The organism is Streptomyces sp. NPDC031479, from assembly GCF_055581065.1.
The window spans coordinates 115343-168376 of the sequence record NZ_JBVIKC010000019.1; the positions used below are offsets into that span (position 1 = coordinate 115343).

Sequence of the window (53034 nt, forward strand, 5' to 3'; positions counted from 1 at the left end):
CCCGATCAGCGTGCTCACCGGCGAGTCCGACCCGCGCGTCAGCGTCCCCGAGGCGGCGGAGTGGCGGGAGCTGACCGGCGGCGCGTTCGGCCTGCGCACCTTCCCCGGCGGGCACTTCTACCTCACCCCGCAGCAGGCCGGCGTGACCCGGGCGGTCATCGAGGACCTCGCGGCCTTCACCTCGGTGCCCGCGGGGCGCTGAACCCCGCGCGCCGAACCCCGCGCGCCGGCGGCCGCCGCCGCGGCCACTGCCGTACCGAACGAGCGAACGAACGAACGAACCGAGACGGGTGTCCCCATGCAGACCAAGGTGCAGTTCAGCGCGGCGACGAGAAACCTCCTCGTCGCCCTCTACTCCCGGGCCCATGACGCCAAGTCGGGACGCCCGATCCTCAACGACCGCCTCGCGGTCCGGGCGGTCGAGTCCATCGAGGACTACGACGAGCTGAAGGTCCAGCTCAAGATGCGCGACGACGACGCGATCTCCCTCGCCATCCGCGGCAAGGAGGTGGACCGCTGGGTGCAGGACTTCCTCATCCGCAACCCGCGCTCCGTCGTCCTCCACCTCGGCGCCGGCCTCGACGGCCGCGTCTTCCGCATCGAGCCCTCCGACGACGTCGAGTGGTACGACCTGGACCTGCCGGAGATCGCGCAGATCTACCGCGACCTGTTCCCGGAGCGCGACCACCACCACGTCATCGGCGCCTCGGCCCTCGACCCCGACTGGCTGGACTCGATCCCCTCCGACCGCCCGGTGCTCGTCGTCGCCGAGGGCGTCCTCGTGTACTTCACCGAGGACCAGGTCCGTGACCTCATCACCCGGATCGTCGGCCGCTTCCCCAAGGGCGAGCTGCTGTTCGACGCCTACACCCCGTTCTCGGTGAAGGCGATGAACAAGCACTGGACGGTCAAGGCGACCGGTCAGCGCTTCATCTGGGGCCTGGAGGACCCGAAGACGCTGGAGCAGTGGGACCCGCGGATCGAGCACAAGCTGGAGTGGACCTTCACCGACTCCCCGTACGTGTCGCACATGCCGTGGACCTCCCGGATCATGTGCAAGATCATGAACGCGATCCCGGTGCTGCGGAAGTACAACCGCGTGATGCGCTACACCTTCTGACGGTCCGTGGGGCGCGCCCGGCACCGGCCGGCCGCGCCCCGCGGCGTCGCCCCGGCACACGGAAGGGGCCCGGGAGCCGACCGGCTCCCGGGCCCCTTCCGCGCACCCGCTCACAGCTCCGGGGCGATCACCGTTCCGGTCGCCACCTCGGTGAGCCGGATGGCCTCCACCGGGCAGTTCAGGGCCGCGTCCAGCAGCCCCGCGTCGGCGTCCGCGGTCCCGCACAGGGCCTCGGCGCGGCCCTCCACCAGCCGGAAGTACGCCGGCGCCGCGTGCACGCACATGCCCGTGCCCGTACACGCCGCCCGGTCCACGCTGATCTGCCAGCGCGTCTTCTCCAGGGTCTCGGTCGTCATGCTCGTCCTCTCCTGTCCTCGTCGTTACAGCGGTGCCGTCACCGGGTGCGCCGTCACCAGCGGACCGGCAGTTCCAGGGGCCCGCGCACCAGCAGGCTGGCCCGCCAGGCGATGGCGTCGTCCTCGATCCCCAGCTCCAGGGTGGGGAAGCGGTCCACCAGGGCCTTGACGGCCACCCCGAGCTCCATGCGCGCCAGCTGGGCCCCCACGCAGAAGTGGACCCCGTGCCCGAAGCCCATGTGGTGGTTGTCCTCACGGGTCAGGTCGAGCCGCTCCGGGTCGGCGAAGGCCGTCGCGTCGTGGTTGGCCGAGTGGATGTGGACGTACACGGCCTCGCCCTCGGCGATCGTGGTGCCGCCGATCTCCAGCTCCTCCGTGGCGATCATCGCCGCGTGGTGGCCGGTGCCGAGCGGGATGTAGCGCATCAGCTCGTCCACGGCCCGCGGCAGCAGCTCGGGCCGCTCGCGCAGCAGCGCCAGCTGGGCCGGGTGGCGCAGCAGCGTGTACACGAAGTTGGTGATCTGGTTGGCGGTGGTCTCGTGGCCGCCGGCCAGCAGCACCACCGTCAGCGAGACCAGCTCCTGCTCGGTGAGCCGGTCGCCCTCGTCCCGGGCCTGGATCAGGGCGCTGAGCATGTCGTCCGAGGGACTGGTCCGGCGACGCGCGATCAGGTCCATGATGTAGAAGCACAACTCGTGGACGCGCGAGGTGAATTCGGCGTGCGGCAGGGTGTCGCCCTGCATCAGCGCGTCCGCGCCGCGCCGGAACACCTCCCGGTCCTCGTACGGGACGCCCAGCAGCTCGCAGATGACCCGGGTCGGCAGCGGCCACGAGTAGTGCGCCACCAGGTCGGCGGGGGACCCCTGGGACGCGAGGTTTCCGGCCAGTTCCGCGGCGATCTCCTCGACGCGCGGACGCAGTTGCTCGACGCGCCGCTTGGTGAACGCCTTGGTCAGCAGGCGGCGCAGGCGCGAGTGGTCCGGCGGGTCCATGTACATGATGCCCTCGGGGCCCACGAGCATCTTCTGGCGGCGCGGTACGTCCTTGTTCACCACGGCCGCGCGGCTCAGTCTCTGGTCCGCGAGGGCGGCCCGGACGTCCTCGTACCTGGTCACGAGCCAGGCGTCGCCGCCGTAGGGAAGGGTGATGCGGCTGACCGGTTCCTCCCGGCGGAGGTCGGCGAGGACCGGCTCGATGTCGAGGCCGCGGATGGGGGTGAAGGGGAAATTCCGCAGCGCGGTGATCATCCGGGGGTCGATGGTGACGGTAGACATGACGCTCCCTCATCTTTTCCGTGTGCCCTGCAACGGTCCGGATTGGCGAGGGGTGGGTCAACCCCTACCCGACACCCGTACGCACCCCTGAATCCGGTCACGGGCACGCCCTCACATTGCTCCGGAAAGCCGATCGGCGGAATGCTGATCCGGGCCGCAACCTGGCCGCGGTGCCGTCGTCTTCGGGAGTCGCACGGACGACGACTCCGATGAACACGACATCGTGAAAGGTGGTGTGCGGTGGCACCGAGCGAGAACGCGATCGCCGCAACAGGACTGATCAAGAACTTCGGGAAGTTCCGGGCACTCGACGGACTCGACCTGACCGTACGCACGGGCGAGGTGCACGGCTTCCTCGGCCCCAACGGGGCCGGCAAGTCCACCACCATCCGGGCCCTGCTGGGCCTGCTCAGGCTGGACGGCGGACAGGCCTCCCTGCTCGGCAAGGACCCCTGGGCCGACGCGGTGGACATCCACCGCCGGCTCGCCTACGTCCCCGGCGACGTGAGCCTGTGGCGCAACCTCTCCGGCGGCGAGGCCATCGACACCCTCGGCGCCCTGCGCGGAGGCATCGACCAGGACCGCCGGAATGAGCTGGTCGAACGCTTCCAGCTCGACCCGACCAAGAAGTGCCGCACCTACTCCAAGGGCAACCGGCAGAAGGTCGCCCTCGTGGCCGCCTTCGCCTCCGACGCCGAACTCCTCATCCTCGACGAGCCCACCAGCGGCCTCGACCCGCTGATGGAGGCCGTCTTCCAGGACAGCGTCAAGGAGGTCAAGCGGCAGGGCCGCACCGTCCTGCTCTCCAGCCACATCCTCGGCGAGGTCGAGGCCCTGTGCGACCGCGTCAGCATCATCCGCAAGGGCCGCACCGTCGAGACGGGCACCCTCACCGAGCTGCGCCACCTCACCCGCACCGCCCTCTCCGTCGAGTCCGAGCGCGCCGTCACCGGCGTCGAGGCGCTCGCGGGCGTCCACAACGTGCGCGCCGAGGGCCACCACGTCCGCTTCGACGTGGACAACGGCAACCTCGACACCGTGCTCTCGCACGTGGCCTCCTTCGGCGTCCGCGCGCTCACCAGCACCCCGCCCACCCTCGAAGAGCTCTTCCTGCGCCACTACGGCGACCACGTCGAGGAAGGCGGCGAGCAGCCGAGCGGACGGCGCGCCAAGGCGGGAGCGGGCGCGCGATGAGCGAGTACGCGAACACCCAGCCGCTGCTCAAGCTCGCGCTGCGCCGGGACCGCATCCAGCTGGCCGTCTGGCTCTACGGCACCGCGGCGCTCGCCTACAGCGCGGCGAGCAGCGTCGGCAAGACCTACGCCGACGAGGCCGCCCGCACCGACGCGGTCAAGCTGCTCACCGACAACCCGGCCCTGCTGCTCACCCGCGGCGCGCCCGTCGGCACCAGCGAGGGCGCGCTGGCCATGGTCCAGGTCCTGACGTTCCTGTGCGTCCTGGCCGGTCTGATGAACACCTTCGCCGTCGTGCGGCACACCCGCCAGAACGAGGAGAGCGGCCGCGCCGAACTCGTCGGGGCGGCTCCCGTGGGCCGCCAGGCGGGCCTCGCCGCGGCCCTGCTGCTGGCCCTCCAGGCCAACGTGGGGCTGTTCATCTTCCTCGGCATCGTGCTGCCGCTGGCCGGGCTGCCCATCGGCAGCTCGCTCGTGGCCGCCGCGGCCGTCGCCGCGACCGGACTCGCCTTCGCGGGCGTGGCCGCCATCACCGCCCAGCTGGCCGGTACCTCGCGGGGCGCCAACTCGCTGGCCGGCGCGGTGATCGCCGTCGCCTTCCTGGTCCGCGGCATCGCCGACGCGGGCGGAGAGGTCCAGGCGTCGGGCACCGTCGTGGAGAGCTCCTGGCTGTCCTGGCTGTCCCCGATCGGCTGGGCCCAGCAGGCCGGCCCGTTCGGCGAGGACCGGTGGTGGGTCCTCGTGCTCCCGCTGCTGTTCGCCGCCGTCACCGCGGCCGTCGCCGTACGCCTCTCCGCGCGCCGCGACCTCGGCGCCGGCGTGTTCGAGGACCGTCCGGGCCCGGCCGCCGCCGCTCCCGGGCTGCTCGGCGCGTACGGGCTGGCCCGGCGCCTGCACCGCGGCTCGCTGATCGGCTGGGCCGTCGGCGTCGCCGTGCTCGGGGCGGTGATCGGCGGCATGGGCAAGTCCGCCGGGGACGCCCTGAAGGACAACGCCGACCTCACCGAGACCCTCGGCAAGATCGGCGGCGGGGGCGGTGCCCCCGTGGACACCTTCTTCGCGTCGATGATGGTCATGGTCGGGGCGATCACGGCCGGCTTCGTCGTCCAGGCGCTGCTGCGGCTGCGCGCCGAGGAGACCTCCGGCCGGCTGGAGTCCCTGCTGGCCACCGCCGTCGGGCGGGGCCGCTGGGTGGCGAGCCACGTGGTCGTCGCCGTCGCGGGCTCGCTGGTCCTGCTGCTCGTCGCCGGACTGGCCGCGGGCCTCACCTACGGGGCCGCGGCGGGCGACGTCGGCGCGGGCGTGGCCGACCTGACCGGGGCGGCGCTGGTCCAGGCCCCCGCGGTGCTGGTCCTCGCCGGTGTCGTGGTGCTGGTGTTCGGCCTCGCGCCGGGCGCCTCCTCCGGCGCCGCGTGGGGCGCGCTCGCCCTCTGCCTGGTCGTCGGACAGCTCGGCGCCCTGCTGAAGCTGCCCCAGGCGGTGCGCGACGTCTCCCCGTTCAGCCACCTGCCGGCGCTGCCCGCGGTGGACGTACGGGTACTGCCGCTGCTGCTGCTGACCGCCGTGGCCGTGCTGCTCCTGTGGGCGGGCACCGCCCTGTTCGGGCGGCGCGACCTGGCCGCCTGAGCAGACGCCGTGACCCGGCGCACGAAGAGGCCGTCCGTACCGGAGCATCCCGGTGCGGACGGCCTCTTCGTACGGGCGCGGCGCCGTGTCACTCCTGCCCGGGGTCGAGCAGGGACAGGTCCGACTTCCCCCAGTACACCCACACCGCTTCGATCAGACCGTGCGAACCGGTCCGGAAGATGCTCGTGAGCGCGAATTTGATGCGCTTGCGGAACGGGTCCGCGGGCTTGTCCAGATAACCGTGCTTCGTCAGCGCGGGACCCAGCGGAAGGTAATTCATGTACACCGACACCGGAATGGCCACGTGCAGACCGTCCTGTGCGGCCACCGGAACACCGGCGACGTCCACCGTTTTCGCTTCCGCGGCCCGCTGGAAATGCACGCGCAATGCGTCGTGCCCGATCATGGGAACCGAACCGACCGGGTCCTCGAACCGTACGTCCTTCGTGTAGAGCTCCAGCATGTGGTCCACGTTGCCGCTGCTCATGCGACGGCAGTGCTCCAGCGCCAGTTCCTTGCGGGTCGCCTCGTCCAGCATCTCTTCCTCCCCTAAGCCGCGTCGACGAGGGAGACGTCGCTCGCCCCCCAGTAGGCCTTCATGTCCTCGATGAGCCCGTCGTCCCCGGCCCGGATCACCATCACGAAGCGGAACAGCATCCGCTGCCGCGCGGGATCGGCCGGAACCGGCAGTACGCCGTGCCGCGTCAGGATCGGCCCGAGCGGCAGGTAGTCCATCGTGGCGGCGACCGGAACGGCGGCGTGACGCCCGTCCTGGGCCGCCACCGGCGGACCCGGCACCTCCACCGTGTTGCCGGTCACCGCACCGGTCGCGTGCGCGCGCAGCGCCGCGTGGCCCTGCTGCGCCCCGGCGCCCACGGGGTCCTCGAAGCGGACGTCCGGCGAGTACAGCTTCAGCAGCCCCTCGACGTCCCCCGCGTTGACCCGGCGCGTGTGTTCCAGGATCAGGTCCTTCAGCGCCGCCTCGTCCAGCATGAATTCTTCTCCTTTCGGCAGGCCGGACCATCGTCGCGGCGAGCACCACGATCCCGCCATAGGCGCCTTGTTTGATAGGGGTTCGTAGGGGTTCAGGGCATTGTGGGCGAGTGCTAGCGTCGCGGGGATCGGGAATGCCTGCACCGGCTCCCGGGAATTCGAATTCGACGGTGCGCAATGCGTCTGACGGATGGAAGGGTCACGCTCTCATGACCGCAGAAACACGCGCAGTGGTAATCGGCGGCGGCCTCGCCGGGATGCTGGCGTCCGCGGTGCTCGCGCGGCACGTGGACCGCGTCACCGTGGTGGAACGGGACGTGTTCCCCGACGGGCCGGAGCTGCGCAAGGGCGTCCCCCAGGCACGGCACGCCCACCTCCTGTGGTCCGGCGGCGCCCGCGCCATCGAGTCCCTGCTGCCCGGCACCCTCAAGGAGCTGGCCGACGCGGGGGCCCACCGCCTCTACCTGCCGCGCGACATCGTCTGGTTCACCCCGTACGGCTGGCAGACCCGCTTCCCCGGCAGCCAGTTCATGATCACCGCCAGCCGCGCCCTGCTCGACTGGGTGGTCCGCGAGCAGGCGCTGAAGAACCCGCGGATCGAGGTGCTCCAGGAGACCGGAGTCACCGGCCTCCTCGGCTCCGCCGCCCGCGTCACCGGCGTCCGCCTGCGCGACGCCGCGGGCCGGGAGGGCGAGCTCGCCGCCGACTTCGTCGTCGACACCGGCGGCCGCCCCTCCCAGACCCTCAAGTGGCTTCCCGAGCTGGGCCTGCCGGAGGTCGAGGAGGACGTCGTCGACACCGGCATCGCCTACGCCACCCGCGTCTACCGGGCCCCCGCCGGCGCGGAGACCTTCCCCATGGTCAACGTCGCCGCCGCCCCCGGCACCGGCGAGCCCGGCCGCAACGGCGCCCTCGTCCCCATCGAGGGCGGCCGCTGGCTGGTCACCCTCGCGGGCACCCGCGGCGCCGAGCCGCCCACCGAGGACGAGGCGTTCATTCCCTTCGCGCGCGGCCTGCGCCACCCGGTCATCGCCGACCTGCTGGAACGCGCCGAACCCCTCGGCCCGGTCCAGGGATCCCGCTCCACCGTCAACCGCCGCCGCTACTACGAGCGCCTCGCCGCCTGGCCCGAGGGCCTCCTGGTGCTCGGCGACGCCCTCGCCGCCTTCAACCCCGTCTACGGACACGGCATGAGCTGCGCCGCCCTCAGCGCCCGCGCCCTGGACACCGCGCTGACCCGCGGCGGCCTGGGCGACGGCACCGCCGACGCCGCCCGGCACGCCGTTGCCAAGGTCGTCGACGACCCGTGGCTGCTCGCCACCACCCAGGACATCTGCTACCCCGGCACCCGCAACCACGCCAAGGACCCTCGGATCGCCCCGCGCCCGCAGGACGCCCAGCAGTTCGCCGACCTGCTCGGCACCGCCGCCCTCTACGACCCCGTGGTCAACGCGGCGGCCATGCAGGTCACCTCGCTCGCCGCGCCCGTGGCCAGCCTGGAGTCCCCGCACCTGGTCGCCGCCCTGCGCAAGGCCGGCGCGGCCGGCGCCTTCAGCGAACTCGACGGCCCTCCGTTCACCCCGGCCGAGCGGGCCCTCCTCGACGCCCCCGAGGACGCGTCCGCCCCGGCCCTCACCGGCGCCTGAGACCCGTCGTCGCGAGCGGCGACGACCGGGCGCCGCCCGCGACGACCGGGTGTACCACGCGTTCCGCTTCCCGTGCGCCACCACCCCCGAGAAGGGCGTGATCACGCCTCCGCATTTCCTGCCGGGCAACTAGTGACCGGCGCCGGACCCGCCAACTCCAGCGGGTCTCAAGGCATCGTTTGCTGCGGTTCGAGGCACAGCAATGCGGAGGGGGCGGACCATGAGGCTCAGGTGCAGGGACGACGTATGTGCGCAGCTCGAAGGCGCGCTGACGGCATGTACGTCCGGGACGGCGGGCCTCGTGCTCCTGGAAGGCGCGGTCGGCTGCGGGAAGACGGAGATGCTCCTGCACGTGGCCGAAACCGCCGAGCGGCTCGGCGCCCTGGTGCTGCGGGCCGCCGGTTCCACCCGGGAACGCGACGTCCCCCACGGCGTCCTGCGCCAGCTGACCGCGGGACTCCCCGACGACACCCTCCCGGCCGCGGCCGGTGGCCGGGAGCCGCTCACGGGCCGCGAGTTCATCGCGGCGCTGCGCACCGCCGCCGAGCGGACCCCCGTCGTCCTGTGCGTGGACGACCTCCACCACACCGACCCCGCGTCCCTCGAACGACTGCTGGACGTGGCCCGCGCCGTACGCGGCGAACGGCTCCTGCTGGTCCTGGCCGACGCGCCCCACGAGCACGCGGACAGCCCGCTCGCCCGCACCGAGTTCCTGCGCCACCCCGGCTTCGTCCGGATCCCGCTCGGACGGCTCGACGAGAGCGGCACCGCCGCCCTGCTGGAGGACCACACCGGCCGCCCCGCGACGGCCGAGGGCACCGCCTGGCTGTACGGCGCCACCGGCGGGAACCCGCTGCTGCTGCGCGCCCTGCTCAGCGAACGGCCCCGCTCCGTACGCGGCCCCGCCGACCGGTGGCCGGAACCCGCACCGGGCGGCCCCTTCACCCAGGCCGCGCTGACCTGCCTGCACCGCGACGGCGCGGACTCCCGCACCCTCGCCGTGGCCCTCGCCGCCCTCGGCGACGACGCCACCCCCGAACTGACGGCCCGGCTCGCCGGCACCGGCCCCACCGCGGCCGCCCGCGCGGCCGCCGCCCTGGAGGCCTCCGGGCTCACGGACGACGGGCGGCTGCGCCACCCCGCCGTCGCCGCCGCCGTCCTCGACGGCGTCTCCCGGCACGAACTCGCCCTGCTGCGCACCCGCGCCGCCCACGTCCTGCACGAGGCGGGCGCCCGGGCCGCCGCCGTCGCCCCGCACCTCCTCGCCGCCTCGGAGGCCGGAGCCGGATCCGAGGAGGCACCGCGCGGCGACTGGCCCGTCCGGGTCCTGCGCGAGGCGGCCCTCCAGGACCTGGTCGACGACGAGACCTGCGACCGGGCCGCCGCCTACCTGGAGCTCGCCCGCACCCTCTGCGCGGACGAGCAGACCGGCTGGGAGATCGGCCTCCAGCTGGCCGCGGTGACCTGGCGCAAGCACCCCGCCGCCGCCGAACGCCACCTCGACGGGCCGCTCGCGGCACTGCGCCGCGGCGGCCTCGGCCCCGCCGCGGCCGGCCGGCTCGCCCGGCTCCTCGTCGCGCAGGGCCGCATCGAGGACGCCGCCGAGGCCCTCGAACGCATGGCGGACCCGCGTACCGCCGCCCGTACCACCCGCGAGGACCCGCTGCGCGAACTCTTCGCGCTGCCCCCGGCCACGGCCCCCGCGGGCGCCCCGGCCGCCGGACCCGGCTCGCCCGGCGACCACCCGGGCAGCCCCTCCCGTACCGGCACCGCCGAACTGCGCTCCTCCGCCGCCCTGTGGACCCACCCCGACAGCGCCGGCGACGAACAGGCCGCCGAACGCCTCCTCAAGGGCACCCCGCTGGCCCACGCCACCTTCGACCCCATCGTCCAGGCCGTCCGCACCCTCGTGCACGCCGACCGCCCCGACCGGGCCGTCGTCTGGTGCCGGCGCCTGCAGACCGAGGCGCAGCCCGCCGACAACCCCGGCTGGCAGTCCGTGTTCGGGCTCGTGCACTCCGAGGCACTGCTGCGCCTGGGCGACCTCGCCGGCGCCGAGCGCGAGGCCTCCGCCGCCGTCGACGCCGTCGCCGACCGGGGCGGACTGTTCCTCTTCGGCCCCGTCGCCACCCTCGTCACCGCCCTCACCGCGATGGGCCGCTACGACGCCGTGGCGCGCCGCCTCCAGATGCCCGTCCCCGAAGAGCTCTTCTCCAGCGTCTACGCCCTCAACTACCTCAGGGCGCGCGGCTACTACTACCTGGCCACCCACCGCCACCGCGCCGCCCTCGGCGAGTTCCTCGACGCCGGCCGGCTCGCCCAGCGCTGGGGCCTGGACCGGCCGCGCCAGCTCCCCTGGCGCACCGACGCCGCCGAGGCCCTGCTGCGGCTCGGCGAGCACCGCCAGGCCGAACGCTTCGTCGTCGAGCAGCTCGCCACCTCCGGCGTGCGCAGCCCGCGCGTGCGCGGCGTCTCCCTGAGGCTGCGCGCGGCCACCTCCGAACTGCGCCAGCGCCCCAAACTGCTCACCCGGGCCGTCGACGAACTCAGCCGCTCCGGCGACCGGCTGGAACTGGCCAAGGCCCTCGCCGACCTCGGCCGCGCCCTGCTCCTGCTCGGCGAGGGCACCCGGGCCGGCATGGTCACCCGCCGGGCCTGGCACCTGGCCGCCGACTGCGGGGCCCTGCCGCTGTGCGAGCAGATCATGCCGGGCCAGACCGGGACCGAGCAGCGCCCCGCGCCCGTCCAGCGCACCGAGGAGTCCCCGGAGGCCGAGCAGCTCAGCGAGTCCGAGCGGCGGGTCGCGGCGCTGGCCGCGTACGGGTACACCAACCGGGAGATCTCCGCCAAGCTCTACGTCACCGTCAGCACCGTCGAGCAGCACCTCACCCGCGCCTACCGCAAGCTCGGCATCTCGCGCCGCCAGGACCTGCCCATGGACCTCCAGTTCGACAGCCTCGAAAGCGCCTTCCCCGGGGCGGGGGTCGCGTAGCGGCCGGCGGGCGAGTCCGCCCCGGCCCGGGTCCCGGCGCCCGGACTGGGGTGGCCAGGGGCCCCGGCAGGGGTGGGTCCCGGGCACGCGCCGCCGTAACGTCGGGCGCGACGCGTGCAAGCGAGCGATGTTGGGGGAACCGTGGTCCGTCGGCCTTGGGACGTGGAGTGCCCGGACGCACCCGTACGGCTGTTCTGCCTTCCGTGGGCCGGCGGCAGCGCGGTGACGTACCGGCGCGGCTGGCCGCAGGCGCTGGCCCCCGACGTCGACGTCCACGCCGTCGAACTGCCCGGCCGCGGAACCGAGTTCGGGGACCCGCCGCCGCGCCGCGTCGAGCCCCTGCTCGACGCGCTGATGACACGGGTCGTCCCGCTCGTCGACCGCCCGTACGCGGTCTTCGGCCACAGCATGGGCTCCATGCTCGGCCTGGAGCTCACCCGCCGGCTGGTCGCCGCCGGCCTGCCCGAGCCGATCCGGATGTTCGTGTCCGGCAGCGGCATGCCGGGCCGCCGCCCCCGCACCGGGGGCACCCCGCTGCACGAGCTCCCCGAGAACGAGTTCCGCGAGTGGCTGCGCACCACGGGCGGCACCCCCGCCGAGGTCTTCCGCAACCCCGAACTCCTGGACCTCGTATCCCCCCTGCTGCGCGCCGACTTCGAACTCTGCGACGCCTACCGCCACCGGCCCGCGCCGCCCTTCGGCTGCCCCGTCACCGCGATCGGCGGCGACGCCGACCCCTACGTGCCGGTCGACGCGCTCGCGGAGTGGGCCGAGATCACCACCGGCCCCTTCGACCGCCTGGTGCTGACCGGCGGCCACTTCGCCTTCCAGGACCACCTGGACCGGGTCCACGCCTTCGTCGCCGCAGCCCTGCGCAGCGCCGTACGCGGCCTCACCCACTGACCGGCGGCCGGCGGCGGCACAGGGGTGGACGGGGGACGGACAGGGGTGCCCGGAGCGGACGCAGGGGTGTCCGCGCCCGGATCAGGGGTGAGGACCGGGCCTGCGGTGATCCAGTCTTGGAAGGGGCCGTACGCGTCAGGAATGATGATCATCTCTTGATCGCACGTGCGCATCGGGATTCGGTACCAAGGGGAAACTGGTGATCATCAGTTGATGCGGGAGTTCGAGAACGCCGCCCGGCAGGCAGGCTTCGTCCTGGACGACGCCCAGCGACAGGCCGCCCTCAGGCTCGGTGAACTCGGCGCGGACGTCACGCGCAAACGGGGACTGTTCGGCCGCGGCGCCAAACCCCCGCGCGGGGTGTACCTGTGGGGGTCGGTCGGCCGCGGCAAGAGCTGGCTGACCACCACCCTGTACGAGGCCGTGCCCCTGCGGAACAAGCGACGGCTGCACTTCCACGACTTCTTCCGCGAGTTCCACGCCGCCTACCACCGCCACCAGGGCGACCGCCGGGTCACCGACCTCGCCGTCACCGAACTGCTGGGCGACTGCCGCTTCCTCGTCTTCGACGAGTTCCACGTCCACGACGCCGGTGACGCGATGCTGATCGGCCGCGTCCTGCGCTCGATCCTCGACCAGAGGATCACCCTGCTCACCACCTCCAACTACCCCCCGGCCGGACTGCTCCCCAACCCCGTCTTCCACGAGATGTTCCTGCCGACGATCAAGATGCTCGAAGAGACCATGGACGTCGTCGAGCTCGGCGGCGGACGGGACTACCGGGCCGAGTACGCGCCGGGCACCGCCCGCTCCGAGTTCGAACGAGGGGCCTACCTCTGGCCCGGCACCGAGGAGCAGCTCGCCGAACACGGCCTCGGCCTCCCGCGGGCCGGCGACCGGCAGCAGGTGGAGGTGACCGGTGGCCGCACCGTCCAGGCGCTGGCCGTCGACGACGAGCGGATCTGGTTCGACTTCCACGACCTGTGCGACCGGCCGAACTCGACCGGCGACTACCTCGCACTGACGGACCGCCACCCCGTCTGGGTGCTCTCCGGCCTGCCCCGCCTGGCCGGCGAGGACCGCGACGCGGCCCAGCGGTTCGCCAACCTCATCGACGTGCTCTGCGACCGGGACGTACGCCTCGTCCTCGTCGGAGAGGCACCGCTCGACGAGGTGCTGCGGGGGGAGTCCCTGCCGCTCGACGTCAACCGGACCGCGAGCCGCCTGTCGCTGCTGTCCGCCACGGCCGACTCCGACGTGCACTGAGCGGGGCCCGGACGGTGCGGAACGCGCGGCCCCCTCCGCAGCTGTTTCCGACATCAGACAACAAAGGGCAATGCCGATGGCGACCGAACAAGAACTCCGCGACTACCTGAAGCGCGCGACCGTCGAACTGCGCTCCGTCAAGCAGCAGCTCCACGATGCCGAGGAAGCGGGCCACGAGCCCATCGCCATCGTCGGGATGGGCTGCCGCTTCCCCGGCGGGGTGACCTCGCCGGAGGACCTGTGGCGGCTGCTCGACGGGGGAGTCGACGCGATCTCCCCCTTCCCCGCCGACCGCGGCTGGGACCTCGACGCGCTGTACGACCCGGACCCCGAACGGCCCGGGACCACGTACACCCGCGAGGGCGGGTTCATCGACCGCGTCGCCGAGTTCGACGCCGCGTTCTTCGGCATCAACCAGCGCGAGGCCCTCGCGATGGACCCCCAGCAGCGCCTCCTGATGGAGACCGCCTGGGAGGTCGTCGAACGGGCCGGGATCGACGCCGCCTCGCTGCGCGGCAGCCGCACCGGCGTGTTCCTCTCCGTGATGTACCACGACTACGCCAACCTCCTGGAAGGCCGGGAGAACCTGGCCGGCTACGTGATCAACGGCAGCGCCGGCAGCATCGCCTCGGGACGCATCGCCTACACCTTCGGCTTCGAGGGCCCCGCCCTCACCGTGGACACCGCCTGCTCCTCCTCGCTGGTGACCCTGCACCTGGCGGCCGAGTCGCTGCGCCGCGGCGAGTGCTCGCTGGCGATGACCGGCGGCGCGACGGTCATGTCCACCCCCGCCTCCTTCGTCGAGTTCAGCCGCCAGCGCTCGCTCGCCCCCGACGGCCGCTGCAAGCCCTTCTCCGCGCACGCCGACGGCACCGGCTGGTCCGAAGGAGTGGGCATGCTCCTCCTGGAACGGCTCTCCGACGCCCGCCGCAACGGCCACGAGGTCCTCGCCGTGATCCGCGGCTCCGCCGTCAACCAGGACGGCGCGAGCAACGGCCTGACCGCCCCCAACGGCCCCTCGCAGCAGCGGGTCATCGGGCAGGCCCTGGCCAACGCCCGGCTGACCGCCGACCAGGTCGACGCGGTCGAGGCCCACGGCACGGGCACCTCCCTCGGCGACCCGATCGAGGCGCAGTCGCTGCTGGCCACCTACGGCCAGGAGCGCCCGGCGGACCGGCCGCTGTGGCTGGGCTCCCTCAAGTCCAACATCGGCCACACCCAGGCCGCCGCCGGCGCCGGCGGGGTCATCAAGATGGTCATGGCCATGCGGCACGGCGTCCTGCCGAAGTCCCTGCACGCCACGGAGCCGACCCCGCACGTCGACTGGGCCTCCGGCGCGGTGGAACTGCTGGCCGAGGCCCGGCCGTGGCCCGAGACCGGACGCCCCCGACGCGCCGCCGTCTCCTCCTTCGGCATCAGCGGCACCAACGCCCACGCCATCCTGGAACAGGCACCCGCCCCCGGCCCGGCCCCCCTCCCCGCCGAGGCCCCCGCGGCCGGCGGCGAGGACACCGCCGCGCCCGCCGCCCTCCCCGCCGCCTTCGCCCCCGGCGCCGCCGCCACCGCCTGGCCGCTCTCGGGCCGCACCGCCCCGGCCCTGCGCGCACAGGCCGGGCGGCTGCGGGCCCTCGTCCGGGCCGACCCGCACCTCGACCCGTACGACGTGGGCGGCGCCCTGCTGCACGCCCGCTCGGCCTTCGAACACCGCGCGGTCCTCCTCGCCGACGGCCGCGACGGCTTCCTCGGCGGCCTGGACGCCCTGGCCTCGGACGCGGACGGGAACGCGGACGGGGACGCGGGCCGGCTCACCGCCGGCCGGCTCCCCGCCGGGCCGGTCACCGGCGTGGCCCGGTCCTCCGGCGTCCGGCCGGTGTTCGTCTTCCCCGGCCAGGGCTCGCAGTGGACCGGCATGGCCCTCGAACTCCTCGACACCTCCCCGGTCTTCGCCGCACGCGTCGAAGCCTGCGCGGCCGCGTTCGCCCCCCATCTGGACTGGTCGCTGACCGACGTCCTGCGGGCGGCGGACGGAGCGCCCTCCCTGGACCGGGTGGACGTCCTGCAGCCCGCCCTGTTCGCGGTGATGGTCTCCCTCGCCGAACTCTGGCGGGCCTGCGGCGTCGAACCGGCCGCCGTGGTCGGCCACAGCCAGGGCGAGGTCGCCGCGGCCGTCGTCGCCGGCGCGCTCTCCCTGGCCGACGGGGCCAGGATCGTCGCCCTGCGCAGCCAGGCCCTGCTCGAACTGTCGGGCACCAGCGCCATGGCCTCCGTCGCCCTGCCCGCGGACCGCGTCGAGGACCTGCTGCCCGCGTGGGACGGCAGGCTCTCCCTCGCCGCCGTCAACGGACCGACCTCCGCGGTCGTCGCGGGCGACCGCACGGCCCTGGACGAACTCCTGGAGAAGCTCACGGCCGACGGCGTCTGGGCCCGGCGGGTCCACGGCGTGGACACCCCGGGGCACTCGGCCCGCATCGAGGAGGTGCGCGAGCGGATGCTCGACGCCCTCGCCCCGGTCGCCCCCGCCGGATCCGCCGTCCCCTACTACTCCACCGTGACCGGCACCCTGCTGGAGACCGAGGAGCTGGACGCCGGCTACTGGTACCGCAACATGCGCCAGACCGTCCGGCTGGAACCGGCCGTCCGGGCCCTGGCCGCCGACGGCTACGCCCACTTCCTGGAGATCGGCCCGCACCCGGTGCTCGGCGTGGGGCTGGCCGAGACCCTCGAACAAGCCGGCACCGACGCCTTCCTGGGCGAGACCCTGCGCCGCGACTCCGGCGGCCCCGCCCGCTTCCTGACCTCGCTCGCCACCGCCCACGTCCACGGCGTCGACGTGGACTGGGCCGCGGCGCGCTCCGGCCGGCCGGCCCGGCCCGTCGACCTGCCCACGTACGCCTTCCAGCGCAGCCGGTACTGGCCGGAGGCCTTCGCCCCCGCCGGCGACGCCACCGCGCTCGGCCTCGGCTCCGCCGGACACCCCCTGCTCGGCGCCGCCGTCCCGCTGCCCGACACCGACGGCTTCCTCTTCACCACCCGCCTCTCGCGCACCTCCCATCCCTGGCTCGCCGACCACGCCCTGCTCGGCGACGCGCTCCTGCCGGGCACGGCCTTCCTGGAACTGGCCCTGCACGCCGGCCGCCGGCTCGGCTGCCCCCGGGTGGAGGAACTCGTCCTGGAGGCCCCGCTGCCGCTGCCCGAGCAGGGCGGTGTCCAGGTCCAGCTCACCGTCGGCGCACCGGACGACGCCGGCCGCCGGCCGGTGGCCGTGTACGCGCGCGGCGACGGCCCGGACGGCGGCGACGGCCCGGACGGCGACCCGGCCGGGGCCGGGCGGCCGTGGACCCGCCAGGCCGGCGGGCACCTCGCCCCGGACACCGCCCCCGCCACCGCCGGCTTCGGCGTGTGGCCGCCCGAGGGGGCGCACCCGGTCGACGTGACGGACCTCTACGACCGCTTCGCCGAGGCGGGCTTCGGGTACGGGCCCGTCTTCCGGGGGCTGCGCGCCGCGTGGCGCCGGGGCGACGAGGTCTTCGCCGAGGTCGGCCTCCCCGAGGACCAGCGGGACCCGGCCGGCCGCTTCGGCCTGCACCCCGCCCTCTCGGACTCCGCCCTGCACGCGATCCCGCTCGGCGCGCTGCCCGGCGGGGACGGCGGGGACGGCGGGGACGGCGGGATCGGCCAGGGGCGGATGCCCTTCTCCTGGCACGACGTGACCCTGCACGCCACCGGCGCCACGGCCCTGCGGGTCGCCCTCGCGCCCGCCGGCAACGACGCCGTCTCCCTCCAACTCGCCGACCAGACCGGCCTCCCGGTGGCCACCGTCGCCTCCCTGGTGCTGCGCCCGCTGACCCGCGACCGGCTCGCCGCCGCCCGCTCCCGGCACGCCGACGCGCTGTTCCGCCTCGACTGGACCCCGCTCCCGGCCGCGCAGGCGGCCCCCGGCGGCCCCTGGGCGGTGCTCGGCGGCGCCACCCCCGGCCCGGCGGCCGGCGCGCAGCGGATCGGGCACCTCGCGGAGCTCACCGCCGCCCCCGCGCTCGTACTGGCCTCGCCCGCAGCGGGCGCCCCCGACGTGCGCTCCGCTACCGCCGCCACCCTGGAACTGCTGCGGTCCTGGCTCGCCGACTCCCGCCTCGCGGACTCCCGCCTCGCCGTCGTCACCCGGGGCGCCGTGATGACGGGGGAGGCCGACGGGGCCCCGGACCTGGTCCAGGCCGCCGTGTGGGGCCTGGTGCGCTCGGCGCAGTCGGAGCACCCCGAGCGGTTCCTGCTGATCGACCTGGAGCCGGCCGCCGGGGACACCGCCGAGAGCGCGCTCGGAGCCGCCGACGAGAGCGCCCTGGGCCGGGCCGTGGCCTCCGCGGAACCCCAGACCGCGCTGCGCGGCGGTACGGTCCACGCCCCGCGCCTGGCCCGTACGACCACGAGCGCGACCGCCGCCACCGCGACGGACGCCGCCCCCGCACCGCGCGAGCCGCTCCTGGCACCCGGCGGTACCGTCCTGGTCACCGGCGGCACCGGAACCCTCGGCCGGGCCGTCGCCCGCCACCTGGTCACCGAACACGGCGTACGCCACCTCCTGCTGGCCTCCCGCTCCGGCGGCGCCGAGGACCTCGTCGCCGAACTGTCCGAGGCGGGCGCCTCGGTCACCGTCGCCGCCTGCGACACCGCCGACCGCGACGCCGTGGCCGCCCTCCTGGCCTCGGTCCCGGCGGCCCACCCGCTCACCGCCGTCATCCACACGGCGGGGGTCCTGGACGACGGTGTGATCGAGTCCCTCACCCCGGAGCGCTTCGACGCGGTCCTGCGCCCCAAGGCCGACGCGGCCGGGCACCTCCACGAACTCACCGCCGGCCTGGACCTGTCGGCGTTCGTCCTCTTCTCCTCCGCCGCGAGCCTGTTCGGCGCCCCCGGCCAGGGCAACTACGCGGCGGCCAACGCCTACGTCGACGCCCTCGCCCAGCACCGGCGCTCCCTCGGCCTGCCCGCCCAGTCCCTCGCCTGGGGCCTGTGGGCCGAACGCAGCGGCATGACCGGGCACCTCGACGGGGCCGGCATCGCCCGCATCGAGCGCGCGGGCGCCCAGGCCCTGACGACCGCCGAGGGCCTGGAACTCCTGGACGCCGCCCTCACCCGCGACGAGGCCGTGCTCGTGCCGATGCGGGTGGACCTCGCGGCGCTGCGCGCCCAGGCCGCGGCCGGCGAGAGCGTGCCGTCGCTGCTGCGCGCCCTGGTCCCCGTACCGGTGCGCCGGGCAGCGGCCGTCGAGGCGGCGCCGCCGACCTCCCTGGCGCAGCAGCTGGCGGGACTCCCGGAGAACGAGCGCACGCGGATCCTGTCCGACCTGGTGCGCGGCCACGCCGCCACCGTCCTCGGCCACGCCGGGCCGCAGGCCGTCGAGGCCGACCGGGGCTTCCTGGAACTGGGGCTGGACTCCCTCACCGCGGTCCAGCTCCGCAACCGCCTCGGCACCGCCACCGGGCTGCGCCTGCCCACCACCCTCGTCTTCGACTACCCGACGCCGGCCGCGCTCGCCGCCCACCTGCGCGGCCTGCTCGTCGTCGAGGAGGTCCGCCCGCCGGTGTTCGGCGAACTGGACCGGCTGGAGGGCACCCTGCGGGCGGTCGCCTCCGACGCGTCCGAGGACGTACGGGCGGATGTTTCCGCGCGCCTGAACGGCCTGCTGGCGCTCCTGGCGACGGCATCGCCCGCCGGGCCCGCGGACGGGACGGACGCGGACGGGGGCACCGGTGCCACCGCGGCCCTGGGCACCGCCTCCGCCGACGAGATCTTCGACTTCATCCGGGCGGAGTTCGGCAAGTAGGGACAAGCAGGAGGGCCTGCGCCGGGCGGAACGATCCGCCGGGCGCAGGCCCTTTCCTTTTCCCGCTTCCCGCTACGGGCGCAGTCGCACCGGAAGCGTCTCCAGGCCCTGCATCATGAAACTCTTGCGCCAGCGCAATTCCGAATCCGGCACGGCGAGGGAAAGGCCGGGGAATCGGGTGAGGATATCGCGCAGCGCGATTTCCATTTCCGCACGGGCGAGCGGCGCGCCGACGCAGTAGTGGATTCCGTGCCCGAATCCCAGATGTCCGTTGGTGGACCGGGCCACATCGAGCATGTGCGGGCAGGCGAACTTCGCCTCGTCCCGGTTGGCCGACCCGAGCAGCACCGACACGTATTCGCCCGCCCCGACGGTCACGCCGCCCAGTTCCAGCGGCTCGGTCGCGTAGCGCAGGGTCGCCCGGTTCCCCGGACCCTCGTAGCGGAGGAATTCCTCGTTGGCGGCCGGAATGAGGGCCGGGTCCTCGCGGACCGCCGCGAGCTGTTCCGGATGGTTCAGCAGCGCCCGCACGCCGTGCCCGATCATGTTCACGGTGGTTTCGTATCCCGCCACCACCAGCAGGAAGACCGTCGAGACCAGTTCCACGTCGGACAGCTGGTCCTGGTCGTCGCGGGCGGTCACCAGGGCGCTGATGAGGTCGTCGCCCGGATCGGCCCGCTTCTGCTGGATCATCGCGCCGATGTGCTGCCCGAACTTCGCCATGTTCGCGCCGGCGTTCTCGTTGTCGTTCGACATGATGGCGCCCGTCAGCCCCACCAGGATCGGCAGGTGCTCGGCCGTGATGCCCAGCAGCTCCCCGAGCACCTTGACCGGGAACACCGCGGTGTAGTGCTCCACGAGGTCCACGGTGCCGTCGCCCGATTCCGCGGCGGCCTTCTCGGCCGCGTCCAGCAGGTCCGCGCTGATCCGCTCGATCGTGGGCCGCAGCCGCTCCACGCTCCGCGCGGTCAGGGCCTTGTTGACCAGCTTGCGCAGCCGGGTGTGGCCCGGCGGGTCCATGTTGAGCATGTGCCGGCCCACCGAGCTGTGCTCCAGCCGGGGTGTGCCGCCGGCGCTCATCTCGCGGTCGAAGTAGCCCAGCTCGACGGAGGTGTCGATGTCCTTGGACAGCGCCGGGTGGGTCATCGCGACCCGGGCCTCCTCGTGGCTGACAACCGCCCATACCCGCAGGCCGCTGGGCAGCAGCATCCGGTGCACCGGCCCCTGCGCCCTGAGGCCGGCGAAGGCCGGATAGGGGTTGCTCAAAAACTCGTCATCCATTATCGGAAGGGACACGAATACTCCTCGGATTGCTTTATAGGGGTTGCCTGGCGGGCTCTGGTAGGGGTTTCCTCAGGGGTTTATAGGGGCTGATAGGGGTCGCCCTGGGTAACACCACTATTGAAGTTGATCTCGCTTGTCGGTTCGCATAGTATCGGCCGCCTGGCGGGGGAAGCCAAAGAAATTCATAAAGCTTTCTCCCGTTCGGTAAGAGCATTGGTCCGGATCAATGTGGTCGATCGGATGCGAGGGACACGCAATGGGGGAGCAGGGTGTGCGGGCCGGCCTTGTCAGGCCGATCTCGGAACTCCTCCGGGAGCACGCACGCGAGCGCGCCGCCCGGACCGCCTACTCCGACGGGACGCGCGGCGTCACGTACGGGGAACTGGCGACGACGACGGGCCGGCTCGCCGGTCACCTCGCCGCCCTCGCGGACGGCCGCGGCCGACGCGTCCTCGTCCACCTGGGCAACCGGGTGGAGACGGTCGAGGGATTCCTCGCCGCGACCCGGGCGTCCCTCGTCGCCGTACCGGTCAACCCGCACGCGGGGGACGCGGAACTGAGGCACGTCCTCGACGACTCCGAAGCCGTCCTCGTCATCACCGACGCGCCCCGCCTCGCGCAGTACCGCCGCCTGGACGCGGTCGGCCACGGCATCCGCTTCGTCGTCCTCTCCGCACCGGGCGACACCCCCGAGGACACCCACGAGGACACCCCCGCCACCCCCGCCACCCACGACGTCCACGACTTCGCGCGGCTGTGCGCCACCGACCCGGCCGTGCCCGCCCCGGACGACCTCGGCCTCGACGAGGTCGCCTGGATGCTCTACACCTCCGGCACCACCGGCGCCCCCAAGGGCGTCCTGTCCACCCAGCGCGCCGGCCTCCGGTCCGTCGCGGCCGGCTACCCGGCGGTCCTCGGCATCACCGAGGACGACCGGCTGCTGTGGCCCCTGCCGCTGCACCACAGCTTCGCGTTCAACCTTTGCGTCCTCGGCGTCACCGCCACCGGCGCCTCCGCGCGGATCATGGCCGACTTCACTCCGGGCGAGGTGATCGCCGAACTGCGCGCGGCCCCGTACACCCTGATGGCGGCCGTCCCGACGCTGTGCCACCACCTGCTGGACAGCGCGGGCGAGGGCGAACCGGCCCTCACCGGACTGCGGGCGTTCCTGGTGGCCGGCGCGGTGACCGGCGCGGCCCTCGGCGAACGCTTCGCCGAGGCCTTCGGCGTCCCGCTGATCGACAGCTACGGCAGCACCGAGACCACCGGCGTCATCACCTGCAACCCGCTCACCGGACCGCGCGTCCCCGGCTCCTGCGGCCGCCCCGTACCGGGCCTGGGCCTGCGCGTCGTCGACCCGGCCACCCGGCTCGACGTCCCCGGCGGCGACGAGGGCGAGATCTGGGTCGACAGCCCCAGCCTGATGCTCGGCTACCACCACGCCCCCGAGGCGACCGCGGCGGCCTTCCACGACGGCTGGTACCGCACCGGCGACCTGGGACGGCTCGACGCCGACGGCTTCCTGACCATCACCGGACGGCTCAAGGAACTGATCATCCGGGGCGGCGAGAACATCCACCCCGCCGAGATCGAGGACCTGATCCGCGCCGACGAAGCCGTCGCCGACGCCGCCGTCGTCGCGCGCCCCCACCCCGGACTAGGCGAGGTCCCCGTCGCCTACGTGGTGCCCAAGGACGGCCGGAGCCTGTCGCCCGCGGACATCCTGACCCGGTGCCGCGAGCAGCTCGCCTACTTCAAGGTGCCCGCCGCGCTCCACCTCACGACCCGCATCCCCCGGACCGCCTCCGGCAAGACCGTCCGCGGCCTGGTCGGGAACGGCTCCGAGCCCTCGCGGCTCCTCGCGGCCGGCTCCACCCACCACGAGCGGGTCGGCCGGACCCTGCCCGAACCGGCGCCGCTGCCCGCCTCGCTCCCCGCCGACGACACGAGCGCACTGGCCGGCACCCCCGTGCTCCTGATCACCGGACCGGGCGAGCAGGACCGCGCCGCGGCCCTGGCCGCCCACCTGACCGGCGCCCACCTGTGCCCGGACGTCGTCCGCGCCGCCTGCGACCCCGCCGACGCCGAGGCGGCCGACCGTGCCCTGACCGGCTTCGACACGCACGCCGTGGTCCTGCTCACCCCCACCGGGCCCGGTGCCGTACCCGGTACCGTCTTCGACGCCGTCGCCCGGCGCCTGCGCGCGGACGGCCGTACGGCGCTCTCCCTGAGCGCGGCACCGGAGGTCACCGGGCGGGAGCTGGCCGAAGGCCTCGACGCCGCGCTGATCGAGGGCGAACCGGCCGTCCGCGTCCACGCGTTCGGCGACGAGCCGGCACGCGCCACCGCCACCGCCACGGCCACCGGGGACCCGGCACTGACGCTGAGGCTGACCGCGGAACTGGCCCCCCTGGGCGAGGCCGGCCGCGAACGGCGCCTGCTGCGCATCGTCGCCGACGCCATCGCCGACGTCCGCGGCACCGCCCCCGCCTCCGACCCCCGCGAGCGGTCCCGGCCGCTCGGCTTCGACTCCATGGCCTCGGTCAGGCTGGCCACGCGCCTGTCCACCGCCACCGGCCTGCGGCTTCCGGCCTCGCTGGCGTTCGACCACCCGAGCCCGCTCCTGCTGGCCCGCTTCCTGCGCGGCGCACTCCTCGACGGGACCTCCGCCCCCGCGCCGGGGGAGCGGGCCGGGCAGGACCCGCGGGCCGACGCCGCCGACCCGGTCGTCGTGGTCGGCGCCGCCTGCCGGTTCCCGGGCGGTGTGGGATCGCCCGAGGAACTCTGGCGGCTGGTCGCCTCCGGCGCCGATGCCGTCGGTCCCTTCCCGCAGGACCGCGGCTGGGACCTCGACGGCCTGTTCGACGCCGACCCCGACGCGCCCGGGACCACGTACACCCGCGACGGCGGGTTCCTCGACGGGGCCGCCGACTTCGACGCCGGCTTCTTCGGGATCTCCCCGCGCGAGGCCCTCGCCATGGACCCCCAGCAGCGGCTGCTGCTGGAGACCTCCTGGGAGCTGTTCGAGCGGGCGGGCATCGACCCCGACTCCCTGCGCGGCAGCCGCACCGGCGTCTACGCCGGGCAGATGTACCACGACTACGCGCCCCGGCTCGCCGGGGAGAGCGGCCTGGAGGGGTACCTCAGCACGGGCGGCGCGGGCAGCGTCCTGTCGGGCCGGCTGTCCTACTTCTACGGGTTCCAGGGCCCCGCGCTGACCGTCGACACGGCGTGCTCGTCCTCCCTCGTCGCCCTGCACCTCGCGGCCGAGGCCCTGCGCCGGGGCGAATGCTCGCTCGCCGTGGCCGGCGGTGTCGCCCTGATGTCCACCCCGGCCTCCTTCGTCGACTTCAGCCGCCAGCGCGGACTGGCCCCCGACGGCCGCTGCAAGCCCTTCGCCGCCGCCGCCGACGGCACCGCCTGGTCCGAGGGCGTCGGCCTGCTCCTCGTCGAGCGGCTCTCGGACGCCCGCCGCAACGGCCACGAGGTCCTCGCGGTCCTCAAGGGGTCCGCGGTCAACCAGGACGGCGCATCCAACGGCCTGTCCGCCCCCAACGGCCCCTCCCAGCAGCGCGTCATCCGCCAGGCCCTCGCCAACGCCGGCCTGACGGCCCGCCAGGTCGACGCCGTCGAGGCCCACGGCACGGGCACGACCCTCGGCGACCCCATCGAGGCGCAGGCGCTCCTCGCCACCTACGGACAGGACCGGGCGGCGACGGACCGGCCGCTGTGGCTGGGCTCCGTCAAGTCGAACCTGGGCCACACCCAGGCCGCGGCGGGCATGGCCGGCGTCATCAAGATGATGACGGCGATGCGCCACGGCATCCTGCCCCGCACCCTGCACGTCGACGCGCCCACCCCGCACGTCGACTGGACGGCCGGCCGGGTCGAACTGCTCGGTGAGAGCGTCACCTGGCCCGAGACGGGCGAACCCCGCCGGGCCGCCGTCTCCTCCTTCGGCATCAGCGGCACCAACGCCCACGTCATCCTGGAGGAAGCACCGCCCCTCAGCGCGCCGGAGCCGCCGACGGCGGACGCCCCCCTGCCCCTGTGGGTGCTGTCGGGCCGGGACGCGCAGGCGGTGCGGGCGCAGGCGGGCCGGCTGCTGGAGCGGGTGACGGCGGACACGGACCTGCACGTGGCGGACGTGGCCTTCTCGCTGGCGACCTCGCGGGCGGCCCTGGGCACCCGGGCGGCCGTGGTGGCGGCGGACCGGGACGGTCTGCTGTCCGCCCTGGAGGCCCTGGCCGCGGGCCGTCCGGCGTCCGGGGCCGTCGAGGGCGCGGTGTCCGGCGGGAAGCTTGCCTTCCTCTTCTCCGGCCAGGGCGCGCAGCGTCCGGGGATGGGCCGTGAGCTGTACGGGGCGCAGCCGGTGTTCGCCGGGGCGTTCGATGAGGTGTGCGCGCACTTCGACCTGCCGCTGAAGGAGCTGGTGTTCGGGGGCGGCGAGGAGATCCACCGCACGGAGTTCACCCAGCCGGCCCTCTTCGCCGTCGAGGTGGCGCTGTACCGCCTGCTGGAGTCCTACGGCATCCGCCCCGGCTTCCTGGCGGGTCACTCGATCGGCGAGATCGCCGCCGCGCACGTGGCCGGGGTGCTGTCGCTGGCGGACGCGGCCCGGCTGGTGTCGGCCCGCGGCGCGCTGATGGGCGCGCTGCCGGAGGGCGGCGCGATGGTCTCCGTCCAGGCGGCCGAGGCCGAGGTCCGCCCGCTACTCCGCTCCGATGTGGACATCGCGGCGGTCAACGGGCCCTCATCAGTGGTGATTTCAGGCGCCGAGCGGGCCGTACTGGAGGTGGCCGCGCAGCTGGCCGAGCGGGGTCACAAGACCAAGCGCCTCACGGTCTCGCACGCCTTCCACTCCCCGCTGATGGAGCCGATGCTGGAGGCCTTCCGCGAAGTCGCCGAGTCCCTGACCTATGCGGCTCCGGCGATCCCGGTCGTCTCCACCCTCACGGGCACCCTCGCCACCGCCGGGGAACTGACCTCCCCCGCCTACTGGGTGACGCACGTCCGCGAGGCCGTCCGCTTCCACGACGCCATGCGCCACCTGGAGACGGCCGGCGTCCGCACCTACCTGGAGATCGGCCCCGACGCCGTCCTCACCGCCATGGGACAGGCCTGCCTCGACGAACCCGCCACCCTCCTGCCCCTGCTGCGCCGCGACCGCGCCGAGACGGTCACCCTGACGTCCGCCCTCGCGGGAGCGTTCGTCCGCGGCTTCGACCCCGACTGGACGCGCCTGCTGTCCGGTCGCCGCGTCGACCTGCCGACGTACCCGTTCCAGCGGCAGCGCTACTGGCCCGCCGCGCCCCTGACGGCCGCCTCCGGTCGCCTCCCCGAAACGGACGACGACCTGCTCTACCGCGAGACGTGGGAGCGCCTCGACGACCCCTCCGAGGCGCCCGCAGCGCCCGGCTCCTGGCTGGTCGTCACGGACGCCGGCCGCCGGGCGGGGGCCACCGACGCCGTCCTCGCCGCGCTGGCCGACCGGGGCGCCCACGTCGTGGAGCTGCCCCTGACCGCCGCCGAGCACGACCGGACCGTCCTCGCCCGGCGGATCGCCCCCGCCCTCCCGGCGGACGGCCTCGCGGGCGTGCTGTCCCTCCTCGGCGTCGACACCGGCGTCAACACCGACACCGGCACCGGCGTCGGCACCGGCGGAGAGACCGCCGACAGCGCCGACGCGACGGCCGCCACCCTCGCCCTGATCCAGGCCCTCGGGGACACCGGCCTGTCGGCGCCCCTGTGGATCGCCACGCGCGGAGCCGTCGCGGTCGACGGCCACGACGACGGCCCCGTGCGTCCCCGCCAGGCCCAGCTCTGGGGCCTGGGCCGGGTGGCCGCGCTGGAACTCCCCGCCGGCTGGGGCGGCCTGGTCGACCTGCCCGAGGAGCCCGACGCCGACGCCCTGCGACGGCTGTGCGCCCTCCTGTGCGGCGGCGCCGACGAGGACGAGACCGCCCTGAGGCCCTCCGGGCTCCACGCCCGGCGGCTGGTGCGGACCGGCTGGTCGGGGTCGCAGCCCGCCCGCGACTGGTCGCCGCGCGGCACCGTCCTGGTCACCGGCGGCACCGGCGCCCTCGGCGGCCACGTCGCCCGCCGGCTCGCCGAGGCCGGCGCCGACCACCTGCTGCTCGTCAGCCGGCGGGGCGCCGACGCCCCCGGCGCCGCCGCGCTCGTCGAAGGCCTGGCCGCCCTGGGGGCCGAGGTCACCCTCGCGGCCTGCGACGTCTCCGACGAGGACGCCCTCGCCGCCCTGCTCGCCGAGGTGCCGGCCGAACATCCGCTGACGGCCGTCTTCCACACGGCCGGAGTCCTCGACGACGGCGTGCTGAGCGCCCTCACCCCCGCGCAGCTCACCGGCGTACTGGCCGGCAAGACGGACGCCGCCCTCACCCTGCACCGGCTCACGCGCGGCCTGGCCCTCGACGCGTTCGTCCTCTTCTCCTCGCTCGCCGGCGTCCTCGGCGCCGCCGGACAGGGGAACTACGCGGCGGCGAACGCCGCCCTGGACGCCCTCGCCCGGCAGCGCCGCCGCGAAGGCCTGCCGGCCACCGCCGTCGCGTGGGGCGCCTGGGACGGCGAGGGCATGGCCGCGGCCGACGCCGTCGTCCGCGAACGCATGCGCCGCACCGGCTTCCGCCCGATGAGCCCGCGGCGGGCCCTGCGGCTGCTGGACGGCGCGATCCGCCACGGCGAAACCGCCGTACTGGCCGCCGACATCGACTGGGACCGGTACGCACGGGCCCACGGCCCGGCGGCCCGCCGGGCCGTCCTGCGGGCGATCACCGGCGCGGCGCTCCCCGGACCGGCGTCCGGATTCGCCGGCACGCTGGCAGGCCTGAGCCCGGACCGGCAGCGCGCGGCCCTCGTCGAACTGATCCGCGGGCACGCCGCCGACCTGCTGATGCACCCGTCACCGGACGCCATCGCCCCCGAGCGGTCCTTCCGGCAGCTGGGCTTCGACTCGCTGGCCTCGGTGGAACTCGGCAGCCGGCTCGGCGCGGTCACCGGACTGCGCCTGCCGGCCTCCCTCGCCTTCGACTACCCCAGCCCGGTCGCGCTGGCGGAGTTCCTGCGGGGCGAACTGGTCGGTTCGGTGACCGAGGCCGCCGTGGCGGGCCCGGTGGCGGACGCCGCCGACCCCGTGGTGGTCGTCGGGGTCGCCTGCCGCTTCCCGGGCGGGGTCACCTCGGCCGACGGCCTGTGGACCCTGCTGGCGGACGGCGTCGACGCCGTGGGCCCGTTCCCGCAGGACCGCGGCTGGGACCTCGACGGCCTGTTCGACGAGGACCCCGACGCGCCCGGGACCACGTACGCGACGGCGGGCGGCTTCCTGCCCGCCGTGGGCGACTTCGACGCCGGCTTCTTCGGGATCTCCCCGCGCGAGGCCCTCGCCATGGACCCCCAGCAGCGGCTGCTGCTGGAAACCTCCTGGGAGCTGTTCGAGCAGGCGGGCATCGACCCCGACTCCCTGCGCGGCAGCCGCACCGGCGTCTACGTCGGATCCAACGGCCAGGACTACACGGCCCTGGTGGCGCGGTCCGCCGAGGACCTGGAGGGCTACCTGGGCACGGGCGGCGCGAGCAGCGTCGTCTCGGGCCGGATCGCGTACAGCTTCGGCTTCGAGGGGCCCGCGCTGACGGTGGACACCGCCTGCTCGTCCTCCCTCGTCGCCCTGCACCTCGCGGCGGAGGCCCTGCGGCGCGGCGAGTGCGGACTCGCCCTCGTCGGCGGGGTGACCATCATGTCCACCCCCGACGCCTTCGTCGACTTCAGCCGCCAGCGCGGCCTGTCGCCCGACGGGCGGTGCCGGGCGTTCGCGGCGGCGGCCGACGGCACCGGCTGGTCCGAGGGCGTCGGCCTGCTCCTCGTCGAGCGGCTCTCGGACGCCCGCCGCAACGGCCACGAGGTCCTGGCGGTCCTCAAGGGGTCCGCGGTCAACCAGGACGGCGCCTCCAACGGCCTGTCCGCCCCCAACGGCCCCTCCCAGCAGCGCGTCATCCGCCAGGCCCTCGCCAACGCCGGCCTGACGGGCGGGCAGGTCGACGTGGTGGAGGCGCACGGCACCGGGACGCCGCTCGGCGACCCGATCGAGGCCCAGGCCCTGCTCGCCACCTACGGGCAGGACCGCCCGGCCGACCGTCCGCTGTGGCTGGGCTCCCTCAAGTCCAACCTCGGCCACACCCAGGCCGCGGCCGGCGTGGCCGGCGTGATCAAGATGATCCTCGCGATGCGGCACGGCCTCGTCCCCAAGACCCTGCACGTGGACGCCCCGACCCCGCAGGTCGACTGGACGGCGGGCGCGGTCCGGCTGCTGACCGACCCCCTGGCCTGGGCCCCGGCGGACGAGCCGCGCCGCGCGGCCGTGTCCTCCTTCGGGATCAGCGGCACCAACGCGCACGTCATCCTGGAGGAGGCACCCCCCGCACCCGCCGCCCCCGCACCCGCAGCCCCCGCCGGGCCGTCGGACCGCTCTCCCGCCGCCGCGCCCTGGCCGCTGTCGGGCCGTGACGCGGACGCGCTCCGCGCCCAGGCCGAGCGGCTGCTGGCCCGGGTGTCGGCCGATCCCGGGGCCGACCTCACGGCCGTGGGCCGGTCGCTGGCGGTGAGCCGCAAGGCCTTCGAGCACCGTGCCGCCGTGGTCGCACACGACCGGACCGAGGCCCTGGCCGCCCTGGAGGCTCTGGCCGGCACGGCCCCCGACCCGGCCACCCCGGGCAGGTCCGCCTTCCTCTTCACCGGCCAGGGCGCGCAGCGCCCCGGTATGGGCCGTGAGCTGTACGAGGCCCAGCCGGTGTTCGCCGCCGCGTTCGACGAGGCGTGCACCCACTTCGACCTCCCCCTGAAGGACCTGGTGTTCGGGGGCGGCGAGGAGATCCACCGCACGGAGTTCACCCAGCCGGCCCTCTTCGCCGTCGAGGTGGCGCTGTACCGCCTCGCGGAGTCGCTGGGCCTGCGTCCGGACTTCGTCGCCGGTCACTCGATCGGCGAGATCGCCGCCGCGCACGTGGCCGGGGTGCTGTCGCTGGCGGACGCGGCCCGGCTGGTGTCGGCCCGCGGCGCCCTGATGGGCGCGCTGCCGGAGGGCGGCGCGATGGTCTCCGTCCAGGCGGCCGAGGCCGAGGTCCGTCCGCTGCTGTCGGCCGACGTCGACATCGCGGCGGTCAACGGTCCGTCGGCGGTGGTGGTTTCGGGCGCCGAGGCGGCCGTCCTGGAGGTGGCCGCGCAGCTGGCCGAGCGGGGCCACAAGACCAAGCGCCTCACGGTCTCGCACGCCTTCCACTCCCCGCTGATGGAGCCGATGCTGGAGGCGTTCCGTGAGGTCGCGGAATCCCTCACCTACCACGCCCCCGAGATCCCGCTCGTCTCCACCCTCACGGGCACCCTCGCCACCGCCGGGGAACTCACCTCCCCCGCCTACTGGGTGACGCACGTCCGCGAAGCCGTCCGCTTCCACGACGCCGTCCTCCACCTGGAGGCCGCCGGCGTCCGTACGTACCTGGAGATCGGCCCCGACGCCGTCCTGACCGCGATGGCCCAGCAGTGCGTCACCGAGGCCCACGCCGGGGCGACCGGGTTCGTCCCCCTCATGCGCCGCCGCCAGGCCGAGGAGCACACCCTCGCCGCCGCCCTGGCCGCGCTGTTCGCCCGGGGCACCGACCCCGACTGGGCCGCGTACTTCGGCCCCGGTACCCGCTCGCCCGGCGTGCCCGGCTACGCCTTCCAGCGGCAGCGCTACTGGCCGCGCCCGCGCCCGGCCGGAGCGTACGAGCCGGACGCGCACCCGCTGCTCACCACCGTGCTCGACCACGCGGCCTCCGACGAGGTGGTCCTCTCCGGCCGCCTGTCGGCCCGTACGCACCCGTGGCTGGCCGACCACGTGGTCAACGGCACGGTGATCGTGCCCGGCACCGCCTTCGTGGAGATGGCCCTGCGCGCCGGCCGCGAGGCGGGCTGCGACACCCTCGACGAGCTGACCGTCCTCGCCCCGCTGCGCCTGCCCGAGGCCGCCGTGGCCGAGGTCCAGACGGTGCTGGCACCCGCGGACCCCGACGGGGAACCCGGGCCCCGGTCGGTGGCCGTGTACGCGCGGCCGGCCGGTGACCCCGACGCGGCCTGGACCCGGCACGCGAGCGGGATCCTCACCGGCTCCGCGCCGGCCGTCGTCCCGCCGGCCGGGTCGCTGGTGTGGCCGCCGGACGGTGCCGAACCGGTCGGGGCGGGCGACGCGTACGTCCGCGCCGCCGCCATGGGATTCGACTACGGCCCGGCGTTCCAGGGCCTGAAGGCCGCCTGGCGCCGGGGCGACGAGATCTTCGCCGAGGTGGCCCTGCCCGCGGCGGACGCCGACGACGCGGCACGGTTCGCCTTCCACCCCGCCCTCTTCGACGCCGCCCTGCACACCGGCTTCATCGAGTCGCCCGGCGGGTCCGACGACGCCGGCCGGCTGCCGTTCACCTGGCAGGGGATGACCCTCCACCGGCCGGGCGCGGCCTCGGTACGGGCCCACCTGACGCGGACCGACGCCGACACCCTGTCGCTGGAGATCACCGACGCGCTGGGCGAACCGGTGGCCTCGGTCACCTCGCTGACCCTGCGCCGGATGCGCCCGGAGGACCTCGCGGGCGACGCCGCGGCCCTGCTGGAGACCGACTGGCAGCCGCTGGAGCCGGGCCCCGCGCCCACGGGCGCCGTGGCACTGCTCGGGCCCGACCCGGCGTCCGCCCCGACCACCGACCCGTCGTCCGCCCCGACCACCGACCCGGCGTCCGCCCCGACCACCGCCCCGGCGTCCGCCCTGGCCGATGCGCTCGCACCACTCGGCGTAGCCGTCACCACACACCCGGACCTGGAGGCACTCGAACGGGCCGCCGAGGCCCCCACCACGGTCCTGCACCTGCTGGAACTGCCCGAGCCGGCCGACCGGGACGACCTGGCCCGCCACGCCCGCGAGGCGTCCTGGCGGACCGCCTGCCTGCTGCGGCGGTGGACCGGGTCCCCGCTCGCGGAGACGGCCCGGCTCGTCCTGGTCGTCCCGAACGGCGACCCGGCCGGCACGACCCGGGGAGCCGTCCGCGCCCTGCTGCGCACCGCACAGGCCGAGCACCCCGGAAAGTTCCTCGTCGTCGAACTCGACGGGCGGCCCCGGTCCTGGGCCGCGCTGCCCGGCGCCCTCACCGTGGACGAGCGGGAGGCCGCCGTCCGCGACGGGAAGCTGCTGGCCCCCCGCCCGGTCCGCAGGGCCCAGAGCCCGACGCCCCCCGGGACCGCCCCCGCCGCCCCGGCGCCCGCCATCGACGGCACCGTCCTGATCACCGGTGGCACCGGCGGCCTCGGCGCGGTCGTCGCCGAGCACCTCGTACGCCGGCACGGCGCCACCGACCTGCTGCTGCTCAGCCGCAGCGGCGCCGACGGCCCGCGCGCCGGGGAACTCGCCGCGGACCTGCGCGGACTCGGCGCCCGCGTGACGCTCGCCGCGTGCGACGTCGCCGACCGCGAGGCCCTCGCCGCCGCGCTGGCCGCGCTGCCCCCGGACCGCCCCCTCAAGGCGGTCGTCCACGCGGCCGGCGTCGTCGACGACGGACTGCTCGGCACCCTGACGGAGGAACAGTTCGAACGCGTCATCCGGGTCAAGGCCTCCGGCGCCGTCGCCCTGCACGAGCTGACCAAGGGCGCCCCCCTTGACGCGTTCGTCCTCTTCTCGTCGGCGGCCGCCGTCATGGGCAGCCCCGGCCAGGCCAACTACGCCGCCGCCAACGGCTTCCTGGACGCCTTCGCCCACCACCGCCGCGCCCTCGGCCTGCCCGCCCAGTCCCTCCAGTGGGGCCCCTGGGCCGAGGAACGCGGCATGGCCGGCCGGCTCGGCCCCGAGGCCGTCGCCCGCATGGCCCGCCACGGCACCGTCCCGCTCACCAACGCCGAAGCCCTCGCCCTGCTCGACGCGGCGCTCGCGCTGCCCGACGTACCCAACCTCGTCGCCGCCCGGCCGGCCGCCGCCCCGGCCCGCACCCCGGCCGGCGCCCGCCCGCCCCGCAAGCAGCCCGCCGCCGAGCGCGGCGTGTTCGCCCGCAGGCTCGCCGGAGCGGACGCGGACACCCGCCGCAGGCTCCTCGTCGACCTGGTCCGCAACCAGACCGGATCGGTCCTCGGCCACGGAACCTCCGCCCACGTCCCGGCGGAACGCTCCTTCCGGGAACTGGGACTGGACTCGCTGGCCGCCATCGAACTGCGCAACCGGCTCGGCGCGGAGACCGGACTGCGGCTCTCGCCCACGCTCGTCTTCGACCACCCCAGCCCGGTCGCCCTGGCCGAGTTCCTCGACCGCGAGCTGGCACCGGCCGGCGACCGGCCGGACCCGGCCGTCGTGCGCCGGCTCGACGACCTCGCGGCGGGCCTGCGCACCGCCGCACCCGACCCCGTCACCGCCCGCTACCTGGAGGACCGGCTGCGCGCCCTGCTCGCCCAGGTCGGCGGCCCGGTCCGGCCACCGGCCGCCACCGATGTGGACGACGTCAGCGACGAGGAGCTCTTCGACATCCTGAACGGAGAAATCGGCCTCTGAGCCGTCTCCCCCCGGCAGCCGCACGGCCGGCCCGGCAGCGCGCGCACCGCGCGCCCCCGCCCCCTTCGCCCCCACCGCACCCCGAGGAACAGATGGCACACATCGCATTTTTCAGCGTGGCCGCCCACGGGCACGTGTCGCCCACCCTGGGCATCGTCGCCGAGCTGGTCTCGCGCGGTCACCGGGTCACCTACTTCACCACCCGGGCCTTCGAGGAGCAGCTCACCCGGCTCGGCGCGCAGGTGTGCCGCTACGACGTCGCCACCTCGCCCGGCCAGTCGCCGAGCGCCTTCGCCGAGAACGACCCGAGCGCCCTGCCCCTCTTCTTCCTGCACGGCAGCGCGGACCGCATGGCCCTCGCGGAGTCCTTCGTCGGCGCCGACCGCCCCGACGTCGTCGTCTACGACAACACGGTGCCGTTCGCCGGGCGCGCCCTGGCCCGCCGGTGGGGCGCGCGCGCCGTCCAGTTCTTCCCCTCCCTCGCCTCCAGCCGCTCCTACGCGCTGATGGACGCGATGCTGGCCCGCACCGGCCGCTCCGCCGCCCACGAGGCCAACGGCGCGGCGTTCGACGCACGGCTGGCGGAGTTCCTCGCCGCCGCCGGCCTCGACGGGGTCGGCGCCGAGGAGTTCATGGACTTCGAGGAGGAACTCAACCTGGCCTTCCTGCCCAGGGAGTTCCAGCCCGAGGCGACCGCCTTCGGCGAGCACTACCGCTTCGTCGGACCCAGCCTGGGCGGCCGGGAGGCCGAAGGCACCTGGCACCCGCGGGACACCGACCGCCCGGTGGTCTTCGTCTCCCTCGGCACCGTCTTCAACCGCGCCACCTCCTTCTACCGGACCTGCGTCGAGGCGTTCGCCGACAGCGGCCTGCACCTGGTGCTGTCCATCGGACAGCACGCCGACCCGGCGGACCTCGGCACCCTCCCGCCGCACTGCGAGGTGCACCGCAGCGTCCCCCAGCTGTCCGTCCTCGCCCAGGCCGCCGCGTTCGTCACCCACGGCGGCATGGGCAGCACGATGGAAGCCCTCTCCTTCGGCACGCCCATGGTCGTCGTCCCGCAGATGGTCGAACAGGAGATCATCGCCGACCGGGTCGTCGAGCTGGGCCTGGGCCTGCGCCTCGACCCGGCGGACGCCTCCGCCGAGGCGCTGCGGGCGGCCGTACGGGCCGTCACCACCGACACCGCGATCGCCGCCACGGCGGCCCGCTTCCGGCGGCTGAGCCAGGACGCGGGCGGCGCCGCCGCCGCGGCCGCGGCGATCGAGGCACACCTGGCGGGCACCGGCCCCGCCCCGCAGACCAAGGCGGCCGCGATATGACGGGACAGAGCGTTCTCATCGTCGGCGCGGGCGCCGTCGGCACCCTGCTGGCCTGCGACCTCCTCCAGCAGTCCGTTCCCGTACGGATCGTCGACGCCAAGCCCCCGCAGGAGGAGTTCGACCCGCACTCCCGCGCCGTGATGATCTGGCCCCGGGTGCTGGAACTCCTGGAGAAGACCGGCATCGCCGACGAGCTCGTCTCCCGCGGCTTCCGGGCCGACGACGTCAGCTTCTTCTCCCGCGGACGCCGCCTGGGCACCGTCCCGATGACGAAGCTGGGCGCGGCCCGCCCCTACGGACTCGGCATCGTCCAGAGCGAGCTGGAGGTGCTGCTGCACCGCCGCCTCACCGAACTGGGCGGCACCATCGAGTACGGGGCCGAGCTGACCGCGCTCGACACCTCCGGCCCGCTCCCCACCGCCACCCTCCATCACGCCGACGGACGCACCGAACAGGTGGAGACGGACTGGCTGATCGGCGCCGACGGCGCGGGCAGCGTCACCCGCCGGCTCCTCGGCATCCCCTACCCCGGCATCCCCTTCCCGCTCGGCATCGCGCTCGGGGACTTCCCCGTCACCGGGCCGCGCGTCTCCACCGTCGAGTACCACTACGCCGACAGCGGGCTGCTGCCGCTGGTCCACCTGCCCGACGGCGTCTGCCGCCTCGCCACCATCGTCGCTCCCGGTGAAACCGACTGGTCGGACCGCCCCCTGGCGGACTGGCAGCGGATGGTCGACGAGCGCACCAGCCTGCCGTACCGCCTCGGCGAACCCCTGTGGACCCGCACCTACCACCCGCGCCCCGGAGTCGCCGAACGGTTCCGCGAGGGCCGGGTCGTGCTCGTCGGCGACGCCGCCCACTCGGTGGTCCCCCTCGGCGGCCAGGGCCTCAACCTCGGCCTCCAGGACGCCCTCAACCTCGGCTGGAAGCTCGCCGGCGTCGTGCGCGGCGACTGGGACGAGCGGATCGTCGACACGTACGACACCGAACGCCGCAAGGCCGTCGGGCAGGTCCGCACCGTCATCCGCACCGAGATGGAACTCTCCGGCCCGGCCACCCCCCGCGACCGCCGCCTGCGCGACCTGAAGGTGGCCGCCGCCCACCGCACCGGCCTCCTGCGCCACGTCGCGGCCCCCCTGATGAGCCAGGTCGGTCTCGGCTACGCGGCGGGCGACGAACCGCTGTGGCGCTCCGCGCTGCACCGCCGGGCCCGCCCCGGAGACCGGCTCCCGTTCTTCCACCGGACCCGGCAGCACGCCGGGGCCCCCGTCCTCGACCAGCGGGAGCACATCGCGCTGCTCTGGCCCGGCCGCCGGCCGGCCGCCGACTGGCAGACCGTGGCCGACGGCGCCCGCCACGTCCTCGCGGACCGCCTCGCCGTCCACGACCTCGCACGACTGTCGCCGTCCGGGCGCGCCGCGATCGGCCCGCTGTTCGGCCGACAGCCGGTGATCGCCCTGGTCCGTCCCGACGGCCACCTGGCCCACCTCGCCGCCGCCCACCGGCCGGCCGAGTCCCTGGGCCACCTGGACCGGCTGGTGTCCCGGCCGCTGACCCCCTCACGAAGCAGGTGAGCCCCATGCGGACCCTCCTCATCGACAACCACGACTCGTACACCTACAACCTGTTCCAGCTGCTGGCCGAGGTGAACGGCCAGGAGCCCGTCGTCATCGCCAACGACGCGGCCGCCGTCGCCGACCTGGACCTCGACGGCTTCGACAACATCGTCATCTCGCCCGGCCCCGGCCACCCGGCGCGCTCCCGCGACTTCGGCGTCTCCCGGGACGTCCTGGTCAAGGCGAGCGTCCCGGTCCTGGGAGTCTGCCTCGGCCACCAGGGGCTCGCCGTGTGGGCGGGCGGCGAGGTCGTGCCCGCCCCCGTGCCGGTGCACGGTGAGGTCGCCCGGGTGCGGCACGACGGCGACGAACTGTTCGCGGGCATCCCCGAGGAGTTCGGCGCCGTGCGCTACCACTCCCTGTGCGTGGCCCAGCCGCTGCCCTCCGACCTCCAGGCCACCGCCTGGTCCGAGGACGGCGTCGTCATGGCGCTGCGCCACCGGCTGATGCCCCGCTGGGGCGTGCAGTTCCACCCGGAGTCCATCGAGACCGAGTACGGCCGCCGGATGCTGGCCAACTTCCGCGACCTGACGCTGGCCGACCGCGCCGAACGCACCGGCGGCCGGCCGGCCTCCCACGCCGCCGCCCCCGCCGCCCGCACCCAGGACGCCGACGCCCAGGACGCCCCCGCCGCGTCCGCCGGTACGCGGACCGCGCCGGCGCCGCTCGCCCGCCCCGCCGCCGGGGACGGGGACCGTACGCACTACACCCTGCACGTGGCCGAACTGGACACGGCGGTGGACACCGAGACCGCGTTCGCCACCCTCTTCGCCGGCTCCCGCAACGCGTTCTGGCTCGACAGCGCCCGCGTGGAGCCGGGCCTGTCCCGCTTCTCCTTCCTGGGCGACGCCACCGGCCCCCTCGCCGAGACCGTCCGCTACCGGGTCGACGAGGGCGTCGTCGAGGTCGCGTCCGCCACCCCGGCCGACCACCGCGAGTCCGTCTTCGACTACCTCCAGCGGGAACTCGCCCGCCGGGTGATCGACGCCCCGCCGCTGCCGTTCGACTTCACCGGCGGCTACGTCGGCTACTTCGGCTACGAACTCAAGGGCGACTGCGGGTCCCCGAACCGGTACTCCGCCCCGACCCCGGACGCCGTCTGGATCTTCGCGGACCGTTTCCTGGCCGTCGACCACCGGGAGGACCGCACCTACCTCCTCGCCCTCTCCCTCACCACCGACCCGGCCGGCCCCGCCGACGCCACCCGCTGGCTCGCCGACACCGCCGACGCCCTCGCCCGGCAGACGCCCCCGGCACCCCCCGCCGACGGCCCCCGCACGGTCTCCGTCGAGCCCCGGCTGTCCCGCGGCCGCGACGCCTACGTCCAGGACGTCCTGCGCAGCCAGGAGTACCTGACCGCCGGCGAGAGCTACGAGATCTGCCTGACCAACGTCGCCGAGCTCCCCGCCGTCGACGACGGCTTCACCACCTACCGCCGGCTGCGCCGGACCAACCCCGCGCCGTACGCCGCCTACCTTCGGCTCGACGGCACCGAGGTGGCCTGCTCCTCCCCGGAACGCTTCCTGAAGATCACCGCGGACCGGGTCGTCGAGGCCAAGCCGATCAAGGGCACGGCCCCGCGCGGGGCGACCCCCGCCGAGGACGACCGCGTCCGCCGGGAACTCGTCTCCAGCGCGAAGACCCGCGCCGAGAACCTGATGATCGTCGACCTGATGCGCAACGACCTCGGCCGCGTCTGCGAGGTCGGCTCGGTCCACGTCCCCGTCCTGATGGCCGCCGAGAGCTACGCCACCGTCCACCAGCTCGTCTCCACCATCCGCGGCACCCTCAAGGACGGCAACGACGCCATCGACTGCGTCCGCGCCGGCTTCCCCGGCGGCTCGATGACCGGCGCGCCCAAGCAGCGCACCCTGGAGATCATCGAGTCCCTGGAGGGCCGGGCCCGCGGCATCTACTCCGGTGCCATCGGCTTCCTCGCCTGCAACGGCACCACCGACCTCAACATCGTCATCCGGACCATGGTCCTCGCGGACGGGCGCTGGCGGATCGGCGCCGGCGGCGCCGTCGTGCTCGGCTCCGACCCCCACGACGAGTACGACGAAATGCTCCTCAAGGCCGACGCCCCCGCCCGCGCCCTGCTGGCGGCCCGCCCGGACACCACCCCGCCCGCCGCCGAACGAACCGAAGGTGACCCCCGATGACCCCGCAGACCCCCGTCGACGTGACCGCGCTCGTCCAGGCCATGACCCTCGACGAGAAGCTCACCTTCGTCCACGGCTCCGACGACCCCGAGCACCTCGGCCAGTCCGGGTACATCCCCGGCGTCCCCCGCCTCGGCATCCCGGAGCTGCGGATGACCGACGGCCCGGCCGGCGTCCGCATGAAGCGCAAGACCACCACCGCGCTGCCCGCCCCCATCGCCCTGTCATGCACCTTCGACGAGGAACTGGCCGCCCGCTACGGCGAGTACCTCGGCCACGAGGCCCGCGCCAAGCGCCAGGACGTGCTCATCGGCCCCATGATCAACGTGCTGCGCCAGCCCTTCGGCGGACGCAACTTCGAGCTGTACGGCGAGGACCCGCTCCTGGTCACCGCCATCGGCACCGCCGTGATCAACGGCATCCAGTCGCAGGGCGTCATCGCCATGCCCAAGCACTTCGCGGCCAACAACCAGGAAGAGAACCGGATGGCCGTCGACACCGTCGTCGACGAACGGACCCTCCGCGAGATCGAGTTCCCCGCCTTCGAGGCCGCCGTCCAGGCCGGCGCCGGCGCCCTCATGGGCGCCACCAACGGCGTCAACGGCCACCCCAGCTGCGAGAACGAAACCCTCCTGACCACGGTCCTGCGCGACGAATGGGGCTTCGAGGGCTGGGTGATGTCCGACTGGGACGCCGTCCACGACACCGTCGCCATCGAGCGCGGCCTCGACCAGGAGATGCCCGACGGCGCCCACCTCGGCGCCCCGCTGCGCGAGGCCATCGCCGAGGGCCGCGTCGACGAGGCCGTCCTGGACCGCGCCGTCACCCGCATCGTCGGCCAGATGGCCCGCTTCGGCCTCCTCGACACCGACACCCCGCGCGAGCAGCCCGACCGCGACCCCGAGCGGGGCCGCGCCCTCGCCCTGGAAGTGGCCACCGCCGGATCGGTGCTCCTGCACAACCCCCGGGGCGTCCTGCCGCTGTCCGCCGACAAGCTCACCGAGCCGGGCCGCGCCGCCCGCGGCCTCGCCGTCATCGGCCGGCCCGCCGTCACCCCCAAGACCGCCGGAGTCGGCAGCGCCCTCGTCGTCCCGGAGCACGCCGCCACCCCCCTCGACGTGCTGCGCGACCGCCTCGGCGAGGACGCCGTCGAGTTCCGCGTCGGCGAGGACCCGGCCGGCCGCCCCATCCCCGCGTCGGCACTCGTCCCCGCCTTCCACGAGGGCGAGGTCCCGGCCGGCCCCTCCACCGAGCCCGACTACTTCTACGAGGGCGAACTGACCATCGAGACGGAGGGCCGCTACCGCATCGCCGTCACCGCACTCGGCGGCTACGCGGCCATCGACCTCGAAGGCCACCCCCGCGTCTTCGCCGGCAGCTCCTTCGGCGACACCGCCGGCCTCACCGTCGACCTCCTCCCCGGCACCTACAAGCTGGTCCTCTCCGCCCTGCCGATGCCCACCAACCCCGTCCACCTCACCCTCGGCTGGATCACCCCCGAGCAGGCGCAGGCCGACATCGAGGAGGCCGTCGAGGCCGCCCGCGGCGCACAGGCCGCGGTCGTCTTCGCCTACGACGAGCTGGCCGAGCTCATCGACCGCCCCGCCCTCGCCCTGCCCGGCCTCCAGGACACCCTGATCACCGCCGTCGCCAAGGCCAACCCCAACACCGTCGTCGTGCTCAACACCGGCTCGTCCCCGACGATGCCCTGGCTCGACGACACCGCCGCCGTCCTGGACGTCTGGTACCCCGGCGAAATGGGCGCCGAGGCCACCGACGCCCTCCTGTTCGGCGACGCCAACCCCAGCGGCAAGCTCACCCAGAGCTTCCCCGTGGACGCCGACCACACCGCGGTCGCCGGCGACCCGCTGCGCTACCCCGGCGTCGACGGCCGCGTCGAGTACCAGGAAGGCATCTTCGTCGGCTACCGCTGGCACGACGAGCACGACGTCGCCCCCCTGTTCCCCTTCGGGCACGGCCTCAGCTACACCACCTTCGCCTACGAGGACCTCCGCCTCACCGCCGACGGCCGCGACCTGACCGTCTCCTGCACCGTGCGCAACACCGGCGACCGGGCCGGCCGCGAAACCGTCCAGGTCTACCTCGGCAGCAGCCCCGACGTCACCGCACCCCAGGCCCCCAAGGCCCTCGCCGGCTACGCGTCCGCCCACCTGGAGCCCGGAGCGTCCGCCACCGTCGAGATCGCCCTCGACACCCGCCGCTTCGAGTACTGGAACACCGACACCGGCGCCTGGACCGTCGCCGCCGGCCCGCGCACCGTCTCCGTCGGCCGCTCCTCCGAAGACCTCCCCCTCACCGCGACCGTCCGCGTCGACCAGGCCGGAACGGTGAGCCCGTGACCGGCACCCCCCAGCGGATCCACACCCCGGTCTGCGTCATCGGAGCCGGCCCCGCCGGCCTGCTGCTCGCCCGGCTCCTCGAACTGAACGGCATCGACTGCGTCGTCCTGGAACGCCGCGGCCGCGACCACGTCGAACGGCGCGTCCGGGCCGGCCTCCTGGAACAGGGCACCGTCGAAGCCCTGCGCCGGGCCGGCGTGGCCGCCCGCCTGGACCGGGAGGGCCTGGTCCACGAGGGCTTCGAGCTGCGCGTCGAAGGGGAGACCCACCGCCTCCCCTTCACCAAGCTCACCGGGGAATCCGTGTGGATGTACGGACAGCAGGAGGTCGTCAAGGACCTCATCGCCGCCCGCACCGCCACCGCCGGAGCCCTCCACTTCGACGTCGACGACGTCGAGGTGCACCGGCTCGCCGGCGACGGCGCGACCGTCACCTGCACCCTCGACGGCCGCCCCACCGAGATCACCTGCGACTTCGTGGCGGGCTGCGACGGCTTCCACGGCGTCAGCCGCACCGCCGTGCCCGCCGCCTCCCTCACCACCGGCACCCACACCTACCCGTACGCCTGGCTGGGCGTCCTCGCGGCCGCCCCGCCCCTGTCCCCCGAACTCGTCTACGCCGTCGGAGAGCGCGGCTTCGCCCTGAGCAGCATGCGCTCCAACACCGTCAGCCGCCTCTACCTCCAGGTCCCGCCCGGCGAGAGCGCCGACACCCGCTCCGACGAGGACATCTGGGCCGAGCTCGACCTCCGCCTCACCGGCGGCACCGGCACCCTGCCCACCGGCCCCGTCCTCGAACGCACCCTCGTCCCGCTGCGCAGCTTCGTCTGCGCACCCATGCAGCACGGGCGGCTCTTCCTCCTCGGCGACGCGGCGCACATCGTTCCGCCCAGCGCCGCGAAGGGACTGAACCTGGCCGTCGCCGACGCCGAACTCCTCGCCGGAGCCCTCGCCGTCTGGTACGGCACCGGCCGCCGCGAGGCCCTCGACGCCTACTCGTCGACCGCCCTGCGCCGGGCCTGGCTCGGCCAGGAGTTCTCCCGGTGGATGACCGACCTGCTGCACACCGGCCCGGACGAAACCCCCTTCGACCGGGGCCTGCGCCGGGCGCGCTTCGAGCACCTGACGGGATCCACCGCCGCGGCGACCGACTTCGCCGAGCAGTACGTGGGGCTGTCGCGACGCTGACGGCCGCCCCACCCGGTCCACCGCCGCCGGGGGACAGCCTCTTCGACCTGATCAACGGGAGTTTCGGTACGTCATGACAAACGAAGAAAAGATGCTCGACCACCTCCGGTGGATGACGGCCGAACTCCACCAGACCCGGGAGCGGCTGCGCTCGGCCGAAGAACCCGAACCGATCGCGATCGTGTCGATGAGCTGCCGCTACCCCGGCGGCGTCCGCACCCCCGAAGAACTGTGGCAGCTCGTCGCCGAGGGCCGCGACGCCGTCGCCGGCTTCCCCGCCGACCGCGGCTGGGACCTCGACGGCGTCTACCACCCCGACCCCGACCACCAGGGCACCAGCTACGTCCGCGACGGCGGGTTCCTCGACGGCGCCGACGGGTTCGACGCCGGCTTCTTCGGGATCTCGCCCCGCGAGGCCCTCGCCATGGACCCCCAGCAGCGGCTCCTCCTCGAAACCGCCTGGGAGGCCTTCGAACGCGCCGGCCTGGACCCCACCACGCTGCGCGGCAGCCGCACCGGCGTCTTCGCGGGCGTCATGCACCACGACTACGCCACCGGCCCCCGCGACCTGCCCGAAGGCGTCGAGGTCTACCTCGGCAGCGGAAACGCCGGCAGCGTCGCCTCCGGCCGCGTCTCCTACGTCATGGGCCTGGAGGGCCCCGCCGTCACCATCGACACGGCCTGCTCCTCCTCCCTCGTCGCCCTCCACCTCGCCGCCCAGGCCCTGCGCCAGGGCGAATGCACCCTCGCCCTGGCCGGCGGCGTCACCGTCATGGCCAACCCCGACCTGTTCGTCGACTTCAGCCAGCAGCGGGGCCTCGCCCCCGACGGCCGCTGCAAGCCCTTCGCCGCCGCCGCCGACGGCACCGGCTGGGGCGAGGGCGCCGGTCTCCTCCTGCTGGAACGGCTCTCCGACGCCCGCCGCCACGGCCACCCCGTCCTCGCCGTCATCCGCGGCTCCGCCGTCAACCAGGACGGCGCCAGCAGCGGCCTCACCGTCCCCAACGGCCCCTCCCAGCAGCGCGTCATCCGCCAGGCCCTGGAACAGGCCCGCCTGACCGCACGCGAGGTCGACGCCGTCGAGGCCCACGGCACCGGCACCACCCTCGGCGACCCCATCGAAGCCCAGGCCCTGCTCGCCACCTACGGCCAGGACCGCACCCCCACCGACCGGCCGCTCCTGCTGGGCTCCGTCAAGTCCAACCTCGGCCACACCCAGGCCGCCGCGGGCGTGGCGGGCGTCATCAAGATGGTCGAGGCGATGCGCCACGGAGTCCTGCCCCGCACCCTCCACGTCGACGAGCCCACCCCGCACGTCGACTGGACCGCCGGAGCCGTCTGCCTGCTCACCGCCAACACCGACTGGCCCGAGACCGGCCGGCCCCGCCGGGCGGCCGTGTCCTCCTTCGGCATCAGCGGCACCAACGCCCACCTCATCCTCGAACGCCCCGAGCCGGACACCGCCGACGACCGGCCGGACACCGCCGACGACGGCCCGCGGACCGCACCGGCCCCGCAGCCCCCGGTCGTGGCCTGGCCCCTGTCCGCCCGCGGCCCCGAAGCACTGCGCGACCAGGCCCGCGCCCTGCTGGACCACCCCGCCGGCCACCCCGCAGACGGCGCCCCCCTCACCGACACCGCCCACACCCTCGCCACCGCCCGCGCCGCCCTCACCCACCGCGCGGCGGTCCTCGGCACCACCACGGACGAGCTCCGCGCGGGCCTGCGCGCCCTGGCCGACGACGCGCCCGCCGAGAACCTGGTCCACGGCACGGCCCGCCCCGACCCCCGCCTCGCGTTCCTCTTCACCGGCCAGGGCGCCCAGCGCCCCGGCATGGGACGCGAACTGCACGCCGCGCACCCCGTCTTCGCCGACGCCTTCGACCAGGCCTGCGCCCACCTCGACCGGTACTTCGACACCCCCGTACGGGACGTCGTCTTCGACGGCTCCCCGCTCCTGGACCGCACCGAGTACACCCAGGCCGGCCTCTTCGCCCTCGAAACGGCCCTCTTCCGCCTCGCCGAGAGCCACGGCCTGCGCCCCGACTTCCTCCTCGGGCACTCGGTGGGCGAACTGGTCGCCGCCCACGTGTCCGGCATGCTCCCGCTCGCCGACGCCGCCGCCCTCGTCGCCGCCCGCGGCCGGCTCATGCAGTCGCTGCCCGAGGGCGGCGCCATGGCCGCCGTGGAGGCACCGGAGGAGACCGTCCGCGCCCTCCTCACCCCCGGCGTCGACATCGCCGCCGTCAACGGTCCGCGGTCCGTGGTCGTCTCCGGCACCGAGAGCGCAGTCCTCGCCGCCGCCGGACACCTCGCCGCCGCCGGCCACCGCACCAAGCGGCTCAAGGTCAGCCACGCGTTCCACTCACTGCTCATGGAACCGATGCTGGACACCTTCCGCGGCGTCGTCTCCCGCCTGACCTTCCGCCCGCCCGCCATCCCCGTCGTCTCCAACGTCACCGGCCGCATCGCCACCGCCGAAGAGCTCTGCGAACCCGAGTACTGGGTGCGCCACGTACGCCAGGCGGTCCGCTTCCACGACGGCGTCCGCGCCCTCGCCGACCACGGCGTCACCACCTTCCTGGAACTCGGCCCCGACGGCGTGCTCACCGCCATGGGACAGAACTGCCTCGACGAGGACACCGGCATCCGCTGGAGCACGGCCCTGCGCCGCGACCAGCCCGAGCCGACCGCCTACACCAGGGCCCTCGCCGAGACCCACGCCCAGGGCGTCACGGTCGACTGGGACGCCGTGTACCCCGGCGCACGCCGCGTCGACCTGCCCACCTACGCCTTCCAGCGCGAGCGCTACTGGCTCAAGGCCGCCCCCGGGGCCGGCGACGTGACCTCGGCGGGCCTGGACCCGGCCGGCCACCCCCTCCTCGGCGCCATGGTGACGGTCGCCGCCTCCGACGACCTCCTGTTCACCGGACGCCTGTCGCTGTCCGCGCAGCCCTGGCTGGCCGACCACGCCGTCGCCGGCACGGTCCTGCTGCCCGGCACCGCCTTCGTGGAACTCGCCGTACGGGCCGGCGACCAGGTCGGCTGCGGCCTGCTGGAGGAACTGACGCTGCACGCCCCGCTGGTGCTGCCCGAACGCGGCGGCGTCCAGGTCCAGCTGGCCGTCGGCCCCGCCGACCCGGACGGCCGCCGCACCCTCACCGCGTACGCCCGCCACGAGGACGGCGCCTGGACCCGGCACGCCGAGGGCGTCCTCGCCCCGGCCGCCACCGCCACCGCGGACACCGGCCTCGGCGACACCTGGCCCCCCGCCGGTGCCGAGGCCGTCGACCTGGACCCCTTCTACCCGCGCCTGGCCGACGCCGGATTCGCCTACGGGCCCGCCTTCCAGGGCCTGCGGGCCGCCTGGCGGCTCGGCGACGAGGTGTACGCCGAGGTCGCCCTCGACCCCGAACGGCAGGAGGCCGCGGGCCGCTTCGGCCTCCACCCGGCCCTCCTCGACGCCGCCCTCCAGGCCGCCGGGGCGGGCAGCGGCCTGCTCCCCGCCGACGGTGGGGCACGGCTGCCGTTCGCCTGGCGCGAGGTAGCCCTGCACGCCACCGGCGCCCGCAGCCTGCGCGTCCGGCTGAGCCCGGCCGGCGAGGACGCGGTCGCCCTGACCGCCACCGACGAGACCGGCCTGCCGGTCGCCACCGTCGCCTCCCTCACCCTGCGCCCGATGACCCCGGGCGGGACGACCCGGACCGCCGACACCCTCTTCGCCCTGGACTGGGCGGCGGCCCCGGCGGGCGGGGCCCTGTCCGCGGGCAGGGCGTACGAGGTGGACGGCTCCGACGGCGTCCGCCCCGCCCTGGGCCGGGCCCTGGAAGCCCTCCAGGGGTCCCTCGCGGACGCGGGGGAGGAGCGCCTGGTGTTCGTGACCCGGGGTGCGGTCGGCGAGGACGTACGCGATCCGGCGGGTGCGGCCGTGTGGGGTCTGGTGCGCTCCGCCCAGTCGGAACACCCCGGCCGCTTCCACCTCCTCGACCTGGACGAGGGCGTCGACCCGACGCCGTACCTGACCTCACCGGAGCCGCAGCTGGCGGTGCGCGGGGGAGCGGCCCGCATCCCGCGCCTGCTCCGGGCCCCCGCCCCGGTGGCTTCCGAGGGGCTGTCCTTCACCGAGGGCGGCACGGTCCTGGTCACGGGCGGTACCGGCGTCCTGGGCCGGGCCGTCGCCCGCCACCTGGTTGCCGTCCACGGCGTACGCCACCTCCTGCTGGCCTCGCGTTCCGGCGGCGCCGAGGACCTCGTCGCCGACCTGTCCGAGGCGGGTGCCTCGGTCACCGTCGCCGCCTGCGACGCCGCCGACCGCGACGCCCTCGCCGCCCTCCTGGCCTCGATCCCCGCCGCGCACCCGCTCACGGCCGTCATCCACACCGCCGGACTGGTCGACGACGGAGTGATCGAGTCCCTCACCCCCGAACGGCTCGACGCGGTCCTGCGCCCGAAGGCGGACGCGGCCGACAACCTCCACGAACTCACCGCCGGCCTCGACCTGTCGGCGTTCGTCCTCTTCTCCTCCGCCGCCGGCCTGCTCGGCGCCCCGGGCCAGGGCAACTACGCCGCCGCCAACGCCTACCTCGACGCCCTCGCCCAGCACCGGCGCGAGCAGGGCCTCCCGGGCATCTCCCTCGCCTGGGGCCTGTGGGCCGAACGCAGCGGCATGACCGGCGCCCTCGACGCCACCGACGTCGACCGCATCTCCCGCGGCGGCATGGCAGCCCTCGCCACCGAGGAGGCCCTCGCCCTCCTCGACACCGCCCCCGCCCACGACCGGGCCGTCCTCTTCCCCATGCGCCTCGACCTCAAGGCGCTCCCCACCGGCCCCTCCCTGTCGCCCGTCCTGCGCGCACTCGCCGGAGCGAGCCGGCCCCGGCCTACCGCCAGCGCGGCGCCCCGTACCGGGGGCACCCCCCTCGGACAGCGGCTGGCGGCCCTGCCCGAAGACCGGCGCACCCGGACCCTCCACGACCTGGTCGCCACCGAGGTGACCGCCGTACTGGGCCACCGCGCACCGGCTGCGCCGGAGCCCACCCAGGTGTTCAAGGACCTCGGCTTCGACTCCCTGTCCGCCGTCGAGCTGCGCAACCGGCTCAGCGCCGTGACCGGGCTGCGGCTGCCGGCGACCCTGATCTTCGACCAGCCGACCCCGGCCTCCCTCGTCGCCTACCTGAAGGCCCGCCTGGTCGACACCGGCGACGCCAAGGCGTCCGCCACCGCCACCACCGCGCTCAGCGCCGACGAGCCGATCGCCATCGTCGGCATGAGCTGCCGCTTCCCCGGCGGGGTCCGCTCCCCCGAGGACCTGTGGCGGCTGGTGCTCTCCGGCGGCGACGCCATCGGCGACTTCCCCGCCGACCGCGGCTGGGACATCGACTCCCTCTACCACCCCGACCCCGCCCACGCCGGCACCTCGTACGTCCGCGAGGGCGGCTTCCTCGACGGGGCCGCCGACTTCGACCCCGTGTTCTTCGGGATCTCCCCGCGCGAGGCCCTCGCCATGGACCCCCAGCAGCGCCTGCTGCTGGAGACGGCGTGGGAGACCTTCGAACACGCCGGGATCTCCCCGGCCTCCGTACGCGGCAGCCGCACCGGCGTCTTCACCGGCGTCATGTACCACGACTACGTCAACCTCCTCCACGACCAGGAGGGCCTGGAGGGCTACGCGGGCAACGGCAGCGCCGGCAGCATCGCGTCCGGCCGCATCGCCTACACCCTCGGCCTCGAAGGTCCCGCCGTCACCGTGGACACGGCCTGCTCCTCGTCCCTGGTGTCGGTGCACCTCGCCGGCCAGGCCCTGCGGCAGGGCGAGTGCACCATGGCCCTCGCCGGCGGCGTGACGGTCATGTCCGGCCCCAGCACCTTCGTGGAGTTCAGCCGCCAGCGCGGCCTGGCCCCCGACGGCCGCTGCAAGCCCTTCGCCGCGGGCGCCGACGGCACCTCGTGGTCCGAGGGCGTCGGCATGGTCCTGCTGGAACGCCTCTCCGACGCGCGCCGCAACGGGCACCCGGTGCTCGCCGTCGTGCAGGGTTCGGCGGTGAACCAGGACGGCGCGTCCAACGGCATGACCGCCCCCAACGGCCCCTCCCAGCAGCGTGTCATCGAACAGGCCCTGTCCAGGGCGCAGTTGACGGCGTGTCAGGTCGATGTGGTGGAGGCCCACGGCACGGGCACCACCCTCGGTGACCCCATCGAGGCGCAGGCGCTCCTCGCCACCTACGGCCAGGACCGGGAGGAGAACCGGCCGCTGCTGCTGGGCTCGGTCAAGTCGAACCTGGGCCACACCCAGGCCGCGGCGGGCATGGCCGGCGTCATCAAGATGGTCATGGCGATGCGCCACGGCATCGTGCCGATGACCCTGCACGTGGACGAGCCGACCCCGCACGTGGACTGGTCGGCGGGCGCCGTGCGCCTGCTGACGGAGCCGGTGCCGTGGCCCGAGACGGGCGAGCCGCGCCGCGCGGCCGTGTCCTCCTTCGGCATCAGCGGCACGAACGCCCACACCATCCTCCAGGAGGCCCCGCAGGAGCCCGCCGCCGACCCGGCCGCCACCACCCCGGGACTGCCCGTATGGGTGCTGTCCGGGCGGGACGCGGAGGCGGTGCGGGCCCAGGCGGGCCGGCTGCTGGAGCGGGTGTCCGCCGACCCGGAGCTGGAGCCGGCCGACGTCGCCTTCTCGCTGGCGACCACACGTGCCGCGCTGGGTACCCGCGCGGCCGTGGTGGCCGCCGGCCGTACGGACCTGCTGGCCGGCCTGGAAGCCCTGGCCGGGGGCCGCCCGGCATCCGGAGCCGTCGAGGGCGCGGTCGCCGGCGGGAGGTACGCCTTCCTGTTCTCGGGCCAGGGCGCGCAGCGTCCGGGGATGGGCCGTGAGCTGTACGAGGCGCAGCCGGTGTTCGCCGCGGCGTTCGACGAGGTGTGCGCCCACTTCGACCTCCCCCTCAAGGAGCTGGTGTTCGGGGGCGGGGAGGAGATCCACCGCACGGAGTTCACCCAGCCGGCCCTCTTCGCGGTCGAGGTGGCGCTGTACCGCCTGGCGGAGTCGCTGGGCCTGCGTCCGGACTTCGTGGCGGGTCACTCGATCGGCGAGATCGCGGCCGCGCACGTGGCCGGGGTGCTGTCCCTGGCGGACGCGGCCCGGCTGGTGTCGGCCCGCGGCGCCCTGATGGGCGCGCTGCCGGAGGGCGGCGCGATGGTGTCCGTGCGCGCCACGGAGGACGAGGTCCGTCCGCTCCTGTCCTCCCCGGAGGTGGACATCGCGGCGGTCAACGGCCCCTCCTCGGTGGTGGTTTCCGGCGCCGAGGCGGCCGTACTGGAGGTGGCCGCGCAGCTGGCCGAGCGGGGCCACAAGACCAAGCGCCTCACGGTCTCGCACGCCTTCCACTCCCCGCTGATGGAGCCGATGCTGGAGGCCTTCCGCGAGGTCGCGGAGGCCCTGACCTACTCCGCCCCCTCGATTCCGGTCGTCTCGAACGTCACCGGTGAGCAGGTCGCGGAGTTCTCGGCGGACTACTGGGTCCGTCACGTGCGGGGTGCGGTCCGTTTCGCGGACGGGGTGCGCCACCTCGCCGAGGAGCAGGGGGTCGGTCACTTCCTGGAGCTGGGTCCGCAGGGCGTTCTCGCCGCCATGGCGGGGGAGTCGCTGCCGGAGGCCTTCTCCGGGCTGCTGACCCCGGTGCTGCGCAAGGACCGTCCCGAACCCGCCGCCTTCCTCGGCGCCCTCGCCGAGGCCTGGACCCGCGGCCTTCCCGTCGACTGGGCACCCCTGCTCCCCGGACGCCGCGTCGACCTGCCCACGTACGCCTTCCACCGGCAGCGCTACTGGCCCGGCACCGACCACGCCCCGACGACCGGCGCGGCGGAGCCGACGTCGCCGCTGGCCAAGCGCCTGGAGGCGGCCGACGACCCCGGACGCGTCCTGCTCGACCTGGTCCGCGACACCATCGCCACCGTCCTCGGACACACCGCGCAGGAGACGGCGGACCCCGACCGGGCCTTCCGCGACTTCGGCTTCGACTCGATGACCGCCGTCGAGTTCCGTACCCGCCTCGGCACCGCGACCGGGATCGCGCTGCCCGCGACCCTCGTCTACGACCACCCGACCCCGGCCGCCCTCGTCACGTACCTGCGCACCGAGATCCTCGGCGGCACGGGCACCGGACCGGCCCGCGTACGCCGCGCCGTCGGCAGCGACGAACCCATCGCCATCGTCGGCATGAGCTGCCGCTTCCCCGGCGGCGTCGGCTCCCCCGAGGACCTGTGGCGCCTCGTCGCGTCCGGAACCGACGCCATCTCGCCCTTCCCGGACGACCGCGGATGGAACATCGGGGGGCTCTACGACCCGGACCCCGACCACCAGGGGACGACGTACACCCGGCACGGAGGCTTCCTCCGCCAGGCCGCCGAATTCGACGCCGGCTTCTTCGGGATCTCCCCGCGCGAGGCCCTCGCCATGGACCCCCAGCAGCGCCTGCTGCTGGAGGTGGCGTGGGAGGCGTTCGAACGCGCCGGGCTGCCCCCGGGCGCGGCCCGCGGCAGCGGGACCGGCGTCTTCGTGGGCACCAACGGCCAGGACTACACGGCCCTGGTGTCGCAGTCCTCCGAAAGCCTGGAGGGCTACCTCGGCACCGGCGGCGCCGGCAGCGTGGCCTCCGGCCGCATCGCCTACGCCCTGGGCCTCGAAGGACCCGCCCTGACCGTCGACACGGCCTGCTCGTCCTCCCTCGTCGCCCTGCACCTGGCGACGGAGGCCCTGCGGCGCGGCGAATGCGAACTGGCCCTGGCCGGCGGCGTCACCATCATGTCGACCCCCCAGTCGTTCATCGACTTCAGCCGCCAGCGCGGCCTGTCGCCCGACGGCCGCTGCAAGCCCTTCGCGGCCGCCGCCGACGGCACCGGCTGGTCCGAGGGCGTCGGCATGCTCCTCGTCGAGCGGCTTTCGGACGCCCGCCGCAACGGGCACCGGGTCCTCGCGGTGGTCCGCGGATCGGCCGTCAACCAGGACGGCGCGAGCAACGGCCTGACCGCCCCCAACGGCCCCTCCCAGCAGCGCGTCATCCGCCAGGCCCTCGCCAACGCCGGCCTGACGGCCCGGCAGGTCGACGCCGTCGAGGCCCACGGCACCGGCACCCCGCTCGGCGACCCGATCGAGGCGCAGGCGCTGCTGGCCACGTACGGCCAGGACCGCCCCGAGGACCGGCCGCTGCACCTGGGATCCCTGAAGTCCAACATCGGCCACACCCAGGCGGCGGCGGGCGTCGGCGGCGTCATCAAGATGGTGATGGCGATGCGCCACGGCGTCCTGCCCCGCACCCTGCACGTCGACGCGCCCACCCCGCACGTCGACTGGGAGGCCGGCACGGTCGCGCTGCTCACCGAGAGCGTGGCCTGGCCGGAGACCGGACAGCCGCGCCGCGCGGCCGTGTCCTCCTTCGGCATGAGCGGCACGAACGCCCACCTGGTGCTCGAACAGAGCCCGCTCGACACCCCGGACGAGGGTACGGAGACCACCGGGACCCCCGTGCCCTGGCTGCTGTCCGCCGCCTCGGCGGAGGCCCTGCGCGGACAGGCCCGCCGCCTGCGCGACCACGTCGCGGACCGGCCGGCCCTCGACCCGGGCGCCGTCGGCCGCGGCCTGGCCACGGCACGCACCCTGTTCCCGCACCGCGCCGTCGTCATCGGAGCCGACAGCGCCGAGTACCTGAGCGCGCTCGACGCCGTGGCACGCGGCGAAGCCGACACCGACCTGCTCCGGACACCGGCCCCGTCCGCGTTCCTGTTCTCGGGCCAGGGCGCGCAGCGTCCGGGGATGGGCCGTGAGCTGTACGGGGCGCAGCCGGTGTTCGCCGGGGCGTTCGATGAGGTGTGCGCGCACTTCGACCGGCCGCTGAAGGAGCTGGTGTTCGGGGGCGGGGAGGAGATCCACCGCACCGAGTTCACCCAGCCGGCCCTCTTCGCGGTCGAGGTGGCGCTGTACCGCCTGCTGGAGTCCTACGGCATCCGCCCCGACTTCCTGGCGGGTCACTCCATCGGTGAGATCGCCGCCGCGCACGTGGCCGGGGTGCTGTCGCTGGCGGACGCGGCCCGGCTGGTGTCGGCCCGTGGTGCGCTGATGGGCGCGCTGCCGGAGGGCGGCGCGATGGTCTCCGTCCAGGCGGCCGAGGCCGAGGTCCGCCCGCTACTCCGCTCCGATGTGGACATCGCGGCGGTCAACGGGCCCTCGTCGGTGGTGATTTCAGGCGCCGAGCGGGCCGTACTGGAGGCGGCCGCGCAGCTGGCCGAGCGGGGTCACAAGACCAAGCGCCTCACGGTCTCGCACGCCTTCCACTCCCCGCTGATGGAGCCGATGCTGGAGGCCTTCCGCGAAGTCGCCGAGTCCCTGACCTATGCGGCTCCGGCGATCCCGGTCGTCTCCACCCTGACCGGCACCCTCGCCACCGCCGGGGAACTGACCTCCCCCGCCTACTGGGTGACGCACGTCCGCGAGGCCGTCCGCTTCCACGACGCCATGCGCCACCTGGAGACGGCCGGCGTCCGCACCTACCTGGAGATCGGCCCCGATGCCGTCCTCACCGCCATGGGACAGGCCTGCCTCGACGAACCCGCCGCCCTCCTGCCCCTGCTGCGCCGCGACCGCTCGGAGTCGCGCACCCTGCTCGAAGCCCTCGGCCGGGCCCACGCGCGCGGCGTCGCCCTCGATCTGCCCGCGCTCTTCGCGGGCGCACCGGCGGCCCCCGCCGACCTCCCGACGTATGCCTTCCAGCACGAGCGGTACTGGCCGCGCATCGCGGAACAGCCCGCGGTGCCCGGCTGGCTCGTACCGCGAAGCGGTACGGAAGACGCCCTCGACGACCTCCTCTACCAGGTCACCTGGCAGCCACTGGACACAGCGCTGCCTGCCGTCCTGTCGGGGCGGTGGTTGGTGGTGTCGGCGGTGGCGGGTGCGGACTTGGTGGGTGTGTTGTCGGCGTCGGGTGTGGAGGTGGTGGAGCTGGTGGCGGCTGGTGGTTCCCGTGGGGAGCTGGCCGGGGCTCTGGCGGGTGTTGGTGCTGTTGAGGGTGTGGTGTCGCTGCTGGATGTGGCGGGGTCGTTGTCGTTGGTGCAGGCGTTGGGTGATGCCGGTATCGGGGGCCGGTTGTGGTGTGTGACGCGTGGTGCGGTGTCGACGGGTGTGTCGGACCGTGTGGTGGATCCGGTGCGGGCGCAGGTGTGGGGTCTGGGTCGGGTCGCGGCGTTGGAGTTCGGTGGGCGGTGGGGTGGTCTGGTGGACGTCCCGTCGGTGCTGGATGACATGACCGGGGGCCGGCTGGCTGCCGTACTGGCCGGCGGTACGGGTGAGGATC

21 protein-coding genes (1 of these 21 running past the window's edge) are annotated in these 53034 nt (G+C 74.8%); 16 read left to right on the plus strand and 5 right to left on the minus strand.

Annotated elements, in window-relative coordinates; translation table 11 throughout:
• On the plus strand, positions 1 to 202 hold the final stretch of the coding sequence (locus ACZ5D2_RS22080) for a thioesterase II family protein (RefSeq protein ID WP_468931300.1). The gene continues 581 nt to the left of window position 1, outside the view; 202 of the gene's 783 nt are visible here — the last part of the coding sequence; the start codon falls outside the window, past its left edge; it ends in the stop codon at positions 200 to 202.
• A gap of 96 nt (positions 203 to 298) precedes the next feature.
• A complete protein-coding gene (locus ACZ5D2_RS22085; RefSeq protein ID WP_266844997.1) occupies positions 299 to 1120 on the plus strand; it encodes a class I SAM-dependent methyltransferase in 822 nt (273 codons plus the stop codon).
• A gap of 110 nt (positions 1121 to 1230) precedes the next feature.
• On the opposite strand, the gene ACZ5D2_RS22090 is transcribed toward ACZ5D2_RS22085, so the two are convergent.
• Both ACZ5D2_RS22090 and ACZ5D2_RS22095 read right to left on the minus strand, forming a co-directional pair.
• Complete coding sequence (locus tag ACZ5D2_RS22090) at positions 1231 to 1476, minus strand: ferredoxin (protein ID WP_266844996.1); 246 nt, start codon at positions 1474 to 1476, stop codon at positions 1231 to 1233.
• A gap of 53 nt (positions 1477 to 1529) precedes the next feature.
• Entirely contained in the window at positions 1530 to 2750 is a 1221-nt protein-coding gene (locus ACZ5D2_RS22095; protein ID WP_468931303.1) for a cytochrome P450, read from the minus strand.
• A gap of 240 nt (positions 2751 to 2990) precedes the next feature.
• Between ACZ5D2_RS22095 and ACZ5D2_RS22100 the strand changes: the two genes are divergently transcribed.
• Positions 2991 to 3944, plus strand: a complete 954-nt coding sequence (locus ACZ5D2_RS22100) for an ABC transporter ATP-binding protein (protein WP_331733124.1) — start codon at positions 2991 to 2993, stop codon at positions 3942 to 3944.
• Complete coding sequence (locus ACZ5D2_RS22105; RefSeq protein WP_331733122.1) at positions 3941 to 5569, plus strand: ABC transporter permease; 1629 nt, start codon at positions 3941 to 3943, stop codon at positions 5567 to 5569. Before ACZ5D2_RS22100 ends, ACZ5D2_RS22105 begins: the two co-directional genes overlap by 4 nt.
• Positions 5570 to 5657: 88 nt before the next feature.
• On the opposite strand, the gene ACZ5D2_RS22110 is transcribed toward ACZ5D2_RS22105, so the two are convergent.
• Entirely contained in the window at positions 5658 to 6107 is a 450-nt protein-coding gene (locus ACZ5D2_RS22110; RefSeq protein WP_266844992.1) for a nuclear transport factor 2 family protein, read from the minus strand.
• 11 nt (positions 6108 to 6118) lie between these two features.
• Positions 6119 to 6562: a nuclear transport factor 2 family protein gene (locus ACZ5D2_RS22115; RefSeq protein ID WP_266844991.1), complete on the minus strand. Its 444-nt coding sequence runs from the start codon at positions 6560 to 6562 to the stop codon at positions 6119 to 6121.
• A gap of 209 nt (positions 6563 to 6771) precedes the next feature.
• On the opposite strand from ACZ5D2_RS22115, the gene ACZ5D2_RS22120 reads away from it, so the two are divergent.
• From ACZ5D2_RS22120 to ACZ5D2_RS22140, 5 genes are all read left to right on the plus strand, one after another.
• Complete coding sequence (locus ACZ5D2_RS22120; RefSeq protein WP_331733114.1) at positions 6772 to 8208, plus strand: NAD(P)/FAD-dependent oxidoreductase; 1437 nt, start codon at positions 6772 to 6774, stop codon at positions 8206 to 8208.
• Positions 8209 to 8428: 220 nt separating this feature from the next.
• A complete protein-coding gene (locus ACZ5D2_RS22125) occupies positions 8429 to 11200 on the plus strand; it encodes a helix-turn-helix transcriptional regulator (RefSeq protein ID WP_331733111.1) in 2772 nt (923 codons plus the stop codon).
• Between the two features lie 141 nt (positions 11201 to 11341).
• Positions 11342 to 12103 carry a thioesterase II family protein gene (locus ACZ5D2_RS22130; RefSeq protein ID WP_331733108.1) on the plus strand — a complete coding sequence of 254 codons (762 nt, stop codon included), beginning with the start codon at positions 11342 to 11344 and terminating at the stop codon, positions 12101 to 12103.
• Positions 12104 to 12316: 213 nt separating this feature from the next.
• Positions 12317 to 13369: a cell division protein ZapE gene (gene zapE, locus ACZ5D2_RS22135; protein WP_331733103.1), complete on the plus strand. Its 1053-nt coding sequence runs from the start codon at positions 12317 to 12319 to the stop codon at positions 13367 to 13369.
• 106 nt (positions 13370 to 13475) lie between these two features.
• Positions 13476 to 19190: a type I polyketide synthase gene (locus ACZ5D2_RS22140; RefSeq protein ID WP_468931339.1), complete on the plus strand. Its 5715-nt coding sequence runs from the start codon at positions 13476 to 13478 to the stop codon at positions 19188 to 19190.
• Between the two features lie 72 nt (positions 19191 to 19262).
• Here ACZ5D2_RS22140 and ACZ5D2_RS22145 read toward each other — a convergent pair whose 3' ends face one another.
• Positions 19263 to 20471, minus strand: a complete 1209-nt coding sequence (locus ACZ5D2_RS22145) for a cytochrome P450 family protein (RefSeq protein WP_468931310.1) — start codon at positions 20469 to 20471, stop codon at positions 19263 to 19265.
• Positions 20472 to 20730: 259 nt separating this feature from the next.
• Here ACZ5D2_RS22145 and ACZ5D2_RS22150 point away from each other — a divergent pair, with 259 nt between their 5' ends.
• The 7 genes from ACZ5D2_RS22150 to ACZ5D2_RS22180 all read left to right on the plus strand — a co-directional run.
• Complete coding sequence (locus ACZ5D2_RS22150; protein ID WP_468931313.1) at positions 20731 to 33042, plus strand: SDR family NAD(P)-dependent oxidoreductase; 12312 nt, start codon at positions 20731 to 20733, stop codon at positions 33040 to 33042.
• Between the two features lie 92 nt (positions 33043 to 33134).
• Positions 33135 to 34364: a macrolide family glycosyltransferase gene (locus ACZ5D2_RS22155; RefSeq protein WP_331733089.1), complete on the plus strand. Its 1230-nt coding sequence runs from the start codon at positions 33135 to 33137 to the stop codon at positions 34362 to 34364.
• The gene (locus tag ACZ5D2_RS22160) at positions 34361 to 35938 is read left to right on the plus strand and encodes an FAD-dependent monooxygenase (protein WP_331733086.1); all 1578 of its coding nucleotides are present in this window, start codon (positions 34361 to 34363) and stop codon (positions 35936 to 35938) included. Before ACZ5D2_RS22155 ends, ACZ5D2_RS22160 begins: the two co-directional genes overlap by 4 nt.
• A gap of 5 nt (positions 35939 to 35943) precedes the next feature.
• Entirely contained in the window at positions 35944 to 38142 is a 2199-nt protein-coding gene (gene pabB, locus ACZ5D2_RS22165; protein ID WP_468931318.1) for an aminodeoxychorismate synthase component I, read from the plus strand.
• Positions 38139 to 40502, plus strand: a complete 2364-nt coding sequence (locus ACZ5D2_RS22170) for a glycoside hydrolase family 3 protein (RefSeq protein WP_468931321.1) — start codon at positions 38139 to 38141, stop codon at positions 40500 to 40502. The genes pabB and ACZ5D2_RS22170 overlap by 4 nt, the downstream gene beginning before the upstream one ends.
• On the plus strand, positions 40499 to 41689 hold the full coding sequence (locus ACZ5D2_RS22175) for a 4-hydroxybenzoate 3-monooxygenase (protein ID WP_468931324.1): 1191 nt from the start codon (positions 40499 to 40501) through the stop codon (positions 41687 to 41689). Before ACZ5D2_RS22170 ends, ACZ5D2_RS22175 begins: the two co-directional genes overlap by 4 nt.
• 73 nt (positions 41690 to 41762) lie before the next feature.
• The coding region (locus tag ACZ5D2_RS22180; RefSeq protein ID WP_468931327.1) for a type I polyketide synthase at positions 41763 to 53034 on the plus strand (11272 nt) is incomplete at its 3' end.

Coding starts and splice junctions, on each gene's coding strand:
- ACZ5D2_RS22085 (WP_266844997.1), top strand. CDS start 299: ATGCAGACCAAGGTGCAGTTCAGCGCGGCGACGAGAAACCTCCTCGTC.
- ACZ5D2_RS22090 (WP_266844996.1), bottom strand. CDS start 1,476: ATGACGACCGAGACCCTGGAGAAGACGCGCTGGCAGATCAGCGTGGAC.
- ACZ5D2_RS22095 (WP_468931303.1), bottom strand. CDS start 2,750: ATGTCTACCGTCACCATCGACCCCCGGATGATCACCGCGCTGCGGAAT.
- ACZ5D2_RS22105 (WP_331733122.1), top strand. CDS start 3,941: ATGAGCGAGTACGCGAACACCCAGCCGCTGCTCAAGCTCGCGCTGCGC.
- ACZ5D2_RS22110 (WP_266844992.1), bottom strand. CDS start 6,107: ATGCTGGACGAGGCGACCCGCAAGGAACTGGCGCTGGAGCACTGCCGT.
- ACZ5D2_RS22115 (WP_266844991.1), bottom strand. CDS start 6,562: ATGCTGGACGAGGCGGCGCTGAAGGACCTGATCCTGGAACACACGCGC.
- ACZ5D2_RS22120 (WP_331733114.1), top strand. CDS start 6,772: ATGACCGCAGAAACACGCGCAGTGGTAATCGGCGGCGGCCTCGCCGGG.
- ACZ5D2_RS22125 (WP_331733111.1), top strand. CDS start 8,429: ATGAGGCTCAGGTGCAGGGACGACGTATGTGCGCAGCTCGAAGGCGCG.
- zapE (WP_331733103.1), top strand. CDS start 12,317: ATGCGGGAGTTCGAGAACGCCGCCCGGCAGGCAGGCTTCGTCCTGGAC.
- ACZ5D2_RS22145 (WP_468931310.1), bottom strand. CDS start 20,471: ATGGATGACGAGTTTTTGAGCAACCCCTATCCGGCCTTCGCCGGCCTC.
- ACZ5D2_RS22150 (WP_468931313.1), top strand. CDS start 20,731: ATGGGGGAGCAGGGTGTGCGGGCCGGCCTTGTCAGGCCGATCTCGGAA.
- ACZ5D2_RS22155 (WP_331733089.1), top strand. CDS start 33,135: ATGGCACACATCGCATTTTTCAGCGTGGCCGCCCACGGGCACGTGTCG.
- ACZ5D2_RS22160 (WP_331733086.1), top strand. CDS start 34,361: ATGACGGGACAGAGCGTTCTCATCGTCGGCGCGGGCGCCGTCGGCACC.
- pabB (WP_468931318.1), top strand. CDS start 35,944: ATGCGGACCCTCCTCATCGACAACCACGACTCGTACACCTACAACCTG.
- ACZ5D2_RS22170 (WP_468931321.1), top strand. CDS start 38,139: ATGACCCCGCAGACCCCCGTCGACGTGACCGCGCTCGTCCAGGCCATG.